This is a genomic window from Mesorhizobium sp. SEMIA396, assembly GCF_024518615.1.
Classification (GTDB): Bacteria; Pseudomonadota; Alphaproteobacteria; order Rhizobiales; family Rhizobiaceae; genus Mesorhizobium.
This window is the reverse complement of record NZ_JANIFC010000018.1, coordinates 1-56,421: the sequence shown is the minus strand read 5'-3', so window position 1 is coordinate 56,421 and position 56,421 is coordinate 1. Positions and strand designations below refer to the sequence as shown.

The 56,421-nt window shown below is 63.5% G+C and carries 53 protein-coding genes and 1 tRNA gene (1 of these 54 only partly in view); 22 read left to right on the top strand and 32 right to left on the bottom strand.

The features are described 5' to 3' along the window. From rpmB to NP503_RS31100, 3 genes are all read left to right on the top strand, one after another. Window positions 1-252, top strand: the 3' portion of a protein-coding gene (rpmB, locus tag NP503_RS31110; protein WP_013529373.1) for a 50S ribosomal protein L28. 45 nt of this gene lie to the left of the window's left edge; only the last 252 of its 297 coding nucleotides appear in the window; its start codon lies beyond the left edge, outside the window; the stop codon is at window positions 250-252. A 161-nt stretch (window positions 253-413) separates the two neighbouring features. Continuing rightward, a complete protein-coding gene (locus NP503_RS31105) occupies window positions 414-1,094 on the top strand; it encodes a queuosine precursor transporter (protein ID WP_127266961.1) in 681 nt (226 codons plus the stop codon). A gap of 59 nt (window positions 1,095-1,153) precedes the next feature. Continuing rightward, window positions 1,154-1,825 carry a hypothetical protein gene (locus NP503_RS31100; RefSeq protein WP_127266962.1) on the top strand — a complete coding sequence of 224 codons (672 nt, stop codon included), beginning with the start codon at window positions 1,154-1,156 and terminating at the stop codon, window positions 1,823-1,825. Between the two features lie 10 nt (window positions 1,826-1,835). Here the strand turns inward: NP503_RS31100 and NP503_RS31095 are convergent, their stop codons facing one another. From NP503_RS31095 to NP503_RS31080, 4 genes are all read right to left on the bottom strand, one after another. Next, entirely contained in the window at window positions 1,836-2,864 is a 1,029-nt protein-coding gene (locus tag NP503_RS31095; protein ID WP_127266963.1) for an esterase-like activity of phytase family protein, read from the bottom strand. After that, window positions 2,861-4,762: a cobaltochelatase subunit CobT gene (cobT, locus tag NP503_RS31090; protein ID WP_013529369.1), complete on the bottom strand. Its 1,902-nt coding sequence runs from the start codon at window positions 4,760-4,762 to the stop codon at window positions 2,861-2,863. Before cobT ends, NP503_RS31095 begins: the two co-directional genes overlap by 4 nt. An 11-nt stretch (window positions 4,763-4,773) precedes the next feature. Next, on the bottom strand, window positions 4,774-5,760 hold the full coding sequence (cobS, locus tag NP503_RS31085) for a cobaltochelatase subunit CobS (protein WP_013529367.1): 987 nt from the start codon (window positions 5,758-5,760) through the stop codon (window positions 4,774-4,776). Between the two features lie 123 nt (window positions 5,761-5,883). Continuing rightward, complete coding sequence (locus NP503_RS31080) at window positions 5,884-6,513, bottom strand: J domain-containing protein (RefSeq protein WP_013529366.1); 630 nt, start codon at window positions 6,511-6,513, stop codon at window positions 5,884-5,886. Window positions 6,514-6,694: 181 nt separating this feature from the next. On the opposite strand from NP503_RS31080, the gene NP503_RS31075 reads away from it, so the two are divergent. Beyond that, on the top strand, window positions 6,695-6,997 hold the full coding sequence (locus NP503_RS31075) for a BolA family transcriptional regulator (protein WP_013529365.1): 303 nt from the start codon (window positions 6,695-6,697) through the stop codon (window positions 6,995-6,997). A 30-nt stretch (window positions 6,998-7,027) separates the two neighbouring features. Here the strand turns inward: NP503_RS31075 and NP503_RS31070 are convergent, their stop codons facing one another. Continuing rightward, window positions 7,028-8,581 carry an acetolactate synthase large subunit gene (locus NP503_RS31070; RefSeq protein WP_127266964.1) on the bottom strand — a complete coding sequence of 518 codons (1,554 nt, stop codon included), beginning with the start codon at window positions 8,579-8,581 and terminating at the stop codon, window positions 7,028-7,030. A 100-nt stretch (window positions 8,582-8,681) separates the two neighbouring features. Further along, the gene (locus NP503_RS31065) at window positions 8,682-9,488 is read right to left on the bottom strand and encodes an alpha/beta hydrolase (protein WP_127266965.1); all 807 of its coding nucleotides are present in this window, start codon (window positions 9,486-9,488) and stop codon (window positions 8,682-8,684) included. Window positions 9,489-9,728: 240 nt separating this feature from the next. On the opposite strand from NP503_RS31065, the gene NP503_RS31060 reads away from it, so the two are divergent. The 3 genes from NP503_RS31060 to NP503_RS31050 are packed head-to-tail and all read left to right on the top strand — an operon-like array spanning window position 9,729 to window position 14,557. Beyond that, window positions 9,729-11,678: a PrkA family serine protein kinase gene (locus NP503_RS31060; protein WP_013529362.1), complete on the top strand. Its 1,950-nt coding sequence runs from the start codon at window positions 9,729-9,731 to the stop codon at window positions 11,676-11,678. Window positions 11,679-11,695: 17 nt separating this feature from the next. Then, a complete protein-coding gene (locus tag NP503_RS31055; protein ID WP_127271935.1) occupies window positions 11,696-13,006 on the top strand; it encodes a YeaH/YhbH family protein in 1,311 nt (436 codons plus the stop codon). 9 nt (window positions 13,007-13,015) lie between these two features. Beyond that, the gene (locus NP503_RS31050) at window positions 13,016-14,557 is read left to right on the top strand and encodes a SpoVR family protein (RefSeq protein ID WP_127271937.1); all 1,542 of its coding nucleotides are present in this window, start codon (window positions 13,016-13,018) and stop codon (window positions 14,555-14,557) included. Between the two features lie 24 nt (window positions 14,558-14,581). Here the strand turns inward: NP503_RS31050 and NP503_RS31045 are convergent, their stop codons facing one another. From NP503_RS31045 to NP503_RS31035, 3 genes are read right to left on the bottom strand one after another with little or no spacing between them, the layout of a single operon-like run. Further along, complete coding sequence (locus tag NP503_RS31045; RefSeq protein WP_127271762.1) at window positions 14,582-15,475, bottom strand: HlyC/CorC family transporter; 894 nt, start codon at window positions 15,473-15,475, stop codon at window positions 14,582-14,584. Beyond that, on the bottom strand, window positions 15,472-16,608 hold the full coding sequence (aroB, locus tag NP503_RS31040) for a 3-dehydroquinate synthase (RefSeq protein WP_127271939.1): 1,137 nt from the start codon (window positions 16,606-16,608) through the stop codon (window positions 15,472-15,474). Before aroB ends, NP503_RS31045 begins: the two co-directional genes overlap by 4 nt. Beyond that, window positions 16,605-17,216: a shikimate kinase gene (locus NP503_RS31035; RefSeq protein ID WP_127266670.1), complete on the bottom strand. Its 612-nt coding sequence runs from the start codon at window positions 17,214-17,216 to the stop codon at window positions 16,605-16,607. Before NP503_RS31035 ends, aroB begins: the two co-directional genes overlap by 4 nt. 210 nt (window positions 17,217-17,426) lie before the next feature. Between NP503_RS31035 and NP503_RS31030 the strand changes: the two genes are divergently transcribed. The 5 genes from NP503_RS31030 to NP503_RS31010 all read left to right on the top strand — a co-directional run bounded on the left by NP503_RS31030 (window position 17,427) and on the right by NP503_RS31010 (window position 21,325). Continuing rightward, complete coding sequence (locus NP503_RS31030; protein WP_127266685.1) at window positions 17,427-17,579, top strand: histidine kinase; 153 nt, start codon at window positions 17,427-17,429, stop codon at window positions 17,577-17,579. Between the two features lie 17 nt (window positions 17,580-17,596). Next, window positions 17,597-18,514 (top strand): site-specific tyrosine recombinase XerD, encoded by a 918-nt coding sequence (locus NP503_RS31025; protein ID WP_127266671.1) that lies wholly within the window; start codon window positions 17,597-17,599, stop codon window positions 18,512-18,514. A gap of 99 nt (window positions 18,515-18,613) precedes the next feature. After that, window positions 18,614-19,564 (top strand): acetyl-CoA carboxylase carboxyltransferase subunit alpha, encoded by a 951-nt coding sequence (locus NP503_RS31020; RefSeq protein ID WP_127266672.1) that lies wholly within the window; start codon window positions 18,614-18,616, stop codon window positions 19,562-19,564. Between the two features lie 217 nt (window positions 19,565-19,781). Next, window positions 19,782-21,080, top strand: coding sequence for a murein L,D-transpeptidase family protein (locus tag NP503_RS31015; protein ID WP_127266673.1), 1,299 nt, complete (start codon window positions 19,782-19,784; stop codon window positions 21,078-21,080). Window positions 21,081-21,088: 8 nt separating this feature from the next. Continuing rightward, window positions 21,089-21,325, top strand: a complete 237-nt coding sequence (locus tag NP503_RS31010; protein WP_164748663.1) for a sulfurtransferase TusA family protein — start codon at window positions 21,089-21,091, stop codon at window positions 21,323-21,325. Window positions 21,326-21,334: 9 nt separating this feature from the next. Here the strand turns inward: NP503_RS31010 and NP503_RS31005 are convergent, their stop codons facing one another. Both NP503_RS31005 and NP503_RS31000 read right to left on the bottom strand, forming a co-directional pair. Then, the gene (locus NP503_RS31005) at window positions 21,335-22,459 is read right to left on the bottom strand and encodes a GTP-binding protein (RefSeq protein ID WP_127266675.1); all 1,125 of its coding nucleotides are present in this window, start codon (window positions 22,457-22,459) and stop codon (window positions 21,335-21,337) included. Between the two features lie 3 nt (window positions 22,460-22,462). Then, a complete protein-coding gene (locus NP503_RS31000; RefSeq protein WP_127266676.1) occupies window positions 22,463-23,626 on the bottom strand; it encodes a D-alanyl-D-alanine carboxypeptidase family protein in 1,164 nt (387 codons plus the stop codon). Window positions 23,627-23,842: 216 nt separating this feature from the next. Here NP503_RS31000 and NP503_RS30995 point away from each other — a divergent pair, with 216 nt between their 5' ends. From NP503_RS30995 to NP503_RS30985, 3 genes are all read left to right on the top strand, one after another. Beyond that, window positions 23,843-25,006, top strand: a complete 1,164-nt coding sequence (locus tag NP503_RS30995) for a M20 aminoacylase family protein (protein WP_127266677.1) — start codon at window positions 23,843-23,845, stop codon at window positions 25,004-25,006. A gap of 83 nt (window positions 25,007-25,089) precedes the next feature. Further along, window positions 25,090-25,166, top strand: a tRNA-Arg gene (locus NP503_RS30990). 525 nt (window positions 25,167-25,691) lie between these two features. After that, window positions 25,692-27,392 carry a hypothetical protein gene (locus tag NP503_RS30985; RefSeq protein WP_236383416.1) on the top strand — a complete coding sequence of 567 codons (1,701 nt, stop codon included), beginning with the start codon at window positions 25,692-25,694 and terminating at the stop codon, window positions 27,390-27,392. A gap of 887 nt (window positions 27,393-28,279) precedes the next feature. Here the strand turns inward: NP503_RS30985 and NP503_RS30980 are convergent. From NP503_RS30980 to NP503_RS30950, 7 genes are all read right to left on the bottom strand, one after another. Then, window positions 28,280-28,633, bottom strand: coding sequence for a cupin domain-containing protein (locus NP503_RS30980; protein WP_127266678.1), 354 nt, complete (start codon window positions 28,631-28,633; stop codon window positions 28,280-28,282). 340 nt (window positions 28,634-28,973) lie between these two features. Beyond that, complete coding sequence (locus tag NP503_RS30975; protein WP_127266679.1) at window positions 28,974-29,867, bottom strand: sugar phosphate isomerase/epimerase; 894 nt, start codon at window positions 29,865-29,867, stop codon at window positions 28,974-28,976. Between the two features lie 97 nt (window positions 29,868-29,964). Beyond that, entirely contained in the window at window positions 29,965-30,903 is a 939-nt protein-coding gene (locus NP503_RS30970; RefSeq protein ID WP_027038073.1) for an ABC transporter substrate-binding protein, read from the bottom strand. A 76-nt stretch (window positions 30,904-30,979) separates the two neighbouring features. Beyond that, window positions 30,980-31,978 carry a ribose ABC transporter permease gene (locus NP503_RS30965; RefSeq protein WP_127266680.1) on the bottom strand — a complete coding sequence of 333 codons (999 nt, stop codon included), beginning with the start codon at window positions 31,976-31,978 and terminating at the stop codon, window positions 30,980-30,982. Continuing rightward, entirely contained in the window at window positions 31,975-33,519 is a 1,545-nt protein-coding gene (locus NP503_RS30960) for a sugar ABC transporter ATP-binding protein (protein ID WP_127266681.1), read from the bottom strand. Before NP503_RS30960 ends, NP503_RS30965 begins: the two co-directional genes overlap by 4 nt. Then, window positions 33,516-34,895, bottom strand: a complete 1,380-nt coding sequence (locus NP503_RS30955; RefSeq protein WP_127266682.1) for a carbohydrate kinase — start codon at window positions 34,893-34,895, stop codon at window positions 33,516-33,518. Before NP503_RS30955 ends, NP503_RS30960 begins: the two co-directional genes overlap by 4 nt. After that, window positions 34,892-35,668 carry a DeoR/GlpR family DNA-binding transcription regulator gene (locus NP503_RS30950; protein WP_127266683.1) on the bottom strand — a complete coding sequence of 259 codons (777 nt, stop codon included), beginning with the start codon at window positions 35,666-35,668 and terminating at the stop codon, window positions 34,892-34,894. Before NP503_RS30950 ends, NP503_RS30955 begins: the two co-directional genes overlap by 4 nt. A gap of 193 nt (window positions 35,669-35,861) precedes the next feature. Here NP503_RS30950 and NP503_RS30945 point away from each other — a divergent pair, with 193 nt between their 5' ends. The 3 genes from NP503_RS30945 to NP503_RS30935 are packed head-to-tail and all read left to right on the top strand — an operon-like array spanning window position 35,862 to window position 39,035. Then, window positions 35,862-36,905: a class II aldolase/adducin family protein gene (locus tag NP503_RS30945; protein ID WP_127266684.1), complete on the top strand. Its 1,044-nt coding sequence runs from the start codon at window positions 35,862-35,864 to the stop codon at window positions 36,903-36,905. A 7-nt stretch (window positions 36,906-36,912) separates the two neighbouring features. After that, window positions 36,913-38,187 (top strand): FGGY-family carbohydrate kinase, encoded by a 1,275-nt coding sequence (locus NP503_RS30940; RefSeq protein ID WP_164749132.1) that lies wholly within the window; start codon window positions 36,913-36,915, stop codon window positions 38,185-38,187. Further along, complete coding sequence (locus NP503_RS30935) at window positions 38,184-39,035, top strand: TIGR01459 family HAD-type hydrolase (protein ID WP_127272257.1); 852 nt, start codon at window positions 38,184-38,186, stop codon at window positions 39,033-39,035. The genes NP503_RS30940 and NP503_RS30935 overlap by 4 nt, the downstream gene beginning before the upstream one ends. Here the strand turns inward: NP503_RS30935 and NP503_RS30930 are convergent. Then, window positions 39,022-40,032, bottom strand: coding sequence for a sugar-binding transcriptional regulator (locus tag NP503_RS30930; protein ID WP_127269653.1), 1,011 nt, complete (start codon window positions 40,030-40,032; stop codon window positions 39,022-39,024). The two genes, NP503_RS30935 and NP503_RS30930, sit on opposite strands and share 14 nt — an antisense overlap. 159 nt (window positions 40,033-40,191) lie before the next feature. Here NP503_RS30930 and NP503_RS30925 point away from each other — a divergent pair, with 159 nt between their 5' ends. After that, window positions 40,192-40,995, top strand: coding sequence for a hypothetical protein (locus tag NP503_RS30925; RefSeq protein WP_127269655.1), 804 nt, complete (start codon window positions 40,192-40,194; stop codon window positions 40,993-40,995). A gap of 14 nt (window positions 40,996-41,009) precedes the next feature. Here NP503_RS30925 and ptsP read toward each other — a convergent pair whose 3' ends face one another. From ptsP to NP503_RS30900, 5 genes are all read right to left on the bottom strand, one after another. Next, a complete protein-coding gene (ptsP, locus tag NP503_RS30920; protein ID WP_127269657.1) occupies window positions 41,010-42,989 on the bottom strand; it encodes a phosphoenolpyruvate--protein phosphotransferase in 1,980 nt (659 codons plus the stop codon). 56 nt (window positions 42,990-43,045) lie between these two features. Continuing rightward, a complete protein-coding gene (locus NP503_RS30915; RefSeq protein WP_013529330.1) occupies window positions 43,046-43,426 on the bottom strand; it encodes a PTS glucitol/sorbitol transporter subunit IIA in 381 nt (126 codons plus the stop codon). A gap of 105 nt (window positions 43,427-43,531) precedes the next feature. Then, window positions 43,532-44,533: a PTS glucitol/sorbitol transporter subunit IIB gene (locus tag NP503_RS30910; protein ID WP_027038062.1), complete on the bottom strand. Its 1,002-nt coding sequence runs from the start codon at window positions 44,531-44,533 to the stop codon at window positions 43,532-43,534. A gap of 16 nt (window positions 44,534-44,549) precedes the next feature. Continuing rightward, window positions 44,550-45,311 (bottom strand): PTS glucitol/sorbitol transporter subunit IIC, encoded by a 762-nt coding sequence (locus tag NP503_RS30905; RefSeq protein WP_013529328.1) that lies wholly within the window; start codon window positions 45,309-45,311, stop codon window positions 44,550-44,552. An 88-nt stretch (window positions 45,312-45,399) separates the two neighbouring features. Further along, window positions 45,400-45,837 carry a transcriptional regulator GutM gene (locus NP503_RS30900; RefSeq protein ID WP_127269447.1) on the bottom strand — a complete coding sequence of 146 codons (438 nt, stop codon included), beginning with the start codon at window positions 45,835-45,837 and terminating at the stop codon, window positions 45,400-45,402. 195 nt (window positions 45,838-46,032) lie between these two features. Between NP503_RS30900 and NP503_RS30895 the strand changes: the two genes are divergently transcribed. Beyond that, on the top strand, window positions 46,033-46,674 hold the full coding sequence (locus NP503_RS30895) for a hypothetical protein (protein ID WP_024503716.1): 642 nt from the start codon (window positions 46,033-46,035) through the stop codon (window positions 46,672-46,674). Between the two features lie 93 nt (window positions 46,675-46,767). Next, the gene (locus NP503_RS30890) at window positions 46,768-47,442 is read left to right on the top strand and encodes an HAD family phosphatase (RefSeq protein ID WP_127269448.1); all 675 of its coding nucleotides are present in this window, start codon (window positions 46,768-46,770) and stop codon (window positions 47,440-47,442) included. Here NP503_RS30890 and NP503_RS30885 read toward each other — a convergent pair. From NP503_RS30885 to NP503_RS30860, 6 genes are all read right to left on the bottom strand, one after another. After that, window positions 47,439-48,614 carry a DUF930 domain-containing protein gene (locus NP503_RS30885; RefSeq protein WP_127273819.1) on the bottom strand — a complete coding sequence of 392 codons (1,176 nt, stop codon included), beginning with the start codon at window positions 48,612-48,614 and terminating at the stop codon, window positions 47,439-47,441. The two genes, NP503_RS30890 and NP503_RS30885, sit on opposite strands and share 4 nt — an antisense overlap. 108 nt (window positions 48,615-48,722) lie before the next feature. Beyond that, on the bottom strand, window positions 48,723-49,481 hold the full coding sequence (locus NP503_RS30880; RefSeq protein WP_127271828.1) for a 5'/3'-nucleotidase SurE: 759 nt from the start codon (window positions 49,479-49,481) through the stop codon (window positions 48,723-48,725). After that, window positions 49,478-50,644, bottom strand: a complete 1,167-nt coding sequence (locus NP503_RS30875) for an MBL fold metallo-hydrolase (RefSeq protein WP_127272593.1) — start codon at window positions 50,642-50,644, stop codon at window positions 49,478-49,480. The genes NP503_RS30880 and NP503_RS30875 overlap by 4 nt, the downstream gene beginning before the upstream one ends. After that, window positions 50,644-51,723 (bottom strand): ABC transporter ATP-binding protein, encoded by a 1,080-nt coding sequence (locus tag NP503_RS30870; RefSeq protein ID WP_127270931.1) that lies wholly within the window; start codon window positions 51,721-51,723, stop codon window positions 50,644-50,646. Before NP503_RS30870 ends, NP503_RS30875 begins: the two co-directional genes overlap by 1 nt. After that, entirely contained in the window at window positions 51,711-53,414 is a 1,704-nt protein-coding gene (locus NP503_RS30865) for an iron ABC transporter permease (RefSeq protein ID WP_127272591.1), read from the bottom strand. Before NP503_RS30865 ends, NP503_RS30870 begins: the two co-directional genes overlap by 13 nt. Before the next feature lie 88 nt (window positions 53,415-53,502). After that, complete coding sequence (locus NP503_RS30860) at window positions 53,503-54,489, bottom strand: ABC transporter substrate-binding protein (protein WP_127272592.1); 987 nt, start codon at window positions 54,487-54,489, stop codon at window positions 53,503-53,505. A 259-nt stretch (window positions 54,490-54,748) separates the two neighbouring features. On the opposite strand from NP503_RS30860, the gene NP503_RS30855 reads away from it, so the two are divergent. Then, window positions 54,749-55,720 (top strand): sugar-binding transcriptional regulator, encoded by a 972-nt coding sequence (locus NP503_RS30855; RefSeq protein ID WP_127271282.1) that lies wholly within the window; start codon window positions 54,749-54,751, stop codon window positions 55,718-55,720. 29 nt (window positions 55,721-55,749) lie between these two features. Here NP503_RS30855 and NP503_RS30850 read toward each other — a convergent pair whose 3' ends face one another. Then, window positions 55,750-56,118, bottom strand: a complete 369-nt coding sequence (locus NP503_RS30850; protein ID WP_127271283.1) for a hypothetical protein — start codon at window positions 56,116-56,118, stop codon at window positions 55,750-55,752. Between the two features lie 115 nt (window positions 56,119-56,233). After that, the coding region (locus NP503_RS30845) for a 2-oxo acid dehydrogenase subunit E2 (protein WP_206517196.1) at window positions 56,234-56,421 on the bottom strand (188 nt) is incomplete at its 5' end.

The following is a 56,421-nucleotide window of genomic DNA, read 5'->3' as shown; positions in this document are numbered from 1 at the left end:
AACAATGTGAGCCACGCCAACAACAAGACCAAGCGTCGCTTCCTGCCGAACCTCGTCAATGTGACGCTGATTTCGGAAGCGCTGAACCAGAACGTGCGTCTTCGCATTTCGGCCAACGCGCTGCGTTCGGTCGAACATCGCGGCGGCCTCGACGCCTTCCTGGCCAAGGCCGACGTCAAGGAATTGTCGCAGCGCGCCCGTTTGCTGAAGAAGCAGATCGCCAAGAAGACCGCCGAACAGGCTGCCGCTTAAAACAGTTCAAAGGCGGGGGACGACCGCCCTGGCCAACCTCTTGTTGGCCTAGGCATCGGATCGAAGCCGCAAGGTTTCGGCAACCCGATGCTTAAATTACGAAGCTAGCGTAATCCGATTTCGGAATACGTTCCGCTGGTTCCATTACCCAGGATAAAAAAATGACTTTCTTCTCGCGATACTTGCCCTTCGTGGCCGCCATGACGCTTGTCGTCGTGGCATCGAACATTCTCGTGCAATTCCCGATGCAGGGCCAGATCGGCGGCCTCTCGCTGGCCGACCTTCTGACCTGGGGGGCCTTCACCTATCCCTTCTCGTTTCTGGTCACCGACCTCGCCAACCGCCGTTACGGCCCCACTGTGGCGCGCCGGATCGTCTTTGTCGGCTTCATGACGGCGGTGATCTGCTCGATCCTTGTCCCGCCCTTCCTGTTCCGTCACGGCCTGATCGAATTCGAGACCGCCGCCGACCGGCTGGTGCGGATCGCGGCCGCGTCCGGAGCGGCGTTCCTTGCCGCGCAATTGCTCGATGTGACTGTCTTCAACCGGCTGCGCCGCCAGAGCTGGTGGCGGGCGCCGATCGTCGGCACGCTGGTCGGGTCGGTGTTCGACACAGCCGTGTTCTTCACCGTCGCGTTCTCGGCCGCCTTTGCCTTCGCTGGTCCCAACGACGGCTTTGCGTTGGAAAACGCACCCTTGATGGGCGTGTTCCATGTCGACGCGATGCGTTGGATCTCCTGGGCGCTGGGCGACCTCAGCGTGAAGCTGATCATCGCCGTGGTGGCGTTGATCCCCTACCGTCTGCTCGCGGCCCGCTGGAGCCAGCCCGCGGTTGCGGCTTAAACCATGATCCCGAAAAGTGGGACCCGATTTTCGGAAAAGATCATGGTCGGACAAAGATCATGATCCCGTGGGTTCAGCTCGATTCGGCAAAGACCCCGGACGGCGGACAAGAACTTCGCCTCAAGCGGCGCGGCACCGAATTCTCGATCATGCTGGGCACCAACGAGCTCATGAACAGCCGCCTCAGCGGTTCCGAGGAAGCGCTGGCAAAACTGTCCTGTGAGCGGATTGCCGGCCATAGCCGGCCCACAATCCTGATCGGTGGGCTTGGCATGGGTTTTACCTTGCGCGCCGCACTCACAGAATTGGCCAATGATGCCGGAATTGTCGTCGCCGAACTGGTGCCCGCCGTCGTCGCCTGGGCACGTGGCCCGATGGCCGAAATCTTTGACGGCTGTCTCGACGATCCTCGCGTCACCATCCAGGAAACCGATGTCGGGCAGTTGATCCGGTCGCGGCCCGCGGCCTGGGACGCCATCCTGCTCGATGTCGACAACGGCCCGGAAGGCATCGTCCACAAATCCAACAACGCACTTTACAGCGTGCAAGGCCTCGCAGCCGCACGCAGCGCCCTGAAACCCGGCGGCGTGCTGGCGGTGTGGTCGCAAGGCCCCGACAGCGGCTTCACGCGGCGGCTGAAGCAGGCAGGCTTCGCGGTCGAAGAGGTCAGTACGCGCGCCAACGGCAAGCGCGGCGCCCGCCATGTCATCTGGATCGCCAACAGGACGTAAGCCGGCTGGCTCAATCCTGGTGGAGAATGAATTCCAGATAGAGGTTGCGCTGCAGGATCGAGTGGTTGTCGTCCGAGATCAGCGACACCATCAGCGCGCCGTCGTCGCGGCTCCAGACGTCGAGCCCTTCCATATTGTCGATCTGGTAGTCCATGTCGGCCTCCAGCAGCACCGGCCCGTCGGCGACCGCGCCCTTCTCGACGCTTTCGCCGTAGATGCGCCGCAGCCGCATCTTGACGCCGCTGGCCATCGAGAAACTGCGCTCCAGAAGCAACAGATCACCATCGGGCAGGAAGGCGCCGTCGGTGATGTCGAAATCGCCATTGCGCTTGACGGTGAAGACGCCCTTGTGCGGCCCATCGATGATGGCGGCATAGATGTTGCCGGCCTTGTCCAGGCTCTTCTCGGAGACCACGACCAGGCCGCCCTCATGCTGGCCGTTGGCATTGGCGTGGGTGACGGTCTCGAAGCCGCGATTCTGGCGCAGCTCGCGGGCCGGCACGACGAAATCCAGCGGCTTGAACGGCGCCTTCATGTCGTTGGGATCGATCTTGAACTGGGCGACGCGGTGGCTGCGCTCGAAGCCGACGGTGGCGATGCCGTCCTTGACCGCGAGACCTTCCGCATCGACCTCCCATTTCCTGTCGATCGGCCGGCCGGTCTGGTCGACCATCTGCTGCATGCGGAAATTCTGGATGCCGGAGGGTCGCTTTTCCGCGTCGCGGACCACCGTGCCGAAGAACCAGAAGCCGGTGTCGGCAACGCCGATGAAGTCACCGCCGGCTGTCAGGAAGCGGAAGGCTGACAGCGCGCCGAAATCGCGTGTCGGCGAGGTCATCTCCAGCCCGCCGACGAATTCGAAAGCGCCGAACTGCTTGTCGGCACGGCCAATGTGGAATTGGGTGATCGGGCGGGCCGAGATTTCGACCGGTTCGACAGAACCAGAGTCAGCCGAACCGGCTGCCGCCGAAGCCACGCCGGAAAGCAGGGCGATGGCGGCGAAAAGCGTCTGCCGAAACCCGCCGCGCCTGGAAATCATCCGGCGCGCCGCATACCACCGCCGCGTCGCGTATCCTTCGCGCTTTCCTCGGCGAACAGCGAAGCCAGTTGCTCGGTCATGGCGCCGGCCAGTTCCTCGGCATCGACGATGGTGACAGCGCGGCGGTAGTAGCGCGTGACGTCGTGGCCGATGCCGATGGCCAGCAGTTCCACCGGCGAACGCGTCTCGATCAGCTCGATGACGGCGCGCAGATGGCGCTCGAGATAGTTGCCCGGATTGACCGACAGCGTCGAATCGTCGACCGGCGCGCCGTCCGAGATCATCATCAGGATCTTGCGCTGCTCGGGCCGGGCGATCAGCCGGTTGTGCGCCCACAGCAGCGCCTCGCCGTCGATATTTTCCTTGAGCAGGCCTTCGCGCATCATCAGGCCGAGATTGCGCCGTGCCCGCCGCCATGGATGGTCGGCGGACTTGTAGATGATGTGGCGCAGATCGTTGAGCCGGCCAGGATTCGGCGGCTTGCCATCCTTCAGCCATTTCTCGCGCGCCTGCCCGCCCTTCCACGCCCGTGTCGTGAAGCCGAGGATCTCGACCGAGACACCGCAACGCTCCAGCGTGCGCGCCAATATGTCGGCGCAGGTGGCGGCGACCGTGATCGGCCGGCCGCGCATCGAGCCGGAATTGTCGAGCACCAGCGTCACCACCGTGTCGCGAAATTTGGTGTCGCGCTCCTGCTTGAACGACAGCGGCTGCATCGGGTCAATGACGACCCGCACCAGCCTTGCCGGGTCGAGGTAACCTTCTTCCAGGTCGAAATCCCAGGAGCGGTTCTGTTGTGCCATCAGCCGGCGCTGTAGCCGGTTGGCCAGCCGCCCAACGACGCCGGACAGATTGGCCAGTTGCTTGTCGAGGAAGGCGCGCAGCCGGTCGAGTTCTTCCTCTTCGCACAGCTCCTCGGCGCCGACCGTCTCGTCGAAAGCCGTGGTGAAGACCTTGTAGTCGATCTCCTTCGGCAGATTGGTGAAGGGATTGTCGTTGCGGCGCGCCTCGCCGGGTGTTTCGGCATCGGCGTCGTCATCGTCGGACAGATCGTCGGCGGTGGCGTCGGAGGCTTCCGTCTCGGCCGACTGTTCGTCATCGGCGGAAGCTTCGGCATCCTCGGACTGCGACTGCTCGGAGCCGGAATCCTCTTCGCCACCCTCCTCGCTCTGCTCCTCGCCTTGCGGCTGGTTGTCGTCATTGTCCTCGGAATCTTCCGTCTCCTGGTCGTCGCCGAGTTCCTCGGCCATCTCCATGGAGGCGAGCATCTCGCGCACGACCCGGGCGAACGCCTGCTGGTCGCCGAGCTTGGCCGACAATCCGTCGAGGTCGGCCTTGGCCTTCTCCTCGACCCAGGGGCGCCAAAGTTCGACCAGCCGCTCGCCGCTTTTCGGGACCGGGCGGCCGGTCAGCTTCTCGCGCACCATCAGGGCAAGAGCTTCCTCGATCGGCGCGTCGGCCTTGTCCTTGATGTCGACGAGGTTGGCCTTGGCGTATTTGTCCTCCAGCATCGAGCCGATATTGTCGGCGACGCCCTGCATGGCGCGTGAGCCTATCGCCTCGACGCGAGCCTGCTCGACCGCGTCATAGATGGCGCGGGCCGCCTTGCCTTCCGGCGCCAGCTTGGTGTGGATGCGCACATCATGGCAGGCGCGCTTCAGCGCCATGGAATCGCCGAGGCCGCGGGTGATCGCAATATCGGTCTTCGATGCCTTCTTGGGCAGCTCCGGCAAGCGCGCGCGGCTGCCGGCGAGCGCCGGCCGGTCCTTGGCGAAACCGACCTCCAGTTCCTTGTCGCCGGCAATGGCGCGCATGCAGACGGTAACGGCACGCTTGAAGCTATCGGCTTCAGACCCCGTCTTCGACTTGTTGCGCGTGTTGTCGCCCGGACCCGCCATCGAGACCCTGCTTAGCCCAGCACCACGTTGGCGGCGCTCTCGGGCAGATCCTCGCCGAAGGCGCGCTGATAGAACTCGGCCACCACCGAGCGCTCCAGTTCGTCGCACTTGTTGAGGAAGGTCAGCCGGAACGCCATGCCGATATTGCCGAATATCTCGGCATTCTCGGCCCAGGTGATCACGGTGCGCGGGCTCATCACGGTCGACAGATCGCCGTTGATGAAGGCCGAGCGCGTCATGTCGGCGACGCGCACCATCTTGTTGACGATGTCCTTGCCCTTGCCGTCGCGATAGTGCTTGGCCTTGGCCAGCACGATGGCGACTTCGTTGTCGTGCGGCAAATAGTTCAGCGTGGTGACGATCGACCAGCGGTCCATCTGCGCCTGGTTGATCTGCTGGGTGCCGTGATAGAGGCCGGTGGTGTCGCCAAGGCCGACCGTGTTTGCGGTCGAGAACAGCCGGAAGGCCGGATGCGGGCGAATGACCCGGCTCTGGTCGAGCAGCGTCAGCCGGCCCGACGATTCCAGCACGCGCTGGATGACGAACATCACATCCGGACGGCCGGCATCGTACTCGTCGAAGCACAGCGCGACATTGTGCTGGTAGGCCCAGGGCAGGATGCCGTCGCGGAATTCGGTGATCTGCAAACCGTCCTTGACGACGATCGCGTCCTTGCCGACGAGATCGATACGGCTGACATGGCTGTCGAGGTTGACGCGCACGCAAGGCCAGTTGAGGCGAGCGGCGACCTGTTCGATATGGGTCGACTTGCCGGTGCCGTGATAGCCCGACACCATGACGCGGCGGTTGTAGGCAAAGCCCGCAAGGATCGCCATCGTCGTGTTCTTGTCGAACAGATAGTCCGGATCGATGTCCGGCACATGCTCCGATGTCACCGAATAGGCCGGCACCACCATCTTGGACTCGAAGCCGAATTTCTCCTTCACCGACACCGTCGTGTCGGGCAGGTTGGCGATGTCACGATCGACCTTGTTCATATCTCTCAACGTCTCCACGGGCGAAACGTCTGATTTCGCCGGCAATCGATTTTGTCCGGGGGCGGTCTTAGAGCCTTTTCCAACCTTATGAAAGTTGGAAAACGACACGAACCGTATGGCCGCTCAGCACAGGCCCGCCTGTTTGAGCACGCGATAGGCCTGCAGCACATCGCGGAACCGGTCTTCCGAACCTCTGTCGCCACCATTCGCATCCGGATGGTGCAGTTTCACCAGTTCCTTATAGCGCGCCTTGATCTCCTTGCCAGTCGCCTTTGTATCAAGACCAAGCGTTTCCAGCGCCTTGGCCTCAAGCGGCTTGGCCTTGCGCTCGCGCGCCTCGCGCGGATCCTTCGGTCCCTTGAACAGGTCGAACGGGTCGCGCATGCGGTTATAGTAGCCGGCGCGGCCGGAACGCATCTGGGCCATATCGGGCGACGACCGCGTCGAGGCCCCGTTGGCGCCCATCTTCCAGGTCGGCCGGTGCCCGGTCATGGCTTCCTTCTGGAAGCGCGCGACCTCGGTGTCCGGCACGCCGGAAAAGTAGTTGAAGCCCTTGTTGTACTCGCGCACATGATCAAAGCAGAAGTGGAAATACTCGCCTTCCTTCATGCGCCCGACCGGCGCACGATGGGTGCCCGCTTCCTTGCAGCCGTCCCACTGGCAGATCGGCGAGTGCGACTTCAGCTCCGCGTCCTTGTCGGGGCGGACGCGAATCTTCTCGAAATATTTGGGGTACGGCTTCATCTTACCCATTTATGGGGCGTTCGCAGATGCGAAACAAGAATTGACATTTTCGCGATCATCGCCCTAACCGCTGAATCGCGGCATAAAGCAGGCGAATGGCGGATTTTGTTGCTCGGCGGCGGCCCCTTGCGAAACCGATTTTCGGTTTCCAGGCCGAGACGCCAGCGATATGTGGTGAAGGGAGATGGCGATGTCCATACAGGCGACCATGGAAGACAAGCTCAATAAGGCATTTTCGCCGGACAGGCTGGTTATCATCAACGAGAGCCATCTCCATGCCGGCCACCACCATCACGGCTCCGACCATCACGGCACTTATGACGGCACCGGCGAGACGCATTTTCGCGTCCGCGTCGTCGCTTCCGCCTTTGCCGGCATGAGCCGCATCGACCGTCACCGCGCCGTCAATGAACTGCTTGCCGACGAATTGAAGGCCGGCGTGCACGCGCTGGCGATCGAACCGGCGGCTCCCGGCGAAAAGACCCGCTGGTAGCTCGGTTCCGCCGATCGTTTTTCGCCGCGCTCAGAGCACCGCTTCGATGAGGAACGGCCCGCGCCGTGACAGCGCGCTGTCCAGCAGCGCCTCGAAGCGCTCGCACGTATCGGCGCGAGCCGCCTCCACGCCCATGCCTTTGGCCAGCGACACCCAGTCGAGCGAGGGATGGTCGAGGTCGAGCATGCGCCTGGCGTTCTCGCCGATCGCGCCCACGCCGACATTCTTCATCTCGCCATGCAGGATTGCATAGGTTCGATTGGAAAACACGATCGTCACCACGTCGAGCTTTTCCCGCGCCTGCGTCCACAATCCCTGTACCGTGTACATGCCGCTGCCGTCGGCTTCGAGGTTGATCACCTTGCGGTCCGAACAGGCGATTGCCGCCCCGGTCGCCATCGGGATGCCGCCGCCGATCGATCCGCCCGTGCCCATCATGTAGTCGTGCGGCGCTGCAAAGGCCGACAGCGCGAAGAAACGCCTGGCCGAGGTGACCGCTTCATCGCAAACGATCGCATCGGCCGGCAGTTTGCGCGCCACCGAGAGCGCGATGGCATCTTCCGTCAGCTTGCCGTTCGGCGTTGCCTCGTCGGGAAAAGCGGCCGCGAGCACCTGTTGTTGTGACGGCTTGATGCCAAGTTCGTCGCGAAGCGCCTCCAGCGCCGTATGCAGATCGTCGCCATGGGCGGCCAGTGTCAGCACCTCGCAGCCTTCCCGCACGAGCCGTCCCGGTTTCCCCGGATAGGCGAAGAAGGCAACCGGCTCCTTCGCACCGACCAGGATCAGAACATCGACGTCGCTCAGCACAGCCATCGCCGCATCGACCGGATAGGGGATGCGGGTCGGCGCGACACGCCCACGCCCGCGTTGCATCCGTGCGATCAGAACCTCGCCGAACAGGCGGACATCGCTGCCCGTCGAAATCTGCCCGGCGATGGCGAGCGCATCGGCGCGTGCGGCCTTTCCGCGAACGATCATGCCTGCCCGGCCCGGAGCGGTACGGATCGCCGCGGCGACCTTGCGCACGGCGTCCATATCGACGGCCGGCGCTGGCACCAGCTTCACCTTGCCGACCGAAACCGCGTCGACTGCGCCCCAGGCAGCATCCGCCGGCAGGATCATCGTCGCGACGCCGGGCGGTGTCAGCGAGGCGCGAAAGGCTGCTTCAGCTGCCGGCACGATATCGGCCGGGCCCTTGACGCGGCCGACCCAGTTGGACATCGGCGCCGCAAGGCTCTCGATATCGCTGGTGAGCGGGGCATCGAGCGGCAGATGGTAAGAGGCGTGGTCGCCGACGATGTTGATCATCGGGCTGAAGGCACGCCGGGCATTGTGCATGTTGGCGAGCCCGTTGGCCAGGCCGGGACCGGTATGCAGCAGCGTCGCGGCCGGCCGATCGGTCATCCGCGCATAGCCATCGGCGGCACCCGTCACCACGCCCTCGAACAGCCCGAGCACGCAACGCATTTTCGGCTTGCGGTCAAGTGCTGCAACGAAATGCATTTCGGAGGTGCCGGGATTGGCAAAGCAGACCGTCACATCGTTGGCCAGAAGCACGTCACACAGGACATCGGCGCCGTTCATGCAATTCCCTCCCGCTCACGATCGAAGAGCACTTGCACCCGGGCGCGCCCGCACAGCAATATCCCGCCGCCATTTTTGATCTGATCCAGCGCTGTAAAGATCAGCCAACCGTCGATTTCAGGAATGCCAGCGCGGCAGCGGTCAGCGCGTCACCGTCCTCGCCGAAATCGCGATTGATCGACATATGCGTGTAGGCGCTGCCGTCGAACAGTGTGACCTGGGTGCCCGTCGCGCGCAGGCGCTCGGCAAAGGCCTTGGAGTCCTCGCCGCGGCCAGGGGCGCGCGAATAGGCAATGAACGTCGGCGGGTGCTTGCGGCCGTCGACATGGCTGGCCGGCGACAGTGCCGCCCATTGCGCGGGATTGGAAAAGACGCGGGCATAGGCCCGCACCATGCCGCCCTTCCTGGCAAGTGCTGCAAGATCATAGGCCCTGGTATCGTCGAGAATGAGCGCAGCTATGCCGGGCAATCCGCCGCGCATGCCGGTCAGCGCAATCAAATGGCAGCCGGCCGAATGGCCCATGCCGACAATGCGGTTGGGATCGCCGCCATGCCGGGCGATGTTGGCCCTGATGAAGGCGTAGGCCTTTTCGACGTCACCGGCCTGGGTGGCGACATCGGCCTGCGGCAACATGCGGTAGTCGATGGAGACGAAGCAGAAGCCGTTGGCGAGCAGGAAGGCCGGTTTGGCGTTGACCTGACTGCGTTTGCCAAACTGCCAGGTGCCGCCATGAACGAAAAATACGACCGGCAGGCCGATTGCACCATCGGGCGCATAGATGTCGAGCTTGGCCGGCCCGTAGTCGAAGGTCTTTGGCGTGGGTCGGCGTGTTTCCGACGCGGCCGATGCTTCCAACGGCAGCATCGCCGCCACCGAGGCCATGATCAGGCTTCGTCGATCGATCATCACTGTCTCCTGGCGAGGCAAGACTGCACGCGGCGGCCCCAGCCGTCCAGTCAGGGATTCGCAACACACCCGCTACCCGCGCTGAATGCCGCTCCGCACCGAGCGCCTTGATCTCGGAGTGGCCTCAAATCTTACGATCGCAGCCACCTCTTCACATGAAGGGAACAAACGGTACCCCCCGACAGTTGAATGCGAGGTGAGCCGAATGGAAGCCACAGCGGCTCCGAGGGCAAAAGCATCATGCGAGAGAACCAGTCTGACGTCTTTGATCTGTTTTCGGAAATTTACACCAACGCGGCGCAGGAAGAGATCAGCATCCAGCAATATCTCCTTGCCTGCCGCGAGGACAAGTCGATGTATGCCTCGGCGCCTGAACGGATGGTCGAGGCGATCGGCGAGCCGAACCTGGTCGACACCAGCAAGGATGAGCGGCTCGGCCGCATTTTCTCCAATCGGACCCTGAAAGTGTACCCTTCCTTTGCCGATTTCTATGGCATGGAGGACACGATCGAGCGCATCGCCGGCTATTTTCGCTATGCGTCCCAGGGGCTCGAGGAGCGCAAGCAAATCCTCTATTTGCTCGGCCCCGTGGGCGGTGGCAAATCCTCCCTTGCCGAGCGTCTGAAGAAATTGATGGAACAGCGCCCGATCTACACGCTGAAGGTCGGTAATCAGGTCAGCCCGGTTTTCGAATCGCCGCTTGGTCTTTTCCATCCTGATCGCATGGGCGACCTGCTGGAGGACAAATACGGCATTGCCCGACGCCGGTTGAATGGGCTCATTTCGCCATGGGCAGCCAAGCGCCTCGACGAACTTTCCGGCGACATTTCCAAGTTCAGCGTCGTCAAGCTGATGCCGTCGCGACTGCGCCAGATCGGCATCGCCAAGACCGAGCCCGGCGACGAGAACAATCAGGACGTTTCGGCCCTGGTCGGCAAGGTGGACATCCGGCAATTGGAAAACTTCAGCCAATCCGATCCGGACGCCTATTCCTATAGCGGCGGACTGAACCGGACTACCCAGGGCCTGCTTGAATTCGTCGAAATGTTCAAGGCGCCTATCAAGGTCCTGCATCCGCTGCTGACCGCCACCCAGGAAGGCAGCTACAACGGCACCGAAAACTTCGGCGCTTTTCCCTACCAGGGAATCATCGTGGCCCATTCCAACGAGTCGGAATGGCTGCAGTTCAAGAACAACAAGAACAATGAGGCCTTTCTCGATCGCATCCTCGTGGTCAAGGTGCCGTATTGCCTGCGGATAACCGAAGAGCGGCAGATCTACGAGAAACTGCTGCGGGAGAGCGAATTGGCCGCCAGTCCTTGCGCTCCCGAGGTGCTGGACATCCTCAGCCGGTTTACCGTCTCGACCCGCTTGGCCGAGCACGACAATTCACCGCTCTACACCAAGATGCGCGCCTATGACGGCGAGAACCTCAAGGAAGTCGACCCCAAGGCAAAGTCGGTTCAGGAATATCGGGACGCCGCCGGCGTCGACGAGGGCATGGCAGGCGTCAGCACGCGCTTTGCCTTCAAGATCCTGTCGCAGACCTTCAACTACGACACCGAAGAGGTGGCCGCCGACCCCGTGCACCTCATGTACATCCTGGAGGAGGCAATCAAGCGCGAACAGTTTCCGAAGGAGACGGAAGCCGCCTATCTGGAGTTCATCAAGTCCGAACTGGCCGCGCGGTATGCCGAATTCATCGGTCATGAGATCCAGAAGGCCTATCTGGAATCGTACAGCGAGTATGGCCAGAATCTTTTCGACCGCTACATCGCCTATGCCGACGCCTGGATCGAAGACCAGGACTACAAGGATCCCGACACCGGCCAGATCCTCAACCGCGAGGTTTTGGACAACGAGCTTTCACAGGTCGAAAAGCCGGCCGGCATCGCCAATCCCAAGGACTTCCGCAACGAGGTGGTGAAATTCACGCTGCGCGCCCGTGCAAGAAACCATGGCCGCAACCCGGCGTGGACAAGTTACGAAAAGCTGCGGGAAGTCATCGAGAAACGCATGTTCGGCCAGGTCGAGGACCTCCTGCCGGTGATCAGTTTCGGCTCCAAGCAGGACAGCGTCACGGAAAAGCGGCACAATGAATTCGTGCAGCGGATGGTCGAGCGCGGCTACACCGAGCGGCAGGTTCGTCGCCTTGTGGACTGGTACATGCGGGTGAACAGGGCGGGTTAGAGAACCCGGATGGTTCCATGCCGATCTTCATCGACCGCCGCCTGAACCCGAAAGACAAGAGTCTCGGCAATCGCCAGCGCTTCCTCCGACGCGCGCGCGAGGAATTGAAGCGGAGCATACGCGACCAGATCCGCACCGGCAGGATTGCCGACGCGGATTCCGAGCACGCCGTGCGCATGCCCGAAAGAGGCACAAGCGAGCCGAGCTTCAGCAACGCCCGCGACAGTGGCAGGCGCCAGCACATCTTGCCGGGCAACAGGCATTTCTCCGCTGGAGACCTGATCCCCAAGCCCGGCGGAGGCGGCGGGGGAGCGTCGTCCCCGGGAAACAAGGCATCCGAGGACGACTTTCGTTTCGTACTGTCGCGCGAGGAAGTGCTCGATCTTTTCTTCGAGGATCTCGAACTCCCCGACATGGTCAAGCTCAACCTCAAGGAGATCCTTGCCTTCAAGCCGCGCAGGGCGGGCTTCGCCGCCACCGGTTCGCCGACCAACATCAATGTCGGCCGCACGATGCGCAACAGCCACGGCCGCCGCATTGCGCTGAGGCGCCCCAAGCAGGTCGAACTGGATGCGATCCTCGAGGAAATCGCCTCGCTCGAGGAGGCGCCATCCAGCGCCGACGCGCGCCAGCGTATCGCGGCATTGAGCGAAGAGCTTGACCGGCTGGAACGACGCCGCCGACGCATTGCCTATGTCGATCCGGTCGACATCCGCTTCAACCGCTTCGATTCCCGGCCGGTGCCGAACGCCAATGCCGTCATGTTCTGTCTGATGGACGTGTCCGGGTCCATGGGCGAGCGCGAGAAGGATCTGGCCAAGCGCTTCTTCGTCTTGCTGCACCTGTTCTTGAAACGACGCTACGACCGCATCGAGATTGTCTTCATCCGCCACACGCACCTGGCTCAGGAGGTCGACGAGGAGACATTTTTCTACAACACCCAAAGCGGCGGCACTGTCGTTTCCACCGCGCTGGAGGAAATGCACCGTATTATCGCGAGCCGCTACCCGGCCCACGACTGGAATATCTATGCTGCCCAGGCCTCGGACGGCGACAATTTCGCCGGCGATTCAGAGCGATGCATTTCGCTTCTCAACGGCGAGCTCATGCGGCTGTGCCAGTATTTTGCCTATGTCGAGATCATCGACGAGCGTGAAGCCCATATTTTCGGCTCGACCGAAAACGGGACATCGCTGTGGCGTGCCTATAACGCCATCGACCAGAAATGGCCGAACTTCCAGATGAGCCGCATCGCTACGCCCGCCGATATCTACCCGGTCTTTCGCCAGCTTTTCGGCAGGCAGCCGGTCTCCCTCAAGCGGGCATGAGGGTTCCCGATGGTCAGACAAGCCAGCAAATCCAGCCTGCTTTTTTCGGGGTCCGACTGGGATTTCAAAACATTGTCGCGGGCCTATGACGCGATCGAGGCACTTGCGGTCGAAGAGCTTCATCTGGACACCTATCCCGTTCAGATGGAGATCATCTCCTCGCAACAGATGCTCGACGCCTATTCGTCCATTGGCATGCCATTGATGTACCGTCACTGGTCTTTCGGCAAACATTTCCTCCACCAGGATCTGCTCTATCGCAAGGGCGGGCGAGGGCTTGCTTATGAACTGGTCATCAATTCCAATCCCTGCATCGTCTATCTGATGGAGGAAAACACCATGGCCCTGCAGGCCTTGGTGACGGCCCATGCAGCGCTCGGGCACAATCATTTCTTCAAGAACAATCAATTGTTCAAACAATGGACGGATGCAGGTGCGATCCTCGGCTACCTGGACTTCGCCAAGGGCTACATAGTCCGTTGCGAGGAGCGGCACGGCCTCGCCGCCGTCGAGGCTGTGCTCGATTCCGCCCACGCGCTGATGGATCAGGGCGTGTTTCGCTATCACCGGCCGCCGAGGCTGTCTTCGGAACGGCAGCGCGAAGGAATTCGCGAGCGTCTCGAATACGAGGAGCGCTCCTACAACGACTTGTGGCGTACGCTGCCGCCTTCGCAGCAAGCGGCCAACGACAAGGGCCAGGACCCGGAGCGGAAGAAATCGCTAAACCTGCCTGAGGAAAACCTGCTCTATTTCCTGGAAAAGAACAGCCCGGTCCTGGAGCCCTGGCAGCGTGAGATCATCAGGATCGTTCGGGTCATCGCGCAATATTTTTACCCGCAACGGCAAACACAGGTGATGAACGAGGGCTGCGCCACGTTCGTGCACTATACGCTGATGAACATGCTGTTCGACCGCGGCCAGATCAGCGAAGGCGCCATGCTCGAAATCCTGCGCAATCATTCCAACGTGGTCTTTCAGCCGGCGTTCGACGATCCGCGTTTTTCAGGCATCAACCCCTATGCTCTCGGCCTCGACATGATGCAGGACATTCAGCGCATTTCGACCAAACCCACGGCCGAGGACCGCGATTGGTTCCCTGACATCGCTGGCCAGGGCAACTGGCGCGAGGTCCTGCTTGACGCCTGGGCCGAGCATCGAGACGAATCCTTTATCCGCCAGTACCTCAGTCCGGCCTTGATCCGGAAATGGCGGTTTTTTGTGCTTGGCGACGCTGCCGACCAACCGCATTGCCTGGTCGCCTCGATCCACGACGAGCGCGGCTACGCCAAGATACGCGCCACGCTCGCCAACAGCTATGACCTCGGCGCAAACCGACCGGACATTCAGGTGGTGGATGTCGATCTGCTCGGCGACCGCCATTTGCGCCTGCAGCACAAGGTCAATGACGGCATCCTTCTCGAGGATGCCAGCCGCGACGCCACGCTTCGTCACATCCGCAGGCTTTGGGGTTATGAAGTCAGCCTGGCGGCCATGGATGCCGAGACCGGCGCGACGATCCACGAACGCTCGACCAGCCAGATCGCCGGATGACGTGCCCCGGCCTCCCTGCGCGTATCAGGTGTCGCCGGCTGGCCTGATCCTCAGCCTTGCGATCCGGTTCTTGTCGCGTTTCATGACGATGAAGCGCTTGCCGTGGAACGTAAAAGCCTGCTTCTCCTCGGGGATCGATTGCGTCTCGTGGATGACGAGGCCGGCAATGGTGGTGGCCTCCTCATCCGGCAGGTTCCAGTCGAGAGCCCGGTTGAGGTCACGGATCGGCACCGTACCGTCGACGACCACGGAGCCGTCGGCCTCCTGCTTGACGCCCTGTATGTCGACATCATGCTCGTCGGCGATCTCGCCGACGATCTCCTCGATAATGTCCTCCAGCGTCACCAGTCCTTCGACCTCGCCATATTCGTCGACGACGACGGCGAAATGCGCTTTGCGGCGAAGGAAGGCGTTGAGCTGTTCCTGCAAGGTTGTCGTGTCGGGCACGAACCATGGTTTCGAGGCGATCTTCATCACATCGATCCTGGAGAAGTCGTTGCCGACTTCGTTCAAGGCGCGCAGCAGATCCTTTGCATGCAGCACGCCGACGATGTTGTCGAGCGAGCCTTTCCACAGCGGCATGCGGGTGTGCGGGCTTTGCAAGATCTCGCGCACCACCGCTTCCGGCGCATTGTCGGCATTGACCGAGCGCATGTTGGTGCGGTGGACCATGATGTCGGAGACTTCGAGTTCGGCGAGATCGAACAGGCCGCCGACGCGGTCGCGATCCTCGCGCACCACCTGGCCGTCGCGGCGGAAATCGTCGACCGCGCCGCGCAATTCGTCCTGGCTGGAACGCTGCGGCTCGATGCGCGAAAGCTCGTATCCGGACATGGCAAGCAGGCGCGTGCGCACGGCAACAAGCAGCACGATGAGGATGGCAAGGACGGCAACGACGATCCAGCCGGGCTCGTTCATCTCCGGTCGCTTTCCTTTGGGTGATTCTCCCTGAGGAACGACAGCACTTCCGAGGCCGGCACGTCCTTGGCGATGAAGGCCTGGCCGATGCCGCGCGTCAGGATGAAGGTCAGCGCGCCGCGCGACACCTTCTTGTCCTGGGTGATAAAGGCCAGCAGCGCCTCGGCGTCAGGCAGATCGCCCGATATGTCGGCTATCCGCCAGGGCAGGCCGACGGCGCGCAGATGCGCCTCGACGCGCGCGGCATCGTCGGGGCTGGCCAGATTGAGCCGCGACGAGAACCGGTAGGCCAGCGCCATGCCGATGGCGACCCCTTCGCCATGGACGAGGCGGGCTCCGTCATACCGGGTGGCGGCTTCCAGCGCGTGGCCGAATGTGTGGCCGAGATTGAGCAGCGCGCGGTCGCCGGTCTCGAATTCGTCGCGCGCAACCATTTCGGCCTTGGCGCGGCAGGCTTCGGCAATAGCCTGCGCCCTCTCCGGCCCGCCGGCGAAAACCTGGACCCAATTCTTTTCCAGCCAGGTGAAAAATTCTGGCCGGTCGATGAGCCCGTATTTGGCGAGTTCGGCATAGCCGGCGCGGAATTCGCGGATAGGCAGCGTGTCGAGCACCCCGGTGTCGGCCAACACCAGTTTCGGCTGATGGAAGACGCCGACGAGGTTCTTGCCGCGTGGGCTGTTGATGCCGGTCTTGCCGCCGACCGAGGAATCGACCTGCGCCAGCAGCGAGGTCGGGATCTGCACGAAATTCATCCCGCGCCGCACGATGCCGGCGGCAAAGCCGGCAAGGTCGCCGATAACGCCGCCGCCGAAGGCGATGACGATGTCGCCGCGTTCCAGTTTCGCAGCCAGCACACCGTCGACCACCTCTTCGAGATGAGCAAAACTCTTGGTCTTCTCGCCGGGCGGCAACGTGATCACGGCGGTCTGGATGCCGTCCGTTTCGAGGCTGGCCTGAAGGGCAGCGAGATGCGCTGCCGCGACATTGGCGTCGGTGACGACCGCGGCGCGTGTACCCGGCAGGCGGCCCGATATCTCGGCGCCCGCGCGGGCCAACAACCCCGAACCTATCAGGATATCGTAGGTCCGGTCGCCAAGGCCGACTTCGACGACAACGGGTGCCTCGATGCTCACTGTTCCACCTCGCCCGTCGCCGTCGTCTCATCGATGCCGAAATGCCGGCACAGCGCGTCCACCACCTCGGTCGCGATGACTTCCTTGCGGTCGTCGCGGGTCGGCACGGTGACATCAGATGTCGCGTAGACCGGATAGCGCTCGCCCATCAGCCGCTCCAGCACGGCGCGCGGATCGGCACTTTTCAACAATGGCCGGTTCTGTTTCTTGGAGACGCGGTCCATCAGAAGATCGAGCTCGGCCTTCAGCCATACCGACACGCCCTGCGCTGCAATCGCCTCGCGCGTCTGCGCATTCATGAAGGCGCCGCCGCCGGTCGACAGCACCTGCGGGCCGTTTTCCAGCACGCGCAGGATGACGCGCTGCTCCAGCGCCCGGAATTCGGTCTCGCCATAGCGCTCGAACAGCTCCGGAACGGTCATGCGCGAGACGCTTTCGATCTCCTGGTCGCTGTCGATGAAGGGCAGCGCCAGCATCGTCGCCACCTTGCGGCCGATCGCCGTCTTGCCGGCACCCATCAATCCGACGAAGACGACGGAACGGCTGCCCAGCCGGCCAAGCAACGCGGCGTAGGTCTCGTCTGGAGGATTTGCTGGCAACGCGTTCATCGGATGTTTCGAAGGCCCTCTTTGCCGGCGTATCGACATGAAAAGCCCGTTTGCGTCAAGCAGGGCAAGTGCCTTGAACCCGATATGGACCGGCAAGGTCTGCATCAGAAGTTGCTAACAGGCCTCAGCTTCGTCCTTGAATTGGCCGGATTGGCGTCCCATAAGGGGACAGGGTTTGGAAACGCAGAACAAGAAGACGGGCGAAAACTGATGCCGACACTGTTTCGCTTTGTCGTGGTAACAGCGATTCTGGCAGGCATTGCCTATGGTGCGATGTTCGCACTGGTGATGTTCGTCGAGCCAAAGAAGGGCGAAATGAGCGTGCGCATCCCTCCGGAAAAGCTGAACCCCAAGAAAAGCTGAACCCGAAGAAAAGTTGAATGAACAGCGCCGCCCGCATCGAAGCCTTTCTCGAAATGATGAGCGCCGAGCGGGGCGCGGCCGAAAATACGCTTTCCTCCTACCGCCGCGACCTCGAGGACGCTTCTGGCGCGATCGATGGCGGGCTGGCTGGTGCCGCCGCCGCCGATATCCGCGCCTATCTCGACGACATTGCCGCCCGCGGCTTTGCCGCCACGTCGCAGGCGCGCAAACTGTCGGCGATCCGCCAGTTCTTCAAATTCCTCTACGCCGAAGGCCTGCGCGGCGATGACCCGACCGGCACGCTGGACAGCCCGAAAAAGGGCCGTCCGCTGCCCAAGACGATGAGCGAGGCCGACACCGGCCGGCTGATCGACCGAGCGGCGCTGGAGGCCGGCGATGTCTCGTCGGGCGATGGGGACAGTCTGGCGTCACTGCGCCTGCATGCGCTGGTCGAGGTGCTTTACGCCACCGGCCTGCGCGTTTCCGAGCTGGTCGGTCTGCCGGTGACGGTGGCGCAGCGCGACGACCGTTTTTTCATGGTGCGCGGCAAGGGCGACAAGGAGCGCATGGTGCCGCTCTCGGCCAAGGCACGCGCGGCGATGAAGACCTGGCTCGCCGCCCGCGCCAAGGTGCCAGCCTTTGCCGACAGTCCGTTCCTGTTTCCGGCCGCCTCCGACAGCGGCTATCTCTCGCGTCAGGTCTTTGCGCGTGACCTGAAGGGGCTGGCGGCAAGGGCCGGCATCGCCTCGGCGAAGATCTCGCCGCACGTGCTGCGCCATGCTTTCGCCAGCCATCTCCTGCAGAACGGCGCCGATCTCCGTGCCGTGCAGCAATTGCTTGGCCATGCCGACATATCGACGACACAGATTTACACCCATGTGCTGGAAGAGCGGCTGGTGCGGCTGGTCAACGATCATCATCCGCTTGCCGACTAGGCCTCATATCGCTATGTGAGGACGACATTTCACCGCCCGGAGCCTTGGATTCAAGGGTTCCGTCAGCCACTGCCTTCCGACGTATCGGTCCGCTCACGCATGTATAATTACCTCGATTTCGAAAAGCCGGTGCAGGACCTCGAGGGCAAGATCCTCGAGCTGAAGAAGCTTGCCGAGAATGGCGAGGCGGTCGATGTCGGCGACGAGATCAGCCGTCTCGAGAAGCGCTCCCGCGACGCGCTGCGCGACGCCTACAAGGCGCTGACGCCGTGGCAGAAGGTGCAGGTGGCTCGCCATCCCGACAGGCCGCATTGCGTCGACTATATCAAGGGCCTGCTCACCGATTTCACGCCGCTGGCCGGCGACCGCAATTTCGGTGAGGACCAGGCGATCGTCGGCGGTTTCGCCCGTTTCCGCGGCGAACCCATTGCCATCATCGGCCAGGAAAAAGGTTCCGACACAGCCAGCCGCCTGAAACACAATTTCGGATCGGTTCGCCCGGAGGGCTACCGCAAGGCGGCACGGCTGATGGAACTGGCCGACCGCTTCAAGATCCCGCTGCTGACGCTGGTCGACACGGCCGGCGCCTATCCCGGTGTCAACGCCGAGGAGCGCGGCCAGGCGGAGGCTATCGCCCGTTCAACCTCGACCTGTCTCGGCCTGAAAGTGCCGTCGATCTCGGTGGTCATCGGCGAAGGCGGTTCGGGCGGCGCCATTGCCATCGCCACCGCCAACCGCGTCTACATGCTCGAACACGCCATCTATTCGGTGATTTCGCCGGAAGGGGCCGCCTCGATCCTGTGGCGCGACACAACGCGATCGAAGGACGCGGCGACCAACATGAAGATCACCGCGCAGGATCTTTTTGAATTAAAGATCATCGACGCCATCATCCCCGAGCCGCTCGGCGGTGCGCATCGCGGCGCCGAAACGGTGATCGCCGCGACCGGAGACCTCATCGCCAGGACGATGAAGGATTTTGCCGGCGCCAACACCGATTTCCGCGAGCAGCGCCGCGAAAAATACCTGGCCATGGGCCGCAGTCTCTGACCACAGGCAGCCTTCGCCGCAACAATGTGGCGGGGCGGAGCATTTTTGCCACAAAAATGCCGCTGCATTCGGCTCAATGAGACTGCCGCAGGGGGATGCGTCGGCACTTGCGGTAAGGAATTTATTAGGGTTAACGGGCTTAGGGTCCGTCGATGCGCAGTGTAGCAGCCGGGGCAGGAAGCGTCCTGGCGCCAGAGAAAAGACGATATCCGTAGCCATGTTTGTCAAGCTTGCCCGCACCGGAATCCTGATAGCCGCCCTCGGCGTTGCCGGCTGCAACAATTCGTCGATGAAGGATTTTGCCCCGGAGGCCAACAAGCCGCTGCCCGACAAGATCCTTGCCGACATGAAGGCCAAGGGCATGGTCCGCACCTCGTCGGTGATGGCCCGCATCTTCAAGGAAGAAGGCAAGCTCGAAATCTGGAAGGCCAAAACCAACGGCCGCTACGACATGGTGGCGAGCTACGACATCTGCAAATGGTCGGGCAAGCTCGGGCCGAAATACACCGAAGGCGACCGCCAGGCGCCGGAAGGCTTCTACACGGTGCGCCCGGCGCAGATGAATCCGCGCTCGAACTACCATTTGTCCTTCAACATCGGCTATCCCAACGCCTATGACCGCGCCAATGGCCGTACCGGCTCCAATTTGATGGTGCACGGCGCCTGCTCGTCGTCGGGCTGCTATTCGATGACCGATGCGCAGATCGAGCAGATCTATGCCTTCGGCCGCGACGCCTTCCAGGGCGGCCAGACCGAGTTCCAGATCCAGGCGTTTCCGTTCCGCATGACCGCCGCCAACATGGCGCGCTACCGCAACGACCCGAATTACGACTTCTGGAAGATGCTGAAGGTCGGCTACGACAATTTCGAGATCACCAAGGTGCCGCCGAAGGTCGATGTCTGCGAGAAGCGTTATGTCTTCAACCAGGTTGCCGCCGACGGTCAGACATTCGATCCGGCCGGCGCCTGCCCGGCGACCACGCAACCTGATTCGCTGAAGAGCGCCTACAATTCCTACATGAGCACCTACGACGCTGCGTTCAGCGGCGCGGTCAAGGCCAGCGTGCCGGCGCCCAAGCCGACCATTGCCGGCATCAAGGAAGCCAGCATCGTTTCCGACTGGTCCAAGCGCCGCGCACGCGGCGAACGCGTGCCGATCGATCCGCCGTCGCTCAACAATGACGGCTCGGTCACCGAGACGGCGCGCATGGGCCGCATCGATTCGCCTGCCGGCCGCAAGATGGCGGCCCTCGACGCCGAAAAGGCGGCCAAGCAGAAGGCCGAGGAGCAGAGGCTGGCTGCCATAGAGGCGGCCAAGCAAGCCAAGGAAGCCGCCAAGGCTCAGGCTCTGGCCGAAAAGGAGGCCGAAAAGGCCGCCAAGGAAGCCCCCGTCGCCACCGCGACCATCGCGGCCCCTTCGGAAGCGGCACCGATGGCTGAGACGCAAGCGGCGAGTGCCGACGAGAGCCGCGTGACGAAGCTGAAGAACAAGCTGCTCGGCATGTTCGGCGGTTGATTTCGCCCGTGGATGATCGCGCCGCTATTTATGACCTCAAGGGGCTGAACTGCCCCTTGCCCGTGCTCAAGGCCAAGAAGCGCCTGGCGGGGATGCAACCGGGCAGCCGGCTCTGGCTGGAGACCACCGACCCGCTGGCCGTCATCGACATTCCGGCATTCTGTTCGGAGAGCGGCCACCAGTTGATTGAAACGGCGGCGGTCTCCGGCGGCCATCGCTTCCTGGTCGAGTGCGGCGCGCCGTAATCGTGGGAGCTACCGCCCGGCAATCGCCAGCGGGTTGTTTTCCAGCGCGGCGCGATCGGGCGTGTCGATCGACGGCCGGTTGGTGAAGGCGGCGAACAGCCTGCGGATATAATCTTCGGGCATATCGAGCGTGATCAGCACCAGCCGCGTGCCGCGCTGGCCATCTGGCCAGGACGGCAATTGCACCGGCGGATGCAGTATCTTCTGCACGCCATGGATCACCAAAGGCCGCGACGGGTCTTCCCTGAGCTCGATGACGCCCTTCATGCGCAGCAGGCGCTCGCCATGTGTCGAGCGCAGCAGGTCGAGGAACATCTCGATCGCCGAAAACGGCACCGGGCCGTCATGCACCAGCGAATAGGAACGCACCCGCGAATCGTGGCGATGACCGTGGTCATGGCCATGTTCGTGATCATGCCCATCATGGTGATCATGATCATGATGGTGATGATCATGAGCGGCTTCCTCGCCCAGCCAGCGCCGCACATCGGCGGATTTGGTTGCCGGGTTGTAGAGGCCGCAATCAAACAGCGCCGCCACGCCTGTCCCCGTGTCACCGGCATCGAGCAGTTCGGCGCCCGGATTGATCTGCCGCAGGCGCGCCCGAAGCATTTCCAACTCATTGGGATCGGCGACCAGATCGGCTTTGCTGAGCACGATGCGATCGGCGACGGCAGCCTGCTTGACCGCCTCGACATGGGCGTCGAGCGTGGCGTTGCCGTTGACGGCATCGACCAGCGTGATGACGCCGTCGAGCCGGAAGGCCTGGATCAGCGCCGGATGCGCCATGATCGACTGCAGCACCGGCGCCGGGTCGGCAAGGCCGGTGGTCTCGACGATGACGCGGGCAAGCCGGGCGATGCGGCCGGTCTGCAGCCGGTCGACCAGGTCGGCCAGCGTGTCGACCAGTTCGCCGCGCACCGTGCAGCAAAGGCAGCCGTCCGAAAGCTGGATGATGCCGTCGGAAGACTGCTCGACCAGCAAATGGTCGATCGCCACCTCGCCGAACTCGTTGATGATTACCGCCGTGTCGGCCAGCGCCGGATCCTTGAGCAGCCGGTTGAGCAGCGTCGTCTTGCCGGCGCCTAGGAAGCCGGTCAGCACCGAGACGGGGATCGGGAAGCCGCTGCCCATTGGCTAGTTCGCAACCTTGGCCGGCTGGTCGCCCTGCGCGGCGGAGCCGGCAATCTTCGGGCCTGCGCCGGCCGGTGCCGGCCTGTCGGGCCGCCAGCTCGGGATCGGCACATCGGCATATTCCTGACCGCCCCGGTCGAGGATGGCCTTCGGCGCCGGACCGGTGGCGCCGCCAAGGCCGACGGCAACCAGCGTCGGCACATGGTCGAGCTTTTCCTGATAGGGCGATTTCGGCACGTCCTTGGCGACGACCGGCGGCGCCTCCGACTGCTCCTGCGGCGTCTTCTTCTTGCAGACCTCGTCCTTCATGTCGTTGGGCGAGACCGTGTCGCCATAGGGCGCCAGCGTGGTGACGGTGGCCGAGCCGGCGGCAGGCGCGTCAAAACCTTGATCGAGCAGTTTTGCCGCGGTCTCGGCACGTGTGACCGCCGATTTCTCGCCAAGCACCACCGCGACCAGCGTGCGCCCGTTGCGGGTCGCCGAACCGATCATGTTGAAGCCGGAAGGGCAGACAAAGCCGGTCTTCATGCCATCGGCGCCGGGATAACGGCCAATCAAGAGATTGTAGTTGGGGATAGCCTTCTTGCCGACGGCAAGGCCTTCGATCGAGAACCACGGCGCATATTGCGGAAATTCGCGGCGGATCGCCATCACCAGCACGGCGAGGTCGCGCGCCGTCGTGTACTGATCCGGCGAATAGAGCCCGTTCGGATTGACGAAATGCGTGCCGTTCATGCCGAGCCGGGTCGCTTCGGCGTTCATCCGGTCGGCAAAGGCCGCCTGCGAACCGCCGACATTTTCGCCCACCGCCATGGCGATGTCGTTGGCCGATTTGACCAGCATCATCTTCAGCGCGTTGTCGAGTCGCATCACCGAGCCCGGCTTGAAGCCCATCTTGCTTGGCGGCTCGGCGGCGGAGTGTTTGGTCACCTTGATCGGCGAATCAAGCTGAACCTCGCCGGCGGCGATCGCCCGAAAGGTGACATAAGCGGTCATCAGCTTGCTCAGCGATGCCGGATACCAGCGCTTGAACGCGTCCTGATGCTGCAGGATCTTGCCGCTGCCGAGATCGAATACGACCACCGGATTGGCCAGCGCCGGCCCGGCCACGACCGACAGCGCGATTGTGCCAACCGAGAATAGTTTGAGGAAATGCCTGTACCGCATGATCAAATCCGAAATCGCCTCTTGCCGTAGTCGCCCCTGGCTCCGTAAGATTTCGTTACGCGATCGCCAGCATGATTGGTCCGACCCTCAAAAACCGGACCGCATCGTTGCGGTGCTATTTACCCTATGTGACGCCAAGATGGCAAAGTGCCTGGCGATCACAATTGCAAGGCAGCGGACGACACCCGCCTGTCCCAACAGCGAGATGGAACCATCATGCCAATCCTGAACCGTGCCGCCGAAATGCAGGACGAAGTTGCCGGCTGGCGCCAGCATCTGCACCAGACGCCAGAACTGAACTTCGACGTCTTCAAGACCGCCGCCTTCGTCACCGAGAAGCTGAAGGCTTTCGGCTGCGACGATGTGGTCACCGGCCTCGGCAAGACCGGCGTCGTCGGCGTCATCCGCGGCCGCCAGGGCGAAGGCCCCACCATCGGCCTGCGCGCCGATATGGACGCGCTGCCGCTCAACGAGATCACAGGCAAATCCTACGCCTCGACCATCCCCGGCAAGATGCACGCCTGCGGCCATGACGGCCACACGGCGATGCTGCTGGGCGCGGCCAAATACCTCGCCGAGACGCGCAACTTCACCGGTTCCGTGGCGGTGATCTTCCAGCCGGCCGAAGAGGGCGGCGGCGGCGGCAACGAGATGGTCAAGGACGGCATGATGGAGCGTTTCGACATCTCAAGGGTGTTCGGCATGCACAACATGCCGGGCCTGCCCGTCGGGCAGTTCGCCATCCGCCCGGGCCCGATCATGGCGGCGACCGCCGAGTTCACCATCACCGTGCGCGGCAAGGGCGGCCACGCGGCGATGCCGCACGGCACGATCGACCCGATCGTCATCACCAGCCAACTGGTCGGCGCCTTGCAGACGATCGCCTCGCGCAGCACCGATCCGGTCGAGGCCGTGGTGGTGTCGGTGACCAAGTTCCACGCCGGTGACGCCTACAACATCATCCCCGAAACCGCTGAAATCGCCGGCACCGTGCGCACCTTGCGCAAGGAGATCGCCAAGAAGTCCGAAGAGCGCATCCGCAGCATATGCGACGGGCTGGCGACCGCGTTCGGGGCAAAGATCGAGGTCGACTACCAGGCAAATTATCCCGTGACCTTCAACCACGCGGAAGAGACGGTGTTTGCCGGTGATGTCGCGATGAGTGTCGCCGGCGACGCCCATGTCCACCGCGGCATCCAGCCGGTGATGGGCGGCGAGGATTTCTCCTACATGCTCGAAGCCCGCCCCGGCGCCTTCATCTTCATCGGCAATGGCGACACCGCCGGTCTCCACAACCCGGCCTACGACTTCAACGACGAGGTCATCCCGCACGGCATGAGCTACTGGGTGAAACTGGCGGAAACCGCGCTGGCCGCCTGACGACGGCAGCGCAAAGCCGGCCGAATTGCCATCGGCCGGCCTCTTGGCGAAACGATCCGAAGCGGCTATGTGTCTGGCCGCGTGGTCCCGTAGCTCAGTAGGATAGAGCGGCAGATTCCTAATCTGTAGGTCACAGGTTCGATTCCTGTCGGGATCACCACGCATTTTCACCAGCTTAGCAACTGACGTCGTACTTTTCGCGAAACAGTACGACGAATTCTAATTTCGCCGGGAATGCATCGCCGAACAATCCAGCTTCGCTCCGAAGAGCGGGCACTACAATGGCCCTTTTGTCTGGCCGAAGGCTGCCGGCAGGATCATTGCGAGGTGATGGTTGACCGTGGTGCGCTGTGACCTAGCTTAAGTTCATGATGGACAGTCAAGAGCCGGGAAGTGGCTTGTCCGCACCGGCGAACTCTCGCGAGGTTGATATGCAGAGGCGCAAATCGGCGTCTCAGGGCCCCGCATGTGTCCTTGGTCGGGCATTGCCCGCCAAGGAATATCAACTGCGGCGATCTATCAGCGCGCGACCGGCGCCCCGCCATCCGCAACAATTCGCAAGTACCAGAAGGATCCCGACGAAAGCGACGTTTCGAGGGCGGTAAGCCTTGGCCAAAACCAAGGCGGATGACCAGACATCGCTTTACGAACTTGACGATACACCCCAGAACGCACGGGCACGGCAATGCCAAATTATCTTGCCGAAATGTATGCAAACGACGTAAATTTGGCCATTCTGATCGCAGTGGTGACGCTTGCATCGGTGGGCGTCTATCTTGTGCTCCGGCGTATCCTTGCCGCGGTGCGACGACGCCGCCTTGCAGCGTTTGACGAAGGCAGATCCGGTATCGCCGACGAGGCTTCTTGGGAATGGGAAAGCCCGGCCGGACTTGTCGCCGGACCTGCTTCTTCCAAGGCTGCCAACCCCTTGCATGCGGTCGGCCTGGATGTTCGGGCTCAAAATACCAACTACTCTCGGTTCGGAGTGCGAATCGAGCATTTCGCCGCGACATCCGAACCCAGCGGGAGCTCGTTAGTGACCGGTGCTCCTGCACCGAACAGTGTGCAGTCTGGCCGGCTTGCAGCATCCATCAGCGCGATCGCGGAACGTGGGAAGCGGATTTGCGGGTCGGCATGGGACCAATTGCGCCATAGAGCTTCACCGCCAAAAATTGCTCCGTTGGCCTATGCTGCGGATCGCGGTTTGAATTTCACAGCGCAGATGGGAGATCCCGACCCGGCCATGGCGCCTGCCTCAAACCCTGTCGTTCGCAGGCCGATCGTTCTTGTATCGCGCTTGGGTCTCGCCGCCATTTGTCTGGCCGCGCCGATTGGCTATGCGATGACGAGACAAATCTGGGTCGAAAGCGCTTCCGCCATCTCGCAAACCCAAGACCAGGCCCATCGAGCCCTTTCGCGCCCGTTAGGACCTCAGGCGAGTGCCGAATTGCTTGGCCCGGATCTCACGGCTAACCAGGCGCAAGCCGGCACGGATCGTGCTCAGGCTGCCGCTGCGAGACAATTGGCCGACCAGGAGCACCGGGCGGCGGAAGGCGAGCGTACCAGGAGCGCCGCTCTGCAGGGAGCGCTCCTCGAGGCGAGCAAGCAGATCCACACGCTGAGGGCAAGCATGGCAGCTGCCGATGACGCGCGCGAGGAGCGGTTGCGCAATGAACTCGCGGCGGCCCGCACTCTTGACGCGTTGCGGCGCATTGCGGGAGATGCCCGCACGATGCTGAGCGAGGCCACCAGCTATGTCCTTGAGGAGATGCCCGCTGCTCATCTCGAGCAGGAGCAGGCCCAAAGGCAGGCGCGCGATTTATCGCAAGCGCGCGTCCAAATTGAACAGCTTCAGACCGAGGCCGCCGAGGATCGCGCCACGGCCAAGGCTTCACTGGCGCAGGCGAGCGGCATGCTCGACGACGAACGCCGGAAGGCGGAGCTGCTTCGTGGCGATCTCGCCGAAGCGAAACTGGCCAATGCCGCACTCATGAAGCGTACGGCCGCGGCTGAGCAGGAACGGACCGACGCGGTCACAGCGAGACAACAGGTGGAGCGGACCGCAGCTGACACGGAGCGAACGCTCGCACGAGAACGCGCTGCAGCAGCAGCGGCCGTTGAGGAGTTGAAAGAAGCTCGCGTCGAGCGCCAGGCGGCTGAACTGGAGCGAGCCAAAGCAGTCTCAGCGAAAGAGCGTGCCGAGCAGGCCGCAACCGAGACGGCACAGGCTCTGGCACGGGAACGTACTACAGCTGTCATGAATCGTGAGGATCTCGACAGAGCACGCATCGAGCGCGAAGCCGCCGCCCAAGCTCTTTTGGTGCGTGTCGCTAAGCTTCAGGAGGCTCTGGACGAGCAACGCGAGGCCGCACATAGTCGATGCTGACCTCGATAGGGGCCGAGATCGTCGCCCGACTCAACTGATGTACGACGCCCGCGCTGGCGACGCGCACGCTGGTCGCCCCAAACGGAGCGGCGGCCGACTCGATGGCATCATGGCAGGCCCGAACGACTTTATCCGGGACGCCCGGCAACGCCTCGGTTCGGCTGACTGTTGATTGAGTGTTGCTGTCGCTGGGAGGCTGGAGAGCGGCCGGCAGGTCGAGCGACTGTCCGCCCCTTGCGGACGCAACAGCAGTAGCGGTGGCCGGACCTACCGTCCCCGGGGCTGCCGCAGTGCCGCTTGTGCTGGTCTCGCCGTCGTCCGCCGACGAACTGGAGCCGCCGGGGTCATCGCCAGTCCCTTTCTGCGAGCCGCCGTGGTTGCCGCCGGCGTCATGACCTCCGCCGCCACCATGGCCACCAGAACCATGGCCGCCGTTGCCATGCCCTCCGCCTTGCTGACCACCGGTTGCAGCTCCTGCGCAAACTACGGCGATCGAGCAAGCTAAGACGAAATACGCACAGGTGAATCCACGCGATTGACGCACGACGACCTCCATGGATGCGTCGGTCCAACCGTCTTTCCGCGGCGTGCAGTCAGAACGGCCGAACCGCCGCTGCCCCCGAGGCAACCTAGCGATTGCCGCGCCCCCGAAAGAACTAGGGGATCGATCCGGTGTATCAAGGATATTTGGCTGGTAAGCGCCGATGAGAGATCGCTTGGCTGGCGAGTGCCGTATCATTCACGTCGAGGCCGACCGTGGATGACGCCGCAGACGCCTTCATGACCCAATGACCGGAGTCCGGGGAGTGGCCTGGCCGAGGCCCGGGCGAATGCAGAGATCAGCTCCGCCATGGCGAACCATGGCGGGCCAGACGGATCACCCCGCCTCAGCCAACCCTGACGACAAAATGCTTCGTCACCGGCTCGATGATCTTCCAGGTTCCCTTGAAATCGGCTTCCACCACGAAGGCATCGCCGGGACCGACCTCGACCGGTGTGCCGCCGTCCGGCGTGATGATGATGCGGCCGGCGATCATGTGCACGAACTCGTAGTCGGTATAGGTCGCGTGGTAGGTACCGGGCGTCGCGCGCCAGGTGCCCGACAGCACCTTGCCGTCCTCGGTCGTGTGCTGGACGGCGGTTTGCATGGTCGGCTTGCCCTCGACGACGATCCAGCCAGCCAGATCGCCGGCGTCCGCGTGTTCGACGGTGCCGAATTTGAGGATTGTCTCGCGTGTCATGTGCTGGGCTCCGTTTGGTGGATTGCGTGGCGTTGTTTGCCTGGCCGGTCAAATAACCGATGCACCTGCCGCGAGCAATGCCGGCGCCATACGGCCGGCACCTTGGCTGACGGTGCATCAAACAAAAAACCCGCCTGTGCGGCGGGTCACTGGCGCAAATCAGCACCATAAGCAAATATGTACCATAGCTGAGGTCACCGAGTCAAGAAAAAATTCCTATCTCGGAAAAACTGGCGGCACAAAAGCTACCAACACCGGCTACCACGAGGCTTTTTGTTAATCTGAGTTCGGAGCCCTGCCCTGCGGCGCACGCCGCGTCCTTCGGCTCTCGACGGGCGGGTCAGGGTTTGTGCCGCGCCGAGACGAGTTCCGCCTTGCGCCTTGCCGTCTCCATTCCCAGACCGATGAAAGCACGCGCGTGCTTGGCCAGCGCCATGTTGTCCGTCCAGAGATTGCGCCAGATCGCGGTCTTCTTCGACAGGTTCTCATCGACGATTTCCGAAGAGAAGGATTCGAAGCTGAGGTCGTCGCTGTAGCCGATAGCAGTCAGCGCATCGAAGATCGCGGCGAAATCGATATTGCCGGTGCCGAGGAAGCCGCGATGGCTTTCGCCGATATGGACATAGCCGATCTTATCGGCGGCATGACGGATGGCCAGCCCGACATCGGCCTCCTCGATGTTCATGTGGAAGGTGTCGAGATGCAGGAAGATGTTGTCCGAGCCTGTGTCCTCGATGAAGGCCAGCCCTTGCGCGGCGGTGTTGAGCAGATTGCTTTCGAAGCGGTTGACGATCTCGAGGTTGAGCGTGACGCCGGCCGCCTTGGCTGTCTCGGCAACCTTGGCCAGCGTGCCGGCACTGCGCTGCCATTGAGCGCGCGTCGGCGCCTCGACCTGCAATCCGTGGCTGGTCGAGAGAATGCCGGCGACCTTCCGGCCGCCGAGATCGCGCGTCAGCGCGATGGTGTCGTTGAGGATTTCGACGCCGCGCGCGGCAATCGCCTTGTCGGCGCTCGAAATGTCGCCATCAGCAGGCAATCCGATGCTGATCGCGACGCCGAGGCCAAGATCGGCGATGCGCCTGGCAAGCCCGCCGATGTCGACATTGGCGGGATCGAGATAGGAGAATTCGATGAGGTCGAAGCCGGCCTCCCTGGTGTTGGCCAGCGTGCGCTCGAGATCGGCCTGGGCCGAGCCCGCCGACCAGACGAAAGAATGGATTCCAATACGCGACATCATCGTCTCCGGTGCTGCGCATCGACCCCATTGGGGAACCGATGCCTGGACAAGACGTGCGGCCGGGTGATCCCGGCCGCACGCTGCTGAGGGACGTTTAGCGGGCCGCGGTCCAGCCCTTGTAGTCCTTCAGGTTCTCGGCCGTGATCAGCTTCGGGTCGAGCAGCACGGTCGGCTCCGCCGGCTTCTTGCCGGCCAGCAGTTCGGCCGCCATCGTCAGTGACTGGCCGGCCATCACGTAAGGATCCTGCGAGGCCGAGGCCTTGATCATCGAGGTGCCGGAGGAGAGTTCCTTCTCGATATCGGGCGCGCCGTCGACGGCGGTGAAGATGAATTCCGAACGGTTGAGCTGCTTGGCCGCAAGCTGGGCGCCGATCGCCGTCGGGTCATTGATGGCAAACACCGCATCGATCTTGTCGAAGCGGGTGAGCAGCGACTGGAACACCTTCAGGCCGCCGTCGCGCGAGCCTTCGGCATTCTGGTCGTCGGAGAGGATCTTGATGTCGGGATGCTGCGCCAGCACGTTCTTGCAGCCCTTCACCCGCTCCAGGATCGAGGACGATGCCGGTCCGTTGAGGATGACGTAGTCGCCCTTGCCGCCGGTGTGGTCGACCAGGTACTGGCAGGCCTCTTCGCCGGCCTTGACGTTGTTGGTCATCACGGTGACGTCGGCGCCCGGCGCCGAAACGTCGAAGGCGGCAACGACGATACCCGCGGCTTGCGCCTTCTTCACCGCCGGCGCGATCGCCTTGGCGTCGACGGCATTGAGCATGATCACGTCGACGCCGGCGGCGATGAACGAATCGACCTGCGAGACCTGCTTGTTGAGGTCATAGTCGGCCGATACCGAGGTCACCTCGACCTTCGGGTTGATCTTCTTGGCCGCGTCCTCGATGCCCTTGATGGTGGCGACGAAGAAGGGATTGCCGAGCAGGCCGACCGAGATACCGACCTTGTTGAGGTCCTTGGCCGAAGCAGGCGCGATGGCGAGCGACGCGAGTGCGACGCCGCAGAGCAGTTTGGCGATGGTCTTCATTGCTTTCCTCCGATTGCCCCGCGCCTCTCACGGTGCGTTACACAAACCGGTCGTTGACGCCGGCGACTAAGGTCAATCACGTTCTTGCTCCTGCCTGGAGCCTGTAGCGGTCGAGGGCGACCGCCACGATGATGACCAATCCCTTGATGATGTACTGCCAGATGTCGGAGACACCGGCCAAGATGAGCCCATTGGAGAGCACCGCGATGATCAGGCCGCCGATCAGCGTACCCCAGATCGAGCCGACGCCGCCGACGAAGCTGGTGCCGCCGAGGATGACCGCAGCAATGGCGTCGAGTTCGTAGGATTGCCCGAGCTGCAAGCCGTTGGCTGCGTAGAGCCGGGCCGCCGACATGGCGCCGCCAAGACCGGCCAGCAGGCCGGAAACGCCATAGACGAAGAGCAGCACCAGCGGCACCTTGATACCGGTCAGCCGCGCCGCTTCGGCATTGCCGCCGACGGCATAGATCCAGGTGCCGAGCACGGTGCGCTTGAGCACCAGCCAGGACAGCACCACCACCGACAGCGCGATGATGACCAGCCACGGAATGCCGAACAGCGAACCGTTGCCGATGAAATCGAACGGCAGGTCCGAGTTGAACACCGTGGTGTCCTGGCCGAGCAGGCGGGCGACACCGCGCACCGCGGTCAGCGAACCCAGCGTGACGATGAAGGGCGGCAGCTTGATGTAGGCGATGAGCAGCCCGTTGATGAGGCCGAAGCCGAGGCCGACCAGAATGGCCGCCGGCACGCCGAGCAAACCCCAGTCCGGCACCAGCGACACCATCACCGCCACCATCGCCGATGCGGCGAGGATGGCGCCGACGGACAGGTCGATACCGCCGGTCAAGATGACGAAGGTCATGCCGGCCGCCAACACGATGTTGATCGACGACTGCTGGGTGACGATCAGAAGATTGGTCTCGGTCAGGAAGCGCGGGTTCAGGAACTGGAAGCCGGCCGCCAGCAGGATCAGCACCGGCAGCATGCCGAGGGCAGCGAAAGCCGTGCGCAAACGTCGGCTTGTGCCGGTGGCCTGGCCGCCTGCGCTGATCTCGGTCGCCTTGTCGGTCATTGCTGAGCCGCTCCTGTTGCAAGTTCCATGATTTTCTCCTGGCTTAGCGGTTCGCCTTGCGATGCCGTCACCTCGCCCGATATCGTACCGTCGCGCATCACCAGCACGCGGTCGGCGACGCCGATCACCTCGGGCAGTTCGCTGGAGATCATCAGGATGGCAATGCCCTGTTTGGCGAGATTGTCGATCAGCCGGTAGATTTCCGATTTCGCCCCGACATCGACGCCGCGGGTCGGCTCGTCCAGGATGACGACCTTCGGCTCGGTTTCGAGCAGGCGGGCGAGCAGCACCTTCTGCTGGTTGCCGCCCGACAGCGAGCCGGCATTGGCCTGCACCGAACTGGTGCGGATGGAGAGATCGGCAACAGCCTTGGAAGCGCGCCTTTCGGCGGTCGCGAAGTCGCGCAAGCCGCCGGCGCGCGAATCCCGCGCCAGCACGCCCATGCTGATGTTGTCGGAAATCGACATGTCGAGGAACAGGCCAAGTTCCTTGCGGTCCTCGGTCAGATAGGCGATGCCGGCATCGAGCGCCTCGCGCGGCGAGCCGATGGAGATCGTTTTGCCGTCGAGTTCCAGCGTGCCTGACACGCGCCTGTCGGCGCCGAAGATCAGCCGCGCAAGCTCGGTACGGCCGGAGCCGACCAGACCCGCCAGCGCCAGCACCTCGCCCTTGTGCAGGTCGAACGAACAGTTTTTCAGGAGACGGCCGTCGGACATGCCACGCACCGAGAGCGCCACCGCGCGCTTTTCGTCCGGCGGCCGATGATCCTTCTTGTAGAAAGCCGACAGATCGCGGCCGACCATCATCGACACCAGGCGCGAGGCGCTGAGGTCGGCACGCTCGAGCGTACCGACATAACCGCTGTCGCGCAGCACGCTGACGCGATCCGCAAGCTGGTAGACCTCTTCCATGCGGTGACTGATGTAGATGATGGCGATGCCTTGCGATTTCAGCGTCGCGATGACCTCGAACAGCCGGTCGGTCTCGCGCGAGGTCAGCGACGTGGTCGGCTCGTCCATGACGATGATGCGCGCATTGGTCGACAGCGCGCGGGCGATCTCGACCAATTGGCGCTCGCCGAGCGACAGGCTGGAGACCATGTCGCGGGCCGAAAAGGAGACGCCCAGACGCGCGACGATCTCCCTGGCGCGCCGGGTGCACTGGTCGCGGTCGACGATACCGAAGCGTCGCGGCTCGTTGCCGAGGAAGATGTTTTGCGCCACCGTCAGATTGGGCGCCAGCGACAGCTCCTGATAGATCACCGCGACGCCGCTGGCGCGCGCCTTGATCGGATCGCCGGTCGCGGCCGGCATGCCGTCGATCAGGATCTCGCCGCCGGCATCCGGCCGATAGGCGCCTGAAAGCACTTTCATCAATGTCGACTTGCCGGCGCCGTTTTCGCCCATCAAGGCGTGCAGCTCGCCGGCGTGGACGCTGAGCGAGACATCGTGCAAGGCACGGATGGTGCCGAACGTCTTGGAGATGTGCCGCATCTCCAGCACCGGCTGGCGCGCGGTCTCGGCCCTGGCAATCGCACTCATCGCGCGCCTCCCACTGCCGCATCAGCGACGCCGCGGTCCATGGTGGCGTCGCGCCAATTGCTGCGATAGCCTGCCAACCCGGTGAAACGCGATGCGCGCACCGGCTCCGGAACTTCGGCGGCGAATTCGCGCCCGACGCTCTCGAAGGCGAGCGCCGCGGCACCCGTGGCGCTGCCCTCCAGCGTGGCGCCCTGCAGGAAGGCCTGGCCGGGACGCAACTGCGCCAGCAGCCCGGCGAGCACACCGCCTGTGTTCAGCCCGCCATCGACGATCACGGTGTTGTTCGAATGGATGAGGTCGAGGCAGAGATCGACCATCAGCGCGACATAGAGCAGCGCCGCGGCCGCGCGTTCCTCGGCATTGGGCGCGCGCCCGACCAGTCGGCCGGAATGCCCCGACATCGGCCCGCCCGGCGCAAAGCTCGGCAGCGCCATGATGCCGGCATCGATCACCCGCTGCACCACTGGGCCGGCGATCTCGCCTTGCCAGCCGGCGCTGATTGTTGCGAATTCGCGCCCGCCCATGAAGCGGATGGTCGGTACTGGGCCGCCGCCGACATCGACGTTGACCAGCATGTCGCGATCCCGGTCGAGTGCGTCGAGCGGGCAGTCCGGATTGAGCACGATGACCCAGGTGCCGGTCGAAACGACGGTGACCGGGCCAAGCTCCTGCCGGCGATAGGCATGCAGCGCCGCATTCGAGTCATGGACGCCGTTGTGGATGGCGATCGGTCGCGCCGCGGCGCCGAGGCGGTGCTCGCCGATAACAGTGCCGGCGCGCTCGAAGGCAGGCATCCGGTCACGCCAGCCCTGCGCGTCGACCAGCGAGGAAAAGTCTTGGCGGCGCGGCGCCCACAGATGCGAATGGCAGCCGAGATAGGACACTTCCGAGACCGCCCGCCCGCCAAGGCGCCAGCTCCAGTATTGCGGATAGCCGAGGATCGATTTCGACGCAGCGAACGCGTCCGGATCGACCTCCTGCAGCCACAGCATGTGGCGGCCGTAGTTGAAGCCGAGCGGCAGCCGCGGCGAGAACGTCTCGGAAAAGTCAGGAATGCGGCGATCGATCCGCGCGGCAATCTCGGCCGGCGGCTCTTGCTCGTAATCGAGGATCGGACGCGTCAGCGCCGCCTCGTCGACCAAGGCAAAGGTGCAGCCATGGCCCGACACCATCACCCCTTCCACTCCATGACCGTCGACCGCATCGGCAACGGCGCTGAGCGCCCAATGGTGGAGGGCCGCCTCGTCGAGCACGCTGAAGCCGTCTTGGCGCACCCATTTCGGCTGTGTCCGGCGCTCGTCGATGATCCGCCCGTCCTGGCCGAAGACGAACAGCTTCGAATTGGTCTTGCCGAAATCGAGGACAGCCACCTTCACTGGATGGCTCCCGAGGCTATCCGCACCATGACGCCGGCGTCTTCCAGCATGCGCGCATCTGCGTCGGAGAGGCCGTCGTCGGTGACCAGCGTGCCGATGCGCGAAAGCGGCAGCGCGACATTGCGCGCGTGGATCGACAGTTTGCGGCTATCGGCCAGCACCACGATCTGGTCGGCGCAGAGGCTGAGATCGACGATCGAGCGTACCAGCAGCGGGTGCGATTCCATCACGCCTTCCTGGCCAAGGCCTTGCGCGCCGAGAAAGAATTTGGAGGCGTAGAAAGGCACGGCCTGGGTGAGCGAATGGATGATGCCGGGCTCGCGATGCAGATCACCGCCGGCAACCGTCAGGCTGCAATGGCCGTGGTCGCTGAGATAGGCCGCCAGCGGCATCGAGTTGGTGTAGAGGCGGATGTTGCGCTCGGCGAGCTTGACCCCGAGATGGAAGCAGGTCGAGCCGCCATGCACGATAACGGCGTCGCCGTCACGCACCATGGTCGCCGCCAGAGCGGCGATCTGCCGCTTGGCCTCGACCGCAAGGTCGCGGTTCTCGTCATAGGGCCGGGCGTAGGCGACACCGGCCTGGGAAGCGCCGTCGAGTGCCGAGATGCCGCCATAGACCTTCCGTGCTTCGCCGGCCTCGTCGATCCGGTCGATGTCGCGCCTGACCGTCGCGGCCGAAACGCCAAGCCGTTCCTGCAGCTCACGCACCGAAGCGAACGGACGATCCCGCAGCAGTTCGACGATCTGACGCTGGCGGCCGGAGTCGCTCAATTCTTTCCTCCCGGATGCCATTTTCCATGGCAGTTGGCGCAACTTACTCAACATTAGCCAGATTGCAAGCGGGTTTTGATGATAGTAGATCACTATTGACGTAGATCACTCGTATCTGCGATATCAGCGCCAATTCGACCCCGGCAACGGGATTTCGCGCAGGACACGGCCGAGCCGTTGGAGGAAAAGCGCCATGGCGACCCAAGCTGATGCGCAGGAACTGGCGGCCTTGCGGGCGCTTTCGGCCAGCATCGGGCGGAGCCCGCATCTGACCCAGGCGGCAGGCGGCAACACCTCGCTGAAAGCCGGCGACACGCTGTGGATCAAGGCCTCCGGCACCTGGCTGAAGGACGCGCTCGTCGATGACATCATGGTGCCGGTGGCGATGGCGCCGCTGCTGAGAGCCGTCGAGCAGCGCGATCGCGCCGCCGACCAGCCGCAGGGTTTCACCATTGCAGCGCTCAACCCGCGCGGCCTGCGGCCGTCGATCGAGACCACGGTGCACGCCCTGATGCCGCAGCGCGTTGTTCTGCATGTCCATTGCGTCGACACCATCTCGCTTGCCGTGCAGGCCGATGGCGAGGCCGAGGTCGCCAGGCGGCTCGATGGCATCGAATGGGCCTATGTGCCCTATTTCCGGCCCGGCCTGCCGCTTGCACGCGGCATCGCCGAGAAACTGCGGCCTGGTGTCGACGTGCTGATCCTTGGCAATCACGGCCTGGTCGTCGCCGCCGAAACCGTCGCCGGGGCGGAGCTTCTGCTGCGCCGTATCAGGTCATTGCTGGCCCGGCCGGCGCGCGCGACCGCCGCACCAGACCTCGACGCCTTGGCGGCGCTTGCCGGCGGCAGCGGCTACAGATTACCGGCCGCTGTCGAAGCGCATGCGGTTGCGCTCGACCCTGAGAGCCGCCGCATGGCGCAGGCCGGCAGCCTCTATCCGGACCACGTCATCTTCCTCGGCCAGGGCTCCGTCGTGGCGAAACCAGGCGAGGCGGTGGCCGATGTCATTGCACGACTGGGCACGTCGCCTGCGGCGATCCTGTTTCCCGGCGCAGGCGTGCTGATGCGCGGCGACGCCAGTGCCGGCGCCGATGCCATGCAACGCTGCCTCGCCGACGTGACGGCGCGCATCGATGTCGCCGCGCGGCTGAACTATCTCACCGCTTCCGAGAATGACGAACTGGTCAACTGGGACGCCGAGCAATATCGCCAGAAGCTAAACGCGGCTGGCGGCTAGCATGGGCATGATGCCACTTGCCATCGGCATCGACATCGGCACATCGGGTGCGCGCGCCGTCGCCATGCGCCCGGATTTTTCCATAGCCGGGCACGCGGCCGTCCCACTCGACAGGTTTGGCAGCGAGGGGCGAGCTCCCACGGCGTGGTGGCAAGCGGTCAAGACGGTGCTGACGGAGCTGCTTTCCGGCATCGACCGCACGGCGGTCCGCGCCATCGCCGTTGACGGCACCTCCGGCACGCTGCTGCCGGTCGACGCCGCCGGGCGGCCGCTGGCCGAACCGCTGATGTACAACGACAAGGTCGATGACGACGACGTCCTGGCCGTGATCGCCCGCACCGCGCCGGCTGCAAGTGCAGCGCACGGAGCGACATCCGGCCTCGCCAAGGCCCTGCGCTTCCAGCATCTGCCGGGCATTGCGGCGGTGCTGCATCAGGCCGACTGGATTGCCGGAAACTTCTCCGGCCGCTTCGACATCAGCGACGAGAACAATGCCCTGAAGACAGGCTATGATGTCGAGGCCCGCCGCTGGCCGGAATGGATCGCGGCGACCGGAATGCGCATGGAGTTGCTGCCGCGCGTGGTCGAACCGGGCGAGGTCACGGGCGCCCTCACCGCGGAAGCCGGGGAACTGTTCGGCTTACCGCGCGATGTGGCCGTCGTCGCCGGAACCACGGATGGTTGCGCCTCGTTCCTGGCGACCGGTGCCGCCGCGATCGGCGACGGCGTCACTGCGCTGGGATCCTCGCTGACCATCAAGATCCTGTCCGACCGGCCGATTGCGGCGCCGCGCTTCGGCATCTACAGCCACCGGCTCGGCAACGCCTGGCTGGCGGGCGGTGCGTCGAATTCCGGCGGCAAGGTGCTGGCTCAGCATTTTCCGCTCGCCTGTATCATCGAACTCAGCGCGACAATCGACCCGGAGACCGACACCGGCCTCGATTACTATCCGCTTCCCGCCACGGGCGAACGATTTCCGATCGCCGATCCGGCGCTGCCGCCTCGCCTTGCGCCCCGGCCGGCGGACGACGCCGATTATCTGAAAGCGATGTTCGAAGGCATCGCCGCGATCGAAACGCTCGGCTATGACAGGCTTGCCGAACTCGGCGCGCCCGCGCTGATATCGGTCCGGAGCGTCGGAGGCGGGGCGGCGAACCCGGCCTGGACGGCAATCCGGCGACGCAGGCTCGGCGTCGATTTCCTGCCCGCGCTTTCCGACGAGGCCGCCGCCGGCACGGCGCGGCTGGCGCTGATGGGTGCAAGCCGGGCAGGACTCCTATGAGCGCCAAAACGATCGAACGTCTCGACGGCATCGGGCCGCTGGCGGAGCGCTACGACGTGTTCCTGCTCGACCAGTTCGGCGTGCTGCATGACGGCACACGGCCCTATCCAGGCGCGGTGGCAGCGCTGTCGGCGCTGAAGCGCGCCGGCAAGACCGTGGTGCTGGTTTCGAACTCCGGCAGGCGGGCACGACCCAATGAAAGCCGGCTCATGAAACTCGGCTTCGAAGCGGGAAGCTGGGATCATTTCGTTTCTTCCGGCGAGGTGGCGTGGCGATCCTTCAGGCAGATGGCGATTTCGGGGAAGCTGCGCCCAGGGACAAAATGTCTGCTGATCAGCCGTGAAGCTGACCGCTCCGCGATCGAGGGCCTGCCTTTTGTGCTGACCGGGTCCGGCGATGAGGCCGAACTGGTGCTGATCGCGGCCAGCGAGGGTGACCGCTTTGACCTCGACCATTATCGCAGGCTGTTCGCGCCGGCTGCAGAGCGGCGGGTGCCGTGTTTCTGCACCAATCCCGACATCGTCATGCTGACGACCGTTGGCCCTCGCTTCGGCGCCGGTCGTCTGGCCGATCTCTATGAAAGCCTGGGCGGCAGCGTTACCCGTATCGGCAAGCCCGACAAGGCGATTTTCGAAGCCGCGCTGGCGCTGGCCGGCGAGCCGGACCCTGGCACCGTGGTCTGTGTCGGCGACAGCGTCGAACACGATATATCGGGGGGAAACAGCGCCGGCATCGCCACCGCGCTGGTGCTGAGCGGAATACTGGCGGACACACCGGATCTCGCCGCTGTTTTCGACGAACAGCAGGCCTGGCCGGACTACATCACGGACAGTTTCAGCTTCCGCTGACCGCCTCCAGCATACGCCGCGCGCTCTCCTCGTCGGTGATCAGGATGGTTGGGGCGATGAGGGTCATGGCGCCGAGCAGCGCTTCGGTTTTCTCCTCGCCACCGGAGGTGAGGATACGGATCGGCGCCTTGCGCAGACGGTCGACATCCACCGACATCACGTGGCTGTTGACCGGATGGTCGACCAGATCGCCGTTGCGGTCGAAGAAATGGAACAGGAGGTCACCCACGGCGCCTCGCGCAAGCAGGGCCTCCCGATCCGCCTCCTTGAGAAAGCCGCCCCGAGAGAAGGTGGTGGCCGAGGCAATCCCGCCGACGCTCAGCAGAACGGCATCAAGCACGTCGGCCATTTCGAAAATCTCCTGCAGGCCGCAGCGCTCGATCAGTGCGATCTTGGTCTCGACGCTGTCGACGACGGCTGGTGTCGGCATCAGATAGCCGTCGCCCTGGAATATCTGAGCGAAGCGCCAGGCGAACTCGGCTGGGTTTACCCGGCGCACGACGCCGACACCGCCAAGCAGCGAAATCACCTTGAAATCGGTGAGCGACTTGGCGCTGATGAAGGGCAGGCTCGAGAACAGCGTCTGCCCCCAGCCGACGCCGACCCGCATGCCGGACTTCATCGTGTCCGACAGGAAACTGCCGGTCTTGGCGCTGATCGCTGGTATCGGATCGGCATTGGGTGCCGAAAGCGGCGCCACCAGCGCCTGCTGCAGCCCGAACGTCTTCTCCAGCGCGCGCTCAAGCCGCACGATTTCCGACAATTCGCTCTCGATGGTGATCTTCACTTCGTTGCGCGCCCGGGCATCCGCCAGCATGCGCACGATGGTGACGCGACCGACGCCGAGCACGTCGGCGATCTCGTTCTGCGTCATCTGTTCGACGAAATACATCCAGGCGGCGCGAATCCTGAGGCGATCCGTTCGGCTTTCGCTGGCGACCTGCTCGGTTGCCTCGCCTCGACCGTCTTCGCTTTCGCCCTGTCGTCGTCTGCCCAAGTCTGTCTCTCCCCCTGCGGCGACGGACGAGCGCGCTGCCGCCGATTCTGCATGCTGGTCTAGTATCGCCTATTGATCTACCAATCGATAGGAACAATGTAGAGAGTGGCGGCTGCCCCGGTTGGCGGCTATCCGCAGCAAATTTCAAGGCGATCTGCGATGCTCCGACAAATCTCCGAAGATGTCCGCGTCAATCTGAAGGATCGGCTGCGGGAAGTCCGCGAAATCATCCGCCAGAGCCGCCATGACGGCAGCGGCGATGCCAGCATCCTGCGCGAAGCAACCAGCCATCTGCCGCCGTTTCCGGGCAAGGGCATCGAAGGCCTGCTCAGCCATGCCGCCAGTGCCGTCGACGAGGCGCTGTCGATCGCTGAAGCTTTCGTCCCGCATGAGCGCCCGATCAAGGTGGACGGCACGACGGTAAAGGGCCTCGGCACCTATTTCCCGATCGGCAACGAGGATCGCCAGCTGAGCGCGGAGCGCCTGTTCCGGCGCGATATGTATTATCTGACCAAGGCGGTGCTTGCCGGCCTGAACATCGACAATGCCCGCATCCACGAAGCCGATTTCGCGGCCGTCCATGCCACGATGCGCAAGCGGCATGGCGACCTCCTGGCCGCCTTGGCCACGCCAGGCGCCGGACTGCAGGCAATCGCGGCGATCTGTTCGGCGCTGCTGGTCGAGTGCCTCAGCCAGCGTCCAGTTCGCTTTGCCGAGACCGTGCCGGAAACGCCGGCCGCGATTGCCGGCCGGGCGCTCGACATAAGCTGCCTGGCGCCGCTCGCTTTGGCCTGCGGCCTGGCGACCACCGGCAGCGACGGTGCACCGGAGCCGGATATGCTGGAGATCGCGATATTGGCGGCGGATATTCGCCACGACCGCATCGTTCAGGCCTGCGCCAAGGCAAACCCCATCGCTGAACTGACACCGGTGTTCGCCACCTTGCTTGCCCATCTGCCGTAATTAGCCGGTCTGGGCTAGCCTTCAGCGGCCATGGCCATGATCGCTTTCTTGGCGCGCTGGATGGAAGCCGGGCTCATCGACAGTTCGGTCAGTCCCATCTTCACGAAGGTCGCAATGAGATCGGGACGGCCGGCCGCCTCACCGCACATGCCGACCATGATACCGGCGGCGACGCCGGCTTTTGCCGTCATTTCGATCGCCGACATGACGGCTGGATTGGTGACATCGTTGAGCTTGGCGACGGTCGGATTGAGCCGGTCGGCGGCCATGATGTACTGGGTCAGATCGTTGGTTCCGATCGAGAAGAAAGCGACCTCCTTGGCCAGCGCCGGAGCGATCAGCACGGCGGCCGGGGTTTCGATCATGACGCCGAGATCGAATGATGCGTGCGGCACGCCTTCGGCTTTCAGCTCGGCCGTGCATTCATCAACCAGCACGCGCGTCTGCCTGACCTCCGAGAGGTCGGACACCATCGGCAGCATCACCTTGATGTTGCCGTGCACGGCGGCCCGCAGCAGCGCCCGCAGTTGGCGCTTGAAGATGTCGGGCCGGTCGAGACACATGCGGATGCCGCGCCAGCCGAGGAAGGGGTTTTCCTCGTCGGGAAATTCGATGCCGGCAATCGGCTTGTCACCGCCGATGTCGAGCGTGCGCACAATGACCGGATAAGGCGCAAAAGCCTTGGCCAGCGCCGCATAGGTCTCGGCCTGCATGTCTTCCGAGGGCAGATGCATATGGCGCATGAACAGAAGCTCGGTGCGGAACAGGCCGATGCCCATGGCGCCAGCCTCTTGCGCCGCTTCGATTTCCTCAAGTGAGCCGATATTGGCCGCGATCTCGATGATCCTGCCGTCGGCAAGCTTCGGCGTCACCGTCTTGAAGATGGTCAGGCCGGCGCGCTCCTTTGCCGCCGCTTCGACGCGGCCGGCGAAATCGGCGCGGGTCGCCGCGTCGGGGTCGATGATCACATGGCCGGCATTGCCGTCGAGCGCGACCTCTCGCGCGGTGCGCAAGGCATTGATCTGGCCGCCAAGGCCGAGCACGGCCGGAATGCCGTGCGAGCGCGCGATGATGGCGATGTGCGAAGTGGCGCCGCCATGGCCGCACACCACGCCGCCGATACGCTTCAGCGGCGCGCGTGCCAGATCCCAGGCACCGATGTCGTCGGCGATCAGGATAGCGCCTTCGGGGATGTTTTCGAGGCTGATATCGTCCTGCCCCAGCAACACGAGGCAGATCTGCCGCCCGACCGCATGAACGTCGTCCGTCCGGGCGTTGAGATAGTGATCGTCGACCGCGCTGAATTCGGCGGCAATGGTGGAGGCGGCGGTGATGACGGCGGAGACCGCGTCATTGCCGCCCTTGATCAGGCCCTCGGCCTCACCAGTCAGGCTGTCGTCGGCGGCGATATCGCGCAGCGCAGCGACGATGCCGCGGTCTCCAGCCGACAGGCTGTCCTGCGCCAACGCAAGATCCATGCGGGCCTGGACCGCGCCGACGGCTGTGCGGAACCTGTCGATCTCGCCTTCGATCTCCTCGGCCCGCAACACGCGGCCCCGTCCGGCGATATCGGGTGGGAAATGCGCAAAGGCCGGGCCGATGGCGAAACCTTCGCTGGCGGCCACGCCACGCAGGCGGTTTGCCCCGTCAGGAGCCGCCGGCACGAATCCGGGCGCGGGTGCCGCTTCCTGCCCGGCATCGTTCGCCGGGCTCTGCGCTTCCGCTTCATCATCGAGGCCGGCCCGCGGATTCTCGAGGTAGCCGATCAGCGCCTCGAGCGCCTCGATGGCATCGGCGCCATTCGCCCGCACCGTGACTTCCTGGTTCTCCTTGACCGCCAGCAGCATCAGCTTGACCGAACTCTTGGCGCTGACCGCCTTGCCGTCCTTGACCAGTTCGACGTCGGATTCGAAGCCCTTGGCGAGCTTCACGAACCGCGTCGCGGGACGGGCGTGCAAACCTTCATGCACTCGGACGATGGTCGAGCGTTCCATGGCAAATACTCTGGTTTTGGGCGCCGCTCCCAACATAGGCCGCGGCGCGAATGCTGTCAGGCGGCGATGGTGATGATCGCCCCGGTCTTCAGTGCGGCCACGAGCGCTTGCGGGTCGACTTGCGACGCGCAGATCTCGCCGGGCCTCTCGGCCTCCGTAGCGCCGTTGAACGAAATGACGACATGGCCCATTTCCAGCACCTTGCTCCACGCGCTGGAGCCGACCGCTGTGATAACAGCGGCAACCGGGCCGAGGGTGATCGAAGCGCCCTTGGCGGGCGCTCCGTCACTTGGCCCCTGCTCCGCCTTGTGGAGCACCGAAACCTCGGCAAGCTCCGGCGGCGAGCCATCCGCAAACAGGATGACCACGCCCCCTTCGGCAAGGTCCGCCACTTCGGGGCCGATGGCAGTGACCCGTGTTCTCAGCAGAACCGTCATATGGCGAACCTCTTCTCTACTTTTCCTAGAGCGGTGAACCGCTCTATCTCTTTGTTTTGACGCAATTTCCAAAGGAAAGCATTATGCGCTTTTCCCGGAATTGCCTTAGAACACGATCAGGCTGACGACCCAGGCGATCAGCACCGAGACCGGCCCCATGATCTGGCGGCTGATGAGCACCGCCGGAACGCCGATTTCGATCGTCTTAGGCTTGGCCTCACCGAGCGCCAGGCCGACCGGGACGAAGTCGCAGCCCACCTGGGTATTGTAGGCAAACAGCGCCGGCAGTGCCATCGCCGGCGAAATCGTGCCGTTGGCGATCTGCGGGCCGATGATGGCAACGCCGATGACCTGCGCGATGACAGCGCCTGGCCCGAGGATGGGCGAAAGGAACGGCAGGCCGCAGATCGCCGAGATGATCAGCAGGCCGACGATGTTGTTGGCCAGCGGACCCATCGGCTGCGCCAGCACATCACCGATGCCGGTATACAGGATCAGACCGATGAGCATGGTCACGAACGCCATGAACGGCAGCACGTTGCGAATGACCTGATCGATGGTGCGACGGCCGGCATTGAAGAAGATGCCGACGATACGTCCCATGACGCGGCCGATCGTGCTGATGAGCCCGATCAGCCCACCTTCGCTCGGCAGCGGCTGTGGTGCCGCGGCCGCATTGTTGCTTGAACTCATCGCTGCTGCTCCCCCTGCAGTCGTGACCGTTTCGGATCCGTCCGCCATTGTGATGTTGGCCGGCTTCACGCCCGAAACGTAGATGTCCTCGGTGATGAACTGGGCCAGCGGTCCGGACTGACCGACCGGCGTCAGATTGACGGTCGGGATGCGCTTGCGCGGATAGACGCCGCATCGTGCGGTGCCGCCGCAGTCGACGACGACAACCGCCATCTCGCTTTCGATCGGCGGCGCCCTGAAGCCGTCGACGGCTTCGCCACCGGTCATGTCGGCGATAAGCTGCGCCACCGGGTGAATGCCACCACCGGTGACGGAAACAACCTTGCTGCGCTGTTCGGTTGGCTCGATGACGAGCGGGCCGCCCCAGCCGGTTTTGCCCTGGGTGATCCTTACGGCTTTGTATGTCTTGGCCATGATGTCCTCCCCGCCCTTACAGCTCGACGCCCTGGCGGCGTGCCATGATCGCGGTGATGCGTTCGGTCAGCATGCCCTTGAGCAGGATGACGACGAGGCCGACGATGGCGTACCAGATCGCCACCTTGACGTGGTAGCCGGCGACGACGACGCCCTTCTTTTCCAGCTCCAGCAGCGCGACGAGAATGCCGCCCCAGACGAAATACTCGCCGGGATTGATGTGCGGGAACAGACCGAGCGGCGGGTGCACATAGGACACGGCCGCGTCATAGAAGGCCGGCTTGTGCTTTTCTTCCAGGAACGATCCGAACGTATAGGCCATCGGATTGGTGAGGAAGAACACCGCCAGCAGCGGCAACAGCGTGTAGCGCGTCAGCGCGATCCGGCCGGCGCCGCGCGCCAGACCATGCACGCGCTCTTCACCGACCAGTTCGGTGACGGCGTAGAAGGCCGTCATCAGCACCACCAGCGTCGGAATGATGCCGGTGACGAAGCCGGCGAAGACCTCGCCGCCCTTCTGGAAGATGCCGATGAAATACTTGCCGATGGCGGTCAGCCAGCCGAGCTGCTCTTCCTGCTGGACGTCCTTCAGCTTTTCCTTGAACTGATCGACGGTGATCGGTCCGCTGTCCGCTTGTGCGAGGACAACGAGATGGTCGGAGGCATGCTCGACTGCGAGCTTGCCATGCAATGCGGCATCCGAGACCATGGCACCTGCGACATGCAGATTGTGCACGGCCATGTCGGCATGCTGCGCCAACAACGAAAATACAGACATTTCTCCTCCTTATGCCACCCGCCAGTTGATCCCAGTCGGTGCGCGGCGTCCTCTATCCCTCTGATTTAGAGCCCGAAATCCTCCGGCTCTAAGCCCTTGCTACATTCAAACCGGACAGGCCCGGCTTCTTCCCCGGCTCCGACCGTGTCTTGTCGATCTGCTCGATCGCTCGTTTCACGGCCTCGGCCACACCGGGTTCCCCCTCCCCCATGATTGCAGGGTTGGACCGGAGTTTATCGAGGGGAACACCCTCGAACTCTTCATGTCTTTTGAACTTGGTGAAGACGGAACGGCCGCTCATCACCATCAGGCGGCGCACGACCAGATCGGGCGTCACCACGACGAGCGCGATGGTGCCCTTGGCCAACCGGCCGCGAAAATTGCCGGCTCCGACGAAGCCGTCCTTGTACTGGTCGGTGACGCCCCTGAAGACATCCGAATAGTGCCGCATCTGCAGCCAGACGCCGAGCGACTGCAGCGCCCACACAATAACCAGCAGAAGCAGTCCCCACTGCCAAATCGCCATTCGGTTCTCCTCCCGAAGCCTCAGTTGAACCGCACCTTGGACCGGCGCGTGACAACAGCAAAGTGAGAACATTTGTTTCCGAGAATGTCAATATGTATGATATTGGCCTCGGCTGCGGTCATCCACAAGGGCGCTGACCGATTTCGGCGGTGCCACCGTTGTGCTAGGCTGACCGGGAAACAGGATACGAGGAACATGGATCTGCCCTTCAGGGACGAACTGGCCTTGATGCCCGATCTTCGCCATCGGCTGCGGCAGTTGCGCTGGTTCCGCGCCACCTTTCGCGGCAGCGCGAAGGTGGTCTCGGACACGTTCGGCGTGCGCTTCGAGATCGACGAGGCCAAACTCACCAGGGCCTTTCTGGACTGGGTCGAGATCATGGAGGCGCAGAAGCGCTTCGCCGCGATCGACCGCGCCGACTTCATCGTCTTTGCCGCCGGCCTCGTGCTGCGCGAGTTGATAAAACAGGCGCCGGCAAAAGAAATCTCCGGCCTCACCCAGCTGATCGAGACAGAAACGAACGCCGGCACGCTGGAAATCGTCCGCTTCTGGCCGGAGGGTTTCCTCTACACCAACTACTGCGTCTCGGTGATTTCGGCGATCCACGAGCAGGAATTCGGCACGGCACCCGGCATCGACAAATGCGCCGACGATTTGCGCACATGGTGGTCCTATCGCGAGAACGTGACCGAGATGCCGGCCTATGCGGTGGCTTTCCTCGACCGCTTTCTCGGCGCCGAGCCGAACTGGATCACCCCGGATCGCGCGCAGTCCCGGCAAGCCATGCAACGGGCGCTCGGGTCTTCCCGTGCGAGCGATGCGTTGCGCCAGCTTTGAGCCCGCTCTTCGCGCCCTCAAAACGCACGCGCTATTGAACATTTGACTTTTTGCCGATAGCGATGTGCGAAAATTGACTCGAGAGGGAAACGCGTGGCGCCACCAAGGCCTATTATTTTCGATTGCGACGGCGTCCTTGTCGACAGCGAGCCGTTGGCCGCCCGCGCCTATGAGCGCGTCTACGAAAAGCACGGCATGCCCGGTGTCAACACCAGCATCATCGCCCAATGCATCGGCATGAAGCAGTCCGATATCATCGCGAGGATCAAGGATTTGACCGGCCACCAGTTTCCGGCGGCGGCGGACGGCGACATCTGGGCCGAGACCAAGGTGCTGTTCTCGCAGGAATTGAAGCCGACACCGGGAATCACTGCGTTTCTGGAGACGCTCGCGGGCGACCGCTGTGTCGCCTCGTCCTCCTCCGTCGAGCGCATAAACCACAGCCTTGCCGTGACCGGGCTGGCGCGTTTCTTCGGCGATGCGATCTACAGTTCCTCGATGGTAAAGAACGGCAAGCCCGCGCCGGACATCTTCCTCTTCGCGGCGGACAAGATCGGCGCCAATCCCGTTGACTGCATCGTCATCGAAGACTCGCCCTTCGGCATCCAGGGCGCGGTCGCCGCAGGCATGACGGCGATCGGCTACACCGGTGGCGGCCATACCTATGCCGAGCACGCCGCGCGGCTGACAGCTGCCGGTGCCGATTTCGTCTGCGCCGACTGGCAAGAAGTTAGCCGGCAATTGGCTAGGTTTGGTGTGCCGGCCTAGTTTAGACGATACTTTGTGAATCCACGGCTGGCCCATTCGCCAGGCGGCACCAATGAGCCCACACGGAAGTTGAAGGACAGGACCCTCGTCGCATCGGCGTCGACTTCGCATCGGAAATTTAGGTTGTACCAGGCGTTTCTGGTGCTGAAGGCGGCCTGCGGAGGATTGAGAACATTGCCTTTGTCCAGCGTAATGGTTGGCACCCATTTGACCGTATAGTCGGCACTTTGCAGTTCCCGGCTGAGGACATTGCCGCAAAGGGTGGCCACGCGTTGACCGCGCGGGACATTCTCCATGGAGCTTGTAGCGAACGCATTGCCGGTTGCCCCTTGCGAGTAAAGCTTTCTGACGCCCGGAAGGCCGGAATAGATCGGTGATCCTGCAACGTCGTCGTTGGTGGGATTTGACCTTCCAGCATTCCCGATCGGCGCTTTGAAAGCTCTTGCGGGTTTGAACGTCATTGTCTTGGCAGGTTTGGCTTTGGGCTTTGCCTTTCCAGTCGAGGCTGGAGGCGCCGGCTTGTCGCCGATCTCAGCCGCCAATGGCTTTGGCGTCACGACGGCTTGCTTTTCGGCGGGTTGCGGTGCGGGTTCCTGTTTGTCCGGCTGCTGTTTGTCGGTTTCCTCGGTCGCCTGCTTCTCCTCGCTTTGCGCGGGCTTTTCGTCCGGCGCAGCGGTGGCTGGCTTCTCGTCAGGCTTGCTGGGCTCCGCCTTCTGCTGTGGCGTTGCAGCCGGGGCGGGCTGGGTCGGCGTGGGTGTCGGTGCTACAGGCGGCTTCACCGCCTCATCCTTGGCCGGCGACGGCGTGCTGGGCTTAGCGCTGCTTCCGTCGAGCGATTTCTCCGGCCCGGTATCTTTCTGGCCGTACTGGAAAACGCGCTTCAGAACCTGGTCGTCTGGCGGTTTCGGCGGTTCCGGAGGCGGCTTTTGTTCAGGCGGCTTCTCAGCCTTCTTTTCAGGTGTCGGTTCCGGTGGCTTTGGAGCAGGTTTCGGCTTGGGCTTCTCGGGTGGCGGCACGATCGCGACATTGACGGGCTGTTCCTGCTGAACCGGCTGCTGCTCGGGTCTCGGCAGGCCATAGACCAGAAACGCCGCGATGAGCGCATGCAGGATCAGCGATGCGGGCAAAGCCCACAGCAGATGCCGCCGCCGTTCTCCTGTCTCGCCCTTCATCCTCACCGATGTGGAATGAAATAGCGGCGGCTTCAAGCATAGGTGGTGGATTGGCTTGATTTAACCGCTGACAGGTTGGTGATCGGATGACGACGCGCAGACCCCAGGTCAGCCAGTTTGCCGCTGGCGCGGGATCCCGTCCAGAAACCGTTCGTCCAGCCGTGTCTCGCCAAACCAGTTCAGCCGGTTGATGCTGATGAAGCCGGCATCGATCGCCTCGTTTTCGTCACCCGGCTGGCTGTCATGGGCCCGACCGCGCGGCACGGTGATGACTGTATGATCGCCATCGCTTTCCACGATCTCGGCCTTGCGAGCGATCTTGTCGCGACCGATGCGCGGCTGCCGGATTTCGGCCGGCAGCAAGGTCGGCAGGTTGATGCTCAGCCAATGACCCTCAGCGGCCCAGTCGGCGCGCGATTGCCACAATGAAGCGATGAGCGCGCCAAGCCATTGGTCGTCGCCATCGGTGAAATCAGGATTTTTCACGCGTGAGAACCCGATGGCCGGAACGCCCCAGAACGTCGCCTCCCGCGCAATGCCGAGCGTACCGGAATAGGCAAGGTCCTCGGCAGCGTTGCGGCCATCGTTGACGCCCGACAGCACAAGGCCCGGCTTCTCGGAATCGGCGAACAGCCAGGTCATGGCGCTTACCACGCAATCGGCCGGAGTGCCGGAACAGGAGTACCAGTTCGGTTTGACGCGCCGCATGGTCAACGGCCTGGCAATCGTCAATGACGAGCCGGCAGCGGTGCGCTTGCTGTCGGGCGCGACCACCCAGACATCGTCGCTCAACGCGCCGGCCGCATTGACCAGACGGGCAAGCCCCGGCGCTTCGATGCCGTCGTCGTTGCAAATCAGAATTCTCATCGTTTTCTTGCCTCCGACACCACTATGCGCTGGCCGGTGCGGCATTGCGTGCGCAGCGACGGGATGTGGGTTTGCAGATCGCCGAGAAGGTCCGGCGTGCAGGAATGACCGAGTGCGGCGGGACGACCGGCCTTCTCCCAGATGTCGACATTGCCCGGCAGCGTCGGATGGGTCGGCATGCGCACCCAGTCCGCTCGGCCGGCCTTGTGCAACAGATCGCCCGGCGAGCCTGACGGCAGATGGCCGGTAAGCAGCACCGGAAAACCGGAATGGTCGGCACGCGGCAAGAGGCGCGATGACGGGCCGGCTTCACCCATGCCGTCATCCGCCAGCAACGGCGTGGACGGCAGGGGATCAGCATCGGTCCAGTCGGCTGCTTCCTGCAAGCGGCGGCGCAGCAACGCTGAAACGCCCGGCAACAAGGCTGCCGTGGCGCCGATCTGCGCTTCCAGGGACGAACGCATGCCGGCATGGATGGCGAACGGGCCAGGCAAGGCCGCGATCAGCTCCAGCGACCGACCCGAGAGCGGCGTCGGCAAAAGACACCCGCCCGAATGCCCCGCAACCCACTGCGAGATTTCGAGCGCCCGCGCCGCGCCCGGCACGGGATCGGCACCATAGGAGGCGTCGAGAACAAGAAGATCACAGTGGGGGATCGTGTCCATGACGAAGACATTGCTGTCCGGCACCACGTCGGCGGAATAGGCGACGCGGCTCTCGCCATCGTCGACGGCAAACCAGACGCCGCCCACCACATGCCCGGAGCGTCCCGTCCGGATCGTGAGATTTCCGCTCTTCAGCGTATCGCCGGGTTGGAACAATTCGATGCGGTCTTCGGGAAAAGGGAACCGCCTGAAATCCTCGGGCTCAGCATAGCCCGCGAGCGTGGCGGGCGCCTCATTGCGGGTCTCGGCCGTCATGAAGATCGGGCCGGCATAGCCACGCGACAGCAGCCAACTCAGTGCGCCGACATGATCCTCATGGGCATGCGAGACGAACAGCGCGTCGATGTCGGCGACCGACCCGTTCAGCACCGGATAGTAGTCCGCGCCCGAGGCGCCGACCTTGATGCCGACGTCGAGCAGGATGCGATCCTTGCCGCTGCTGACAGCAAGACTGGTGCGGCCCTTTTCGCCAAAGCCGCCGAGCAGGTCGAGCATCATCACGATGCTGCCCCCGCCGCCGGGATCAGCCAGCCGGAGCGTATCCGCAGACGCGCATGGGCTCCGCTCTCCAGCAAAACCGGGTCGGGCTGTTCGAAATGCAAAGTGAGATCGGGACTGGTCGAAGGCGCGAATTCGATGCGCGCCGAGCCACCCTGGTAGATCACCCGCTTGACCAGACCATCAAAGCCGGGGCCATCCGGCGACACGTCGAGATCGGCCGACCGGCAGCAGACCTTTGCCCCGGTTCGCGGCCGCTCGCCTGGCCGGCAGCGGACAACCAGTTCAGCGCCGAGAACCCGGACCTTGCAGTGGCCCCTTTCTTCCGCGCTCAACACATCCACGGGCAGCAAAATGCCTTGCGAAATGAAGGATGCGACCATTTCATTTGCCGGCTCATGATAGAGCTCGCGCGGCGTCGCCAGCTGGGCAAGGCGCCCGCCATCCATCACCGCGATGCGGTCGGCCAATGCCATCGCCTCGGCCTGATCATGGGTGATGTAGACGATGGTGGTGCCGGTGCGCTTGTGGAAGGATGCGAACTCGTCCTCCATCGATGCCCTCAGATGCACGTCGAGATTGGCCAGCGGCTCATCGAACAGCACTAGCGAGGGCGCGGCGACAAGGCAGCGCGCCAGCGCCACGCGCTGGCGCTGGCCGCCGGAAAGATTGGCCGGCCGACGCTCGCCCAGCCCTTGCAGATTGACAAGGGCGAGTGCGTCTTCAACCTTCCGGCGGGCGACAGCCTTGTCGAGCTTCGCCACCTTCAGCGAATAACCGATGTTCTCGGCCACCGTCATATGCGGCCACAGCGCATAGTTCTGGAAGACGATGCCGACGCGCCGCTTTTCCGGTGCGACGCTGCAGCCCTTGCCCGACACGACCTCGCTGCCGATGCGGATTTCGCCCGAAGTCACTTTCTCGAATCCGGCCACCAGCCTCAGCAACGTCGTCTTGCCGCAGCCGGAAGGGCCGAGCACCGCCAGGAACTCGCCGTCGGCGACGTCGATCGACACGTCCCTGACGGCATCGAAATTGGCGAAGCTCTTGGTCACATTGTCCAGGCTCAATCGCGCCATGGCAGCACTCCGGTCGGAAGGTAGGGGGCAAGCAGATTGGTGACCAGCATCAGCACGAAGGTGACCGCCACGGTGATGACGGACATCGCCGCCGCATAGTTGGAATCGCCGCCCTGCTCGAAGGAGAACATCACCACGCCGATGGTTTCCGAGCCCGACGACCACAGCAGCGCCGAAACGGTGAGTTCGCTCAGCGCCGTCATGAAGATCAGCAGGCCGCCGGCGATCGCCGCCGGTGCCACCAAGGGAAAGATGATCGTGCGCATGCGCGTGAACAGCCCGGCGCCTGCCACTTGCGCAGCCTCCTCCAGCGCCCGGTCGATCTGGTGATAGCCGCTGATGGTTGGCCGCAGCGCCAGCACCAGGAAACGGGCGAGATAGGCGTAGAGGATGATCCAGACGGTGTTGTAGAGCTGGATGCCGGTCAGCGGGATCGGCCGCAGGAACATGAGCAGCGAGGCGATGGCCAGCACCACACCGGGCAGTGCATAGGGCAGTTCCACCGACAGATTGAGCAGCCGCACCCAGCGCTGCTTGCCCCAGGCGATCAGATAGCCGATCGGCACGGCAACCAGGACCGCGAAGAAGGCCGCCGCGATCGACAGCCAGAAGCTGTTGAAGAAGGCGCGGCCGGCCGCGTCATGCTCGAACAGCACGAAGCGATAATTGTCGAGCGTCGCCGTCTTGGCGGTGAGCGCGATGCCGTAGCCCGGCACCAGCGATGTCAGAACCAGCCCGAACAGCGGCAGGAACAGCACCACGATGATCAGCAGCCACATGCCGGCCTGGACCGTAGGCCGCCAGCGGCCGAGTTCGTATGGCTCAGCCGAAAGCGACGTGGAGCTGATGCGATAGTCGCGGCGGCGGCTCATGATCTCCTGGGCAAGGATGCCCGCCATGGCGATGATGCCGATCAGCACCGACAGGAACGCGGTTTCGCCGAGCACGGCAGGGCCGCCGCCGGCCAGCTTCTGATAGATCAGCGTCGGCAGCACGAGATAGTTGGCGGGAATACCTAGAAAGGCCGGAATACCGAAATTACCGACGCAGGAGACGAAGGCGAGTGCGGCGGCGGCCATGATCGACGGCGTCATCAAGGGCAGCACGATGGTGACCAGCACGGTGAACCAGCCGGCGCCGCCCGCCCGCGCCGCTTCGACCAGCTCGCGCGGCAGCTTGCGCAGGCCGGCGCGCACCAGCAGGAAAACCAGCGGCCCATACTGCACGCCGAGCAGCAGGATGATGCCCAATGTCGAATAGAGCGGATTCCTGGTACCGAGCGGCGGTGCCGCCCCGAACAGCTTGAGGAACGGGCTTGCCGGGCCGAACAATTGCAGCCAGGCCAGCGCCGTCACCTGCGGTGCGATCATCAAGGGCATGACGTAACAGAGCACCATGGCGCTGCGAGCGCGGATATCGGTCAGAGTGACGAGGACGGCCACCAGCGTACCCGACAACACCGCAAGCAGGGTGCCGCCGATACCGACGACCAGTGTGTGCCAGGTGGCGACCCAGGTCGCCGGACTGGCGAGCCCCGCCTTTATCGCGACGGCCGACAGCGTGCCGCCGGGTGCCACGATCTCCTTGATCAGGCGCAGCATCGGCAGCAGCGAAAGCAGGACGATGACGATGGCCACCGCCGCCGTCAGGACCATTTCCTGGCCCCGGCTTTCCCTGATCCGTGTTGACATGATTGCTTTTCCTGGGATCGATCAGCCGATGCGCTCGGGTTTCGCAGTCGGCATGCCGCTAGGGGGGCATGCCGACTGGATTGCCGGCTCAGCCGCCGAACAGTTCCGAGAACTTCGCCTTGTCGGCGTCGGTCTTGGCGACGATTGCCTTGGTGTCGAACGACATCACCTTGACCTTGACGCCTTCCGGCAGCCATTCGGGGCGGCCGACCGAGGCGCGCGCCGGCAGATAGCCCATCGAAAGCGCAAGCTTCTGGCCGTCATCGGAAAGAATGAAGTCGACGAACTTCTTGGCGCCATCGACATTCCTGGCGGTCTTCATGATGGCGACCGGTTCGGTCACTGCCGGCACACCTTCCGAGGGGAACACGAACTCGACCGGGGAACCCTTCTTCTTGGCGTTCATCGCCATGAAGTCGACGAGGATGCCATAGGGCTTCTCGCCCGATGCCACCGACTTCAGCACCGCACCATTGCCGCGCACGCTGACGGTGTTGTTGGTCTTCAGCTTCTGGAAGAAATCCCAGCCATAATTGGTATCGCCGACGAAGCCCGAAAGCAGGTAGGCGGCCGCACCCGAATAGAGCGGGCTCGGCATGACCAGGCCATCTGCATAGGCCGGCTTGGCGAGATCTGCCCAATGCTGCGGCTTCTCGGTCGCCGCGGTGTTGTAGACGATGCCGGTGGTGATCAGCTTGCTGCCGAAATAGGTCTTGCCGGCATCATAGGCATCCGCTTCGATGCCTTCGAGCTTTGCCTCGGGATAGGGCAGCAGCCGGTCGTCCTTCTTCAACAGCTCCATCGAGACCGCATCGGCGATCAGAAGCACGTCGGGCTGCGGGCTGCCGGCGGCAAACTCGGCCGCCATCTTAGTCAGGATATCGCTCGTTCCCGAGCGATAGATATTCACATCGATACCCGGCTGTGCCTTCTTGAAGGCATCCACGGTCTTGGCCGCGTCGGCTTCCGGCTGGGACGTGTAGAGCGTCAGTGTTTCGGCGTTTGCCACGCCGGCAAACAAAGTTGCCGCGAGTGCCAGCTGGCTGGCCAGCAGCTTGATGAAGTGCGTCTTCAATGAGACCTCCTGTCTTGTCTGTGCATGACCGGTCCGGCTCTGGCCGGCTCCCCGTCTCTTCCTCCCTGCACGGCGCATATGACTGGTGGATGACACAGCGCGTGAAACCCACAAAATATGTTCATATGTACGATGTCAATTACAAATGAACAGAAATGTGCGACAATCGACACGCCGAAGATCCGGCATCAGTTGACATCCGGCCGGTGTTTCCTTGATGAGCACCGGGCAGGCCACGGCTCATGAGGGACAGGAACCGATGACCACAGAAAAACCCAGACAGGCTCGCCTGCCGATGGTCTCGTCGGACCTTAACGTCAAGACGGCATGGCTCTACTATGTCGAAGGTTTCACCCAGGAACAGATCGCCGAAAAGCTCGATGTCTCCAGGGTGAAGGTCATGCGTACGCTGGCCTCCTGCACCGCCGAGGGCATTGTCGTCACCATGATCAACGCGCCGACCGCCGGACAGGTGGCGCTCGAGCGGGAACTGGAAAAGCGCTGGGGTCTGAACGCCGCCGTCGTCATCCCGACGCCGTCGGGGCATGACCATCTGGAGAAGGCCATCGGCCATGCCGTCGCGGCCTACCTCGGCGAGCAGATGCAGGACGGCATGACGCTGGCGATCGGTGGCGGCGCGACCCTGCATGCCAGCCTCGGCTTCCTTGCCCGCCGGCAGCTGAAGCGTGCCTGCGTGGTGGCGCTCGTCGGCAGCCTGCCGCACTCGCAATGGATCAATCCATCGATTGTCGCAGCCAAGGTCGCAGACGTCTTCGAGGTCGACAGCTACCAGATCACCGCGCCGGTGACGGTCGACAATTCCTCGCTGCGCGATCTCCTCTGGGCGCAGCCGACCCTGCAGGATGTGCGCCAACGCGCGGCCGCCGCCGACATCGCGCTGCTCACCGTCGGCGACATGTCGCCGGACGCCACCATCTTCCGGCATGGCATCGTGCCGTCATCGCTGATCGCTCCGCTGAAAGCGAAGGGCGCGGTCGCCAACATGCTGTGCTATTTCGTCGATGCCGCCGGCGGGCTGGTCGACCACGAGGTCAACAGCCGCGTCATGGCCATCGATCTCGATGTGGTCAGCAACGTGCCTAATGTCGTTCTTGCCGCGGGCGGCAAGCGCAAGGTCGCGGCGATCCTCGCCGCGCTGAAAGCCGTCGACACCAACGTGCTGATCACCGACAGCGATACCGCCACGGCGCTGCTTGCCAAGGGCGGCTGAGCCGGTTCGACTGGCTCCGGTGTTTCCCGCTAAATGAGCCCGCGCTCGCGCAAAAAATCCTCGACACCGACATGGGTCATGGATTCGAATTCGGCGACCGCCTCGGCCACCCGCTTGCGCTGCGCCGCCAACAGTGTGAACACCTGCTTCATCTCGCCGGAAACACCGAAACGGCTCCACCGCTCGGCGATGTGGGTGGGCAAGCCGATGTCGGCGCAGAACGCGTCCAGGCTGTCATAGCCGAGGCTGGCGACGAGCTGCCTGGTCTCGTCCGCCGACATGCGCGGCTCGAAGGCGTGGTCGTGCAGGCGCTGCGCCACCAGCTTGATGTCGGATGGCGACGCGCCCATGACCTTGCCGAACAGGGTTTTCACGTCAGACGGGTCGAATGCAGGCATATTTTGGCCTCCCTGGATCGCAATCCAGATAGAACATGGGTCAAGGGTCGGCGCCTGACAAGTCGTTTCTGTCGTAAGCCGGCGCATCATTCGACGCCGGCTTCTGCTTGATGGATCAGACCAGCAGGCCCATCGGATTTTCAAGGAGGTTCTTGAAGGCGACCAGCAGTTCGGCACCCAGCGCGCCGTCGACGGCGCGGTGGTCGGTCGACAGCGTCACCGACATCACGGTGGCGATCTTGATCTCGCCGTTCTTGACCACCGCCCGCTCCTCGCCGGCGCCGACCGCCAGGATGGTCGCAT

What these genes read in the sequence shown, in the direction of transcription:
- NP503_RS31105 (WP_127266961.1), top strand. Translation starts at nt 414, where the DNA reads ATGACTTTCTTCTCGCGATACTTGCCCTTCGTGGCCGCCATGACGCTT.
- NP503_RS31100 (WP_127266962.1), top strand. Translation starts at nt 1,154, where the DNA reads ATGATCCCGTGGGTTCAGCTCGATTCGGCAAAGACCCCGGACGGCGGA.
- NP503_RS31095 (WP_127266963.1), bottom strand. Translation starts at nt 2,864, where the DNA reads ATGATTTCCAGGCGCGGCGGGTTTCGGCAGACGCTTTTCGCCGCCATC.
- cobT (WP_013529369.1), bottom strand. Translation starts at nt 4,762, where the DNA reads ATGGCGGGTCCGGGCGACAACACGCGCAACAAGTCGAAGACGGGGTCT.
- cobS (WP_013529367.1), bottom strand. Translation starts at nt 5,760, where the DNA reads ATGAACAAGGTCGATCGTGACATCGCCAACCTGCCCGACACGACGGTG.
- NP503_RS31080 (WP_013529366.1), bottom strand. Translation starts at nt 6,513, where the DNA reads ATGGGTAAGATGAAGCCGTACCCCAAATATTTCGAGAAGATTCGCGTC.
- NP503_RS31075 (WP_013529365.1), top strand. Translation starts at nt 6,695, where the DNA reads ATGTCCATACAGGCGACCATGGAAGACAAGCTCAATAAGGCATTTTCG.
- NP503_RS31070 (WP_127266964.1), bottom strand. Translation starts at nt 8,581, where the DNA reads ATGAACGGCGCCGATGTCCTGTGTGACGTGCTTCTGGCCAACGATGTG.
- NP503_RS31065 (WP_127266965.1), bottom strand. Translation starts at nt 9,488, where the DNA reads ATGATCGATCGACGAAGCCTGATCATGGCCTCGGTGGCGGCGATGCTG.
- NP503_RS31060 (WP_013529362.1), top strand. Translation starts at nt 9,729, where the DNA reads ATGCGAGAGAACCAGTCTGACGTCTTTGATCTGTTTTCGGAAATTTAC.
- NP503_RS31055 (WP_127271935.1), top strand. Translation starts at nt 11,696, where the DNA reads ATGCCGATCTTCATCGACCGCCGCCTGAACCCGAAAGACAAGAGTCTC.
- NP503_RS31050 (WP_127271937.1), top strand. Translation starts at nt 13,016, where the DNA reads ATGGTCAGACAAGCCAGCAAATCCAGCCTGCTTTTTTCGGGGTCCGAC.
- NP503_RS31045 (WP_127271762.1), bottom strand. Translation starts at nt 15,475, where the DNA reads ATGAACGAGCCCGGCTGGATCGTCGTTGCCGTCCTTGCCATCCTCATC.
- NP503_RS31035 (WP_127266670.1), bottom strand. Translation starts at nt 17,216, where the DNA reads ATGAACGCGTTGCCAGCAAATCCTCCAGACGAGACCTACGCCGCGTTG.
- NP503_RS31030 (WP_127266685.1), top strand. Translation starts at nt 17,427, where the DNA reads ATGCCGACACTGTTTCGCTTTGTCGTGGTAACAGCGATTCTGGCAGGC.
- NP503_RS31025 (WP_127266671.1), top strand. Translation starts at nt 17,597, where the DNA reads ATGAACAGCGCCGCCCGCATCGAAGCCTTTCTCGAAATGATGAGCGCC.
- NP503_RS31020 (WP_127266672.1), top strand. Translation starts at nt 18,614, where the DNA reads ATGTATAATTACCTCGATTTCGAAAAGCCGGTGCAGGACCTCGAGGGC.
- NP503_RS31015 (WP_127266673.1), top strand. Translation starts at nt 19,782, where the DNA reads ATGTTTGTCAAGCTTGCCCGCACCGGAATCCTGATAGCCGCCCTCGGC.
- NP503_RS31005 (WP_127266675.1), bottom strand. Translation starts at nt 22,459, where the DNA reads ATGGGCAGCGGCTTCCCGATCCCCGTCTCGGTGCTGACCGGCTTCCTA.
- NP503_RS31000 (WP_127266676.1), bottom strand. Translation starts at nt 23,626, where the DNA reads ATGCGGTACAGGCATTTCCTCAAACTATTCTCGGTTGGCACAATCGCG.
- NP503_RS30995 (WP_127266677.1), top strand. Translation starts at nt 23,843, where the DNA reads ATGCCAATCCTGAACCGTGCCGCCGAAATGCAGGACGAAGTTGCCGGC.
- NP503_RS30985 (WP_236383416.1), top strand. Translation starts at nt 25,692, where the DNA reads ATGCCAAATTATCTTGCCGAAATGTATGCAAACGACGTAAATTTGGCC.
- NP503_RS30980 (WP_127266678.1), bottom strand. Translation starts at nt 28,633, where the DNA reads ATGACACGCGAGACAATCCTCAAATTCGGCACCGTCGAACACGCGGAC.
- NP503_RS30975 (WP_127266679.1), bottom strand. Translation starts at nt 29,867, where the DNA reads ATGTCGCGTATTGGAATCCATTCTTTCGTCTGGTCGGCGGGCTCGGCC.
- NP503_RS30970 (WP_027038073.1), bottom strand. Translation starts at nt 30,903, where the DNA reads ATGAAGACCATCGCCAAACTGCTCTGCGGCGTCGCACTCGCGTCGCTC.
- NP503_RS30965 (WP_127266680.1), bottom strand. Translation starts at nt 31,978, where the DNA reads ATGACCGACAAGGCGACCGAGATCAGCGCAGGCGGCCAGGCCACCGGC.
- NP503_RS30960 (WP_127266681.1), bottom strand. Translation starts at nt 33,519, where the DNA reads ATGAGTGCGATTGCCAGGGCCGAGACCGCGCGCCAGCCGGTGCTGGAG.
- NP503_RS30945 (WP_127266684.1), top strand. Translation starts at nt 35,862, where the DNA reads ATGGCGACCCAAGCTGATGCGCAGGAACTGGCGGCCTTGCGGGCGCTT.
- NP503_RS30940 (WP_164749132.1), top strand. Translation starts at nt 36,913, where the DNA reads ATGATGCCACTTGCCATCGGCATCGACATCGGCACATCGGGTGCGCGC.
- NP503_RS30935 (WP_127272257.1), top strand. Translation starts at nt 38,184, where the DNA reads ATGAGCGCCAAAACGATCGAACGTCTCGACGGCATCGGGCCGCTGGCG.
- NP503_RS30925 (WP_127269655.1), top strand. Translation starts at nt 40,192, where the DNA reads ATGCTCCGACAAATCTCCGAAGATGTCCGCGTCAATCTGAAGGATCGG.
- ptsP (WP_127269657.1), bottom strand. Translation starts at nt 42,989, where the DNA reads ATGGAACGCTCGACCATCGTCCGAGTGCATGAAGGTTTGCACGCCCGT.
- NP503_RS30915 (WP_013529330.1), bottom strand. Translation starts at nt 43,426, where the DNA reads ATGACGGTTCTGCTGAGAACACGGGTCACTGCCATCGGCCCCGAAGTG.
- NP503_RS30910 (WP_027038062.1), bottom strand. Translation starts at nt 44,533, where the DNA reads ATGGCCAAGACATACAAAGCCGTAAGGATCACCCAGGGCAAAACCGGC.
- NP503_RS30905 (WP_013529328.1), bottom strand. Translation starts at nt 45,311, where the DNA reads ATGTCTGTATTTTCGTTGTTGGCGCAGCATGCCGACATGGCCGTGCAC.
- NP503_RS30900 (WP_127269447.1), bottom strand. Translation starts at nt 45,837, where the DNA reads ATGGCGATTTGGCAGTGGGGACTGCTTCTGCTGGTTATTGTGTGGGCG.
- NP503_RS30895 (WP_024503716.1), top strand. Translation starts at nt 46,033, where the DNA reads ATGGATCTGCCCTTCAGGGACGAACTGGCCTTGATGCCCGATCTTCGC.
- NP503_RS30885 (WP_127273819.1), bottom strand. Translation starts at nt 48,614, where the DNA reads ATGAAGGGCGAGACAGGAGAACGGCGGCGGCATCTGCTGTGGGCTTTG.
- NP503_RS30880 (WP_127271828.1), bottom strand. Translation starts at nt 49,481, where the DNA reads ATGAGAATTCTGATTTGCAACGACGACGGCATCGAAGCGCCGGGGCTT.
- NP503_RS30875 (WP_127272593.1), bottom strand. Translation starts at nt 50,644, where the DNA reads ATGATGCTCGACCTGCTCGGCGGCTTTGGCGAAAAGGGCCGCACCAGT.
- NP503_RS30870 (WP_127270931.1), bottom strand. Translation starts at nt 51,723, where the DNA reads ATGGCGCGATTGAGCCTGGACAATGTGACCAAGAGCTTCGCCAATTTC.
- NP503_RS30865 (WP_127272591.1), bottom strand. Translation starts at nt 53,414, where the DNA reads ATGTCAACACGGATCAGGGAAAGCCGGGGCCAGGAAATGGTCCTGACG.
- NP503_RS30855 (WP_127271282.1), top strand. Translation starts at nt 54,749, where the DNA reads ATGACCACAGAAAAACCCAGACAGGCTCGCCTGCCGATGGTCTCGTCG.
- NP503_RS30850 (WP_127271283.1), bottom strand. Translation starts at nt 56,118, where the DNA reads ATGCCTGCATTCGACCCGTCTGACGTGAAAACCCTGTTCGGCAAGGTC.